Below are 42,127 nucleotides of genomic sequence, written 5' to 3'. Positions count from 1 at the left end.
GGGCGGCCGGAGACGGATCAGTAGGTGCTCACCGAGGCGCTGAAGATGCCCGTGGCCAGAGCGATGATCCAGAACAGGATGTTCAGCACCCAGATGATCGCGAAGGCGATCCAGGCCCACTTGGTGAACTTCCGGGCGGTCTCGGGCTCCGTATCGGCTTTGAGGTAGCCGAGCAGGCCCAGCACGCCGGGGATCACGCCGCCGCAAAGGAAGCCGACGATGGTGGCGATGAGGGCGTTCTTCTTGAGGGATGCGACGTCGAAGCCGCCGGTGGGAGCAGTCATGGGGTTCCCCTTCCAAGCAATCTGTCACCGGCTGCGGTGCGCGAACCGGACACTGGGGACCGGGGGTGAGCACCTCCCGGCCAAGGGGGATCGTACCGCAGGTCACACCCCGCGGCGCGATGGGGACCACTCCCCATTGCCGTGCCGTGGTGCCACGGGCAGCAAGGGGTGCTCCGACTGCGACTCAGCCCAGGGTCACCCGGTGCACCAGCACCGTGAACTCCTCGTCCCGGCCTGCTTCGCGGGCGCGCAGACGCCCGCCCTCCAGGGAGATCGGCTGTGCCTGCTTCACCACCACACCGCCCCTGCCGTCCACGATGCCCAGCGCCAGTGAGGTTCCCTGGGCGATGGCCTCCAGCAGACGGTCGGTGACGCTCAGATCGGCGCCCCCCGCCTCGGCCTCCCGGATGCGGGCCACGGCCTCGGCCGGGGGAAGGCGCAGCTCCGGCCCGTCCACGGTGACCAGGTCCGCCGCCAGGGGACCGCCCGCCAGGGAGTGCGACAGCTGCGCATCGGCCGGGCGTCCGTCGGCCCCCACCGCCTGGGGTGACAGCCCCGCGCGGCGTGCGCACTGCAGGGCGAAACCGGGATCGGACATGGTCACCGCCACCGTGGGGGCCAGGCGGCGCAGGTTCAGCGCTGTCGCCTCCGCGGCGGCCTGCAGCAGGTCCAGCACCTCGGCCTCGGCCTGCAGCACCGTGGCGGCCCGGGAGACCTGCACCCGGCCGTGGCGGCGCTGCTCATCGCGCACCAGGTACTCCACGGCCTGGGGGAGCGGGGCGCGGGAGTGCTCGCGCAGCAGGTCCAGCAGCAGCTCCGGGTCCCCACCCACGCCGAGCGCCCGACGGATCGAGGAGGCGCTGAGGCGCAGCGTCACCGCGCCGCCGCGGGAGACCACCTCCGTCCAATCCAGCAGCGGCATCAGCTGCTCCGAGGGTCGGCCGGGGATCACTACGGTGAGATCGGCGTCCACCAGCACCTCGGAGACCGGCGGTGGCGCCGACACCTCTAGTGCCTCGGTGAGCCGCCGATCGGCCTGCATCACGTCCTCATCCAGGGCCAGCACCAGCTGCCCGCCCAGCACGGTCAACGCACCCGCGTCGACCAGCCCCAGCGCCTCCCCCTCACGCAGCATCGCCGCTGTCTCCTCGGCGATGACGGAGGCGGGGACCAGCGGGAACGCCCACGCCAGGGAGGCCTGCAGGGACTCCGGGGTGGCACTGATGCCGGGGGAGGTGCGCAGGGCGCGCAGCAGGCTGCCGCGGCGGGTGCGCACACCGTCACGCCTCGTCAGATCGGACAGCAGGGGGCGCGCGGTGCCGGAGGAATCCGGGGTTCCCACCACGGCCGCCAGGTGGTGGCCGCGGGCCCATCCCAGGGCCAGCTCGGCCCAGCGGGACTCGGCCGAGCGCTCCCGGTGCGCGTCCCAGTCACGGGTGGGGTGCCACTCCTGCCCGTCGTGGCCGATCAGCCCGACCTGCCAGGCCGTCTGCAGCACGGTCGCGTAGGTGAGCAGATCCGAACCGGCACGCTCGGCCAGCCGGTTCAGATCGCGCTGCGGGATGCCACCGCGCCGCAGCACCCCGGGAGGGTCCTCGTCGAAGCCGCGCACCGTGCCCACCAGGCGCAGTGCCTCGAAGGCCCGCTCCACGGCCTGTGCGGTGCGGCTGCCGGGGATGCGCTCGTGCAGGGGAGGGCCCTGCGGGCCCGGTCTCAGAGCGGTGTGGATGCGCCGCACGCGACCCTTGCGCAGGGCCAGGTGGATGCTGCGGGGCAGGCGCAGGGTGCCGTCCTCCTCACGTCGGACGATCCTCGCCTCGAGCAGCTGGCGCGCCAGGTGGCCGTTGCCCTGCACCGTCGAGGGACCCCAGGCCAGGGTGTCGAGGACGCCGTCGTGCTGCCCCCGGGCAGCCTCGACGATCCGCTCGGCCTCCTGGGGCGTCGGGTCCCCGGCCTCGGGTGCGGCCAGTCCCGCCGGGGTGCGCAGCCCCTCGCGCAGTGGACGGATCAGGTGCAGCTCGTCCTCCCCCCACACCACCGCCAGGGTCTCCAGGCGCTCCACCGCGGTGGAGATGGTGGCCGGGTCGGAGGACACCGCCGCCGCGAGCTCCCGTGGAGAGGCGCCGTCGGGCAGCACGGCCAGCGCCTCCACCAGGTGCAGCTCGGGCAGGGTCAGGGCCGAGAGGGCGCGCCGCGCGGAACCCGCCCCAGCCGCGCGCGCCGCGAGCGGGCCGATGCCCTTGGGCAGGGGCGAGGCGAGATCCGGCCGGGCGACGAGAAGGGCCTCGAGGCGGTCATCGCCGAACCGTCGCAGGGAGTCCGCGAGGGACCGGATCACAGCGGTCATGGTGCGATCCAGCATAGGCTGGTCCGGCTCCGGGCAGGTCCAGCTCGCCCGTGCCGATGCCGACCGCGCCGCTCTCGCTGCGCCGACGGCACCGGCGCTGACGGCCCCGACGCCACCGGAGCCCGCCCCCATAGCCCAACCGGCAGAGGCAGCCGCCTTAAAAGCGGCTCAGTACGGGTTCGAATCCCGTTGGGGGCACGAGGCAGGTCACGTCGGGGGCACGAGGCAGGTCGCGCGCATCAGATCAGGCCCTGCCGCTGCGCCAGGTGCACCGCACGGGAGCGCGAGTCCACGCCGAGCTTGGTGAACACATGCACCAGGTGGCTCTTGACGGTGGCCTCGGTAACGAACAGCTCCCGGGCGATCTCCCGGTTGGTGGCGCCGGTGGCCAGCAGTCGCAGCACCTCCACCTCGCGCTCGGTGAGCCGGGGGAGCGGGGTGCGCATTCCTTGCAGCACCCTGGCCGCGAGCTCCGGTGCGAGCACCGTCCGCCCCGCAGCGGCGTCCAGGATGCCGGCCACGATGTCCTCGGGCGGCACGTCCTTGAGCAGGTACCCGGTCGCGCCGGCACTGATCGCCCCCAGCAGCTCGGCATCCCGGTCGAAGGTGGTCAGGATCAGCACCGCGGGTGCGGGGTCGAGGTCGCGCAGGGCGCGGGTGGTGTCGATGCCGCTCATGCCCGCGCCCAGTCGCAGATCGCACAGCACCACGGCTGGCTCGAGCTCGCGCGCCAGGGCTACTGCCTCCTCCCCGGTCCCGGCCTCACCCACCACGTGCACCGAGGGATCGGCCGACAGCACGGCGCGCAGTCCGCTGCGCACCACAGGATGGTCATCCACCAGCAGCACGCTCGCGGTCATGGCGTCTTCTCCATCATCGGGCGGGACTGAGAACCCTGGCCCCAGGGTGCAGCAGGGGCGGCCCCGGTGCGGGTGCGCGGCACGTGCGGGAGGTGGGCAGAGATGGCCGTGCCCTCGCCCGGGGTGCTCTCGACCTCCAGGTCCCCGCCCAGTTCTCTCAGTCGTTGCCGCATGAAGCGCAGGCCGAAGCTCGCGGTGCCGTCGGCCTGTTCCGGCCCGGGGCCGACGGCCTCCCAGCGGCGCACGTCGAACCCGGTGCCGTCGTCTCGCACGTCCAGACGCACGGAGTCCCCGGCGCCGCTGAGGCTCACCGCTACCCGGGTTGCCCCGGAGTGCCGTCGCACGTTGCCCAGCGCTGACTGAGCGGTGCGCAGCAGCGCCACCTCCACCTCGCTGGGCAGCGGCGGCACCTCCCCGTCGACATGGAGCGCCACCTGCATTCCGGTCTCGTCCTCGAAGCGGTCCAGCAGCTGATGCAGTGCCCCGGTCAGGGCATCGTCCTCCAATTGCGCCGGCAGCAGTGCGGCGACGATCCTTCGCACGTCCACCAGGCCGTCCTGAGCCAGGCGCTCCACGCGGTCCAGGGTGCGCGCAGCCTCGGGGTCGGCGGTGCGCTGTGACTCGGCATGGGACAGCAGACGGATTGACGAGAGGCCCTGGGCGACGGTGTCGTGGATGTCGCGGGAGAGCCGGTGCCGCTCCTCGATCGCACCGGAGCGGCGCTGGGCGAGGGCGAGCTCGTCCTGCAGCTGGGCCAGCTCGTGATGCGCTCGTGTCAGCGAGGCCAGCAGGCGCTCCCGCTCCGCCGCCTCCCGCAGCAGCTCCAGGTACCCACGGGAGATCCCGAAGGCGAACACCCCACCGATCAGCGGTCCGAGCACGCTGGCCCAGCTGGTGCTGCCGTGGTGCAGCACCGGGGCGACTCCCACCACCATCAGCACGGCCGCTGCGAATGCCAGTCCCCACCACAGCGGCAGCAGGTGACCGGCCAGCAGCCACAGCAGGAACGCCAGCCACACGAACTCCGGCGAGACCGCCACTGCCGCGACCCACACCATCGCCAGGCCCAGCAGCCACCACACCGGCCGGGCTGCACGGGGACCGATCCGGCCCGGCGCGGAACCGCCCGGGGCAGGGCGCGTGGCGATCACGGAACCGGCCGCGTGCCAGCCCAGGATCGCCAGGCCCGCCACGATCGCGGCGGCCGGGGCCACTCCGTCGGCGAGGGCACGCAGCACACCGATCACGGTGAGGGCCACCGCGATGAGGTGCCGGCCCACCTCCATCGCTCTCGCGGTGAGGCCGGCCGGCACCCGACCCGTGCGCTCAGGCCTGCGCAGGGGCGTCTGGACGAGGCTCATGGTTCGATTCTGCGCTGTCGAGCAGGGCATGACCACTTGGGGAGGTCGCGGGCGCGGGGCGCCCCGGCCACCAGATCCGGTCCCCCACCAGGGAGAAGATCGCCGGAACCATCACGGTGCGCACCACCAGGGTGTCCACCACCACGCCCACGCCCACCACCAGGCCCAGCTGCGCCAGGGTGACCAATGGCAGCACGCCGAGTGCCGCGAACACCGCGGCCAGCACGATGCCGGCACTGGTGATCACCCCACCGGTGTGGGTGACTGCCTCCACCATCCCGCGCCGCGTGCCCCAGGCCCCGGCCTCGGAGCGCGCCCTGTGCACCAGGAAGATCGTGTAGTCGATGCCCAGGGCCACCAGGAACAGGAACGCCAGGATCGGCACCTGGGGGTCCAGGGCCTGCTGCTCCAGCAGCATCCGGCTCAGCCACGCGCCGGCCCCGATCGCGGCGACGGTGCTGGCCAGGTTCACCATCAGCAGCAGCACCGGGGCGACTGCCGAACGCAGCAGCACCAGGAGCACCACGAAGGTGACCGCCAGGATCAGCGGCGCCACCAGCAGCAGGTCCGCGCGGTTCCCTTCACGGGCATCCAGATCGCTCGCCACGCTGCCGCCCACCAGGGCGTCGGCTCCATCGATCGCATGCACCTGCTTGCGCAGCTCGCGCACCTGGTCCAGGCTCTGCTCGGTCCCGGGCGCGTACTCACTCGTGACCATCACCGATGCCAGCGAGCCGTCCTCCTTCACTGCCAGGGGATGAGCCCGCACCACCCCGTCCATGCCCTGAGCCGCCTCAACCACCTGCTCGACGCTGCCGGGTGCGGTGACCACGAGGATCGGCGCTGCTTCCCCGGGCGGGAAGTGTTCCGAGAGCACCTCCAGGCCCGCCGCGGATTCCGACTCCACACGGAACCGATCTGCCTGGTCCAGACCCACCGTTGTGCCCAGCAGGCCAGTGGCCATCACGCCGAGCAGGGCGAGGGAGGCGGTCAGCGCGATGACGGGTCGGCGCACCACGGCGCCGGCCACCGTGCGCCAGGCGCCGGCTCGGGAGCGGTGACCGCCGCCATCCACTGTCGGCACGAACGGCCAGAACACCCGGCGCCCGCAGACCGCCAGCAGCGGCGGCAGCACCAGCAGAACCGAGGCCATTGCGATCAGCAGCCCGATCGCGGCCGGGATGGCGAGGCCGCGGGTCAGGGGGATCGCTGCCAGCAACAGGGTCAGCAGCGCCAGCACGACCGTTGCGTTCGATGCCATCACCGCGGGCGCCACGCCTCGCCAGGCACGGGCCAGCGCTGCACGGTGATCGGGTTCGGCCTGCAGCTCCTCGCGGTACCGGGAGATCAGCAGCAGCGCGTAGTTGGTGCCAGCGCCGAACACCAGGACGCTGATGATGCCGGCGTCGAACTGGAGACCCCAGTGGGCACCCACTGCGGCGGTGACTCGGCCGGCGAGGCCGTCGGCCAGCACGATCACCACCAGCGGCACCAGCCACAGCACGGGTGAGCGGTAGGTGAGGATCAGGAGGGCCGCCACGATGAAGATCGTCACTGCCAGCAAGGTGAAGTCCGCGCCGTCGAAAGCGGAGGCGATATCGGCCCCGAAGGCGGGACCGCCGGTGACCTGCAGGGAGACTCCTTCGATCGCGTGATCCGCAAGGGTGGTGCGCAGGTCGCTGATGGTCTGGGCCGTCTCGGAGTTGTCCGCCCCCAGGGTGATCGGGGCGATCAGCAGGGCTGCCTGCCCGTCCTCGCTCACCACCGGCCCCGAGGGGTCAGCTGCCGTGTGCTCGGCGAGAGGGGGCAGCAGGCCGTCCAGTGCCTGCAGATCGTCGGCTCCGAGGGAGCCGCCATCGGCTCGGGTGGCCACCACCAGCACCGACTGGTGGTCTGCATCCGGGAACTGCTCCAACAGGGCACTTACCCGCGCCGATTCGGAATCCACCGGGGCATGGGTGCTGCGAGCGGGGGCCTCGGCGCCGCTCAGCAGACCGAACAGCGCCACCGTCAGCACCAGGGCGATGGTCAGCACGGCCCAGGCGCCGCGGCGCGAGGTGAGCAGGGAGGACAGGGAATGGTTCATGCCTGCAGTCAACCGCGGCGGGTCCCGGCCGGACATCGCGCGGTAGAGGGAAGCGCAGATCCATCGAACGATGGATGCGGGGGACCTGACCGCGGCCTCCGCGGCCCCTGCGGTGGCACGACAGCACCCATCCGGCGTCGGGTCCGGTCCACAATGGGAACCATGACTGCCCCATTCCCTGTCGGCCCCCAACTCGTCTCACGCATCGACGAGGTGCTCTCGCGCATCGATTCCGCTGCGACCCAGGCAGGTCGTGACGGTGCGGGCATCACCGTGCTGCTGGCGACCAAGACCCGAACCCCCCAGCAGATCGCCGCGGTGATCGAAGTGCTGCGGGAGCGCGGGCGCACGATCGCGGTGGGAGAGAACCGGGCGCAGGAGATGGCCAAGCACGAGGACCCGCTGCTGGCAGGCAACGGGGTGCCGCGGCACTTCATCGGCCGCCTGCAGACCAACAAGGCACGGGACGTGGTGGCGTTCGCCGAGCTGATCCACAGCGTGGATCGCGATGACATCGCCGAGGCCCTGGAGCGCCGCGCCGAGATGGCCGGGCTGCATCGGGAGGTGCTGGTGCAGGTCAACACCTCGGGAGAGGAGTCCAAGGGCGGCTACGACCCCACGCCGGAAGCGGTCATCCCCGTGGTGCAGCGACTGAGGGGGAGTCAGGTGCTGCGGCCCGTGGGCCTGATGACCATCGGAGCCAACACCAGTGACGACGCGGCGGTGCGGGCATCGCTGCGGTCCCTGCGGGAACTGCGCGACGAGGTGCGGGAACGGCTGGGCCTGGACGACTTCGAGCAGCTGAGCATGGGCATGAGCGGCGACCTCGAGATCGCGGTCGAGGAGGGCGCCACCATTGTGCGCGTCGGATCGGCGATCTTCGGGCCTCGCCCCGCCTGAGCGCCGGCGTCGGCCCGCGGGGAGCGTTTGGTGGTTCACACATCGTCATGGAGAACTTGGGTCTGTCATAAATCGTGCTTAGGGTGTGAGCGTTCGATCGACCCCACACCTGAGAAATCGACCCCACACCTGAGAAGCGGAGGCACTCGTGCACATCCAGACCGTCGCCGTACAGACGCTGAGGGACCACGAGCACGGAGCTGTCGTCCCCCCGGTGCACCTTGCATCCACCTTCGAGCTCGATGCCGCCACCGATGACGGCGGCTACGCCTACCAGCGCGGCTCCAACCCCACCCGCGCCCAGCTCGAGCAGGTGCTGGCCGCGCTGGACGGCGCCGAGCACGGCTTCGCCTTCGCCACCGGCATGGCCGCCACCGCCGCCGTGTTCTCCACCCTCGAGGTGGGGGACGAGGTGCTGCTGCCGACCAGTGTGTACGGAGGAACCTTCCGCTTCGTGGACAAGGTGTTCCCCGCCCGCGGCCTCACCGGACGCTACGTCGACGACCTCGGCGCCCTCACCGATGAGGACTTCACTCCCGCCACCCGCATGGTGTTCGTCGAGACGCCCGCCAACCCCACCCTGCGAGTCACCGATCTGCGCCGCCTGGTCGAGCTCGCCCACCGCCACGGCGCCCTGGTGGCCGTGGACAACACCTTCATGACACCGGTGCTGCAGCGCCCGCTCGAGCTCGGTGCCGACGTGGTGGTGCAGTCGGCCACCAAGTACCTCGCCGGGCACTCCGACCTGCTGGCCGGCGTGGTCACCACCAGTGATCCCGCGCTCGCAGAGGCGTACGCGCTGGCGCAGAAGGCCCAGGGCGGCGTGCTGTCGCCATCGGACTCCTTCCGCCTGATCCAGGCGATCAAGACCCTGCCCCTGCGGCTCGAGCGCCAGCAGGACAACGCCCGGGCCATCGCCGAGTTCCTGCGGGACCGCGACGACGTGACGAGGGTGTTCTTCCCCGGTTCCCACAGCGAGCAGGAGGCCCGCATCCACGCCTCCCAGGCCGACGGCCCCGGTGCCGTGCTCTCCTTCGAGCTCGCTGCGGAGCTGGACCGCGTGCGGTTCGTGGAGGCCCTGCGCTACCCCGTGTACGCGGTGAGCCTGGGCGGGGTCGAGTCGCTGATCTGCCGCCCCGCCACCATGACCCACGAGGCCATGACCCCCGAGGCCCGTGCCACCGCCGGCATCTCCGATGAGCTGCTGCGGCTCTCGGTCGGCATCGAGAACATCGACGACCTGCTCGAGGACCTCGCGCAGGCCCTCGCCTCCGCTCGCTGACCCCCGGGGCCCAGGTCCCTGCCGCCGGCCGAGCCCCAGGTCTGGTCGGCCCCACCACTGCCCGCTGACCCCGAAACGCCCCGCCCGAGCACCGGACCCACCACCGAAGGACTCTCCATGAACAGCAGCTCTGCTCCCCGCCCGCGCCCCACCCGCCGCATCGCCCTGACCGCCGGCGGCGCCTCGATCGCCGCCCTGCTGGCCGCCTGCGGCTCCGAGGACCCGACCCGCGGAGCGGGCGGCCCCGGAGGCTCCGGCGGCTCGGACGGCGGGGGCGGCGGAGGCTCCGTCGACGAGGACATCCTCGCCCGCATCCAGGAGAACGGCTCGATCCGCATCGGCCTGGAGGGCACCTACCGGCCCTACGCCTTCCACGACGACTCCGGCGAGCTCGTCGGCTTCGAGAAGGACATCGCCGACAAGATCGCCGAGGGTCTCGGCGTGACCCCGGAGTACATCGAGACCGAATGGGACTCCCTGATCGCAGGCCTCGACGTGGACCGCTACGACCTGGTGATCAAAAACGTGGGCATCACCGAGGAGCGTCAGCAGAAGTACGCCTTCACCGAGCCGTACGCGCAGTCCATCGGCCGCATCGCCGTGCCGGAGGACTCCGAGGTGCAGACCGCGGAGGAGCTCGAGGGCAAGCGCTCGGCCCAGACCGCCACCAGCAACTGGGCCCAGCAGATGGAGAAGCTGGGCGCTGAGATCGTCCCCGTCCAGGGATTCGCCGAGGCCATCGAGCTGGTGGTGCAGGGCCGCGTGGACGCCACCGCCAACGACTTCATCTCCTTCCAGACCTACCAGGAGGAGCACCCCGATGCGGCCTTCCGCCTGCTGGACGCCGAACTGCCCACCGACGTCACCGTCGGCGTGATCATGCAGCAGGAGCAGCAGCCCCTCCTGGACGCGGTCGACGAGATCCTCGCCGACATGAAGGAGGACGGCTCGCTGGCCGCCATCTACGAGCAGTGGGTGGGCCAGGACATCACCCCGGAGGCCTGAGGGGATGCCCGGCTTCCTGGAGCTGTGGCTGCAGTCGCTGCCGCGCCTGCTGCGGGCAGCCGTCGAGGTCACGATCCCGCTGTCGCTGATCTCCTTCGCGATCGCCCTGGTGGTCGCGGTGGTGGTGGCACTGGTACGGCTGTACGGGCCCGCGCCGCTGAAGGCACTGGCATGGGCGTACGTGCAGGTGTTCCGCGGCACGCCGCTGGTGGTCCAGCTGTTCATCGTGTACTTCGGCCTGCCCAGCCTGGGCATCAGCCTCGATGCGTTCCCAGCGGCCGTGGTCACTCTCGCGCTGAACACCGGTGCCTACGCCTCAGAGGCGGTGCGCGCCTCCATCCTGTCGATCCCGCGCGGGCAGTTCGAGGCCGCCCAGACCTTGAACCTCTCGCGCGCCACCACGTTCCGCCGGGTGGTGGCGCCGCAGGCGATGCGGATCGTGCTGCCCCCGCTGGCCAACGACTTCATCGACCTGGTCAAGGGCACCTCCCTGGTGTTCGCCATCACCTTGGTGGACCTGTTCCAGGTGGGCCGGCAGGTCGCCGGCAGCACTTTCGAACCCATGGCCATGTACACGCTGGTGGCCCTGATCTACCTGGTGATGGTCTCCCTGCTGAGCCTGGGCCAAAACGTCCTGGAGAAGAAGGTGTCCGCCCATGTCCGCAGCTGATGCCCGCGCTGCCGATGCCCGCAACCCGCTGCGGTTGATCGGCATCCGCAAGACCTTCGGCGACCTCGTGGCCCTGGATGACGTGGACCTCGAGATCGCCCGCGGTCGCACCACGGTGCTGCTGGGCCCCTCCGGATCCGGGAAGTCAACCCTGCTGCGCTGCATCAACCTGCTGGAGAAGCCCGATACCGGCCAGATCGACCTGGGCTCCGGGCCGATCGACGTGGGCGGACGCATCAGTCCGCGCACGGTGCGGGAGATCCGCTCCCGATCCACGATGGTGTTCCAGCAGTTCAACCTGTTCCCGCACCTGACGGCGCTGGGCAACGTCACGCTGGCGCCCGTCGAGAGCCTCGGCCGCTCCCGCGACGAGGCAGAGGCCCTGGGCCGGGAGCTGCTGGCGAAGGTGGGACTGGCGGACAAGGCCGACTCCTACCCGGATCGGCTCTCCGGCGGCCAGCAGCAGCGTGTCGCGATCGCCCGGGCGCTGGCCATGGATCCTGACTTCCTGCTGTTCGACGAGCCGACGTCGGCCCTGGATCCCGAGCTGGCGGCCGAGGTGGTTGCGGTGCTGGCCGCCCTGGCGCAGGAGAACCGCACCCTGGTGGTGGTCACCCACTCCCTGGCCTTCGCCCGTCGCGTGGCGGACCGCGTGGTGTTCCTGGAGGGCGGGAAGGTGCGGCAGGACGGATCACCGGAGGAGTTCTTCCGCAGCGAGGACGAGCGCCTGCGCCGGTTCCGCGAGGTCATCGGCTCGGTGTGAGAGGACCGAGACCGGCACCGCCCACCGGGTCACCCAGGGAGGTGCACCGGGATGCCCTGAGCGAACGTCCAGGTCGCCTCCAGGACGAGAGGACGCGAACCCTATACAATTGATCCCGACCGGAGGTCAGGACCATCGCCCTGTCCGGGGAACCCCAGGCGATGGCGCGTGACCCCGTCCAAATCCATCTTCCCGAGGAGCATCATGGCCCGCCACAACGTCATCTTCGGCCGTGACCAGGCCGTTCAGCGGGGGCAGTCCTTCAGCAGCCCGCAGTTCGGTCAGTCCGGCCCTCCCCAGGGGACCCAGTGGTCCTCCGGCTTCGGAGCGCAGCAGACACAGCAGACCGACCAGCTCGAGGCGATGTACGCCCGCCCGGCGGCCACCGGTCACGACACCGGCCGCATGACCATGCGCGATGCGCTCAACGCCATCACCGCCACCCTCGGCGTGATCATGGTGGTCGGCTTCGTCATCGCTGTGACCCCGCGCCTGCTCGGCGCCGTCATGGGCGAGTCGGGCCTGCAGCTGGGGCTGCTGATCGGCGGAGCCGCCACCATCGTCGGCCTGATCGGCGGTTTCATCCTCGGTCTGGTCAACTCCTTCAAGAAGCAGCCCTCCGCCATCCTGGTGCTCGCGTACGCGGTCTTCGAGGGCATGCTGCTGGGCGGGATCAGCGGTTCGATCGACCTGTACTACCCGGGCATCGCCGTCCAGGCCGTGATCGGCACCCTCGCGGTGGCCGGCACCGTGCTGGTGCTCTTCCGCATGGGCATCCTGCGCACCTCCCCGGTGCTCACCAAGATCTTCATGGTCGCGATGATCGCCTACATGCTGTTCCTCCTGGTCAACATCGGCTTCGTGCTCCTGGCCGGGCAGAGCCTCCGCGATGGCGTCATCGGCCTGATCATCGGCGGCCTGGCCGTGGTGATGGCCTCCTACTCCCTGGTGATGGACTTCGAGGACGTCCAGCGCGCCGCCTCCGGCCACACCCCGCGTGCCTACGCGTGGCGCTGCGCCTTCGGCCTGGCGGTCACCATGGTGTGGATGTACATCGAGATCCTGCGCATCCTTTCGATCCTGCGAGGCAGCGACTGACCTCCGGCGCTCCCGCGTGAAGGTGAGCGCACCCGGGCGCTGAGCCACGGTTCGGTGCTCGCGAAGCCGACGACACTGTGGCCCCCTCCGTGATGCGGAGGGGGCCACAGCTGTGCGTGGGGTGGCGGCAATGAGCCGGGGATTCGCCCCCGCATGCTGAACTCGGGTCAGGAGGTGGGGTCTGAGCGGGGAGGTGGGGTCTCGGCCCGTGAAGGGGAGGCGGGTCGCAGCCCCGTGAAGGAGGCGGGGTCTCAGCCCGTGAGGCCGGTGATGGACTCGTAGGCCTGGGCGGCGGCGTCCTCGTGCTCGGTCACGCCGATCGAGATCTCCGAGGAGTACACGCTGGGACCCTCCGGCGTATCAAGCACGACCACGTCGATCCGGGTGGAGTCCGTCTTGGTGAAGTTGTGCTTGCCGAACTTCAGCACGGCGGTGCTCCGATACCCGGGCATCCCCTGGATGGTGACGGCCTCGGTGACCTGATCGTGCAGGGTGCGCTGGGAGGTGTCCCCCCAGATGCTTGCGTTGCCGTACAGGCAGCTCACGAGACGCTCGGCGGCGGCCTTCTCCCCGGGGTACTCCACTCCCGGCTGCCACTGGAGCTTCCCCACCCCGATGGAGGAGACCCAGCTGCCCTCCACCGGGGCCATCGCGGTCTGCGCGTCCGTGGTGAAGTGCAGGTAGGTGGTGTTCGTACGGGTGTCGAAGATCGCGGGCGGCGTGATCTCCAGACCACCGCCGCGCAACCGGCCCGAGGGGTTCTCCGAGGTGCGCTCGTTGACGGGGGACCAGCAGTGCCGCTCCTCCTCGATGGGCGTGGTCTCCGGCGGCGTGGTGGTGGCCGAGGCGGTCTCCTCGGTGGTCGTCGCACTGGCACTGTCGCTGACCGTCGTGCTCCCGGTGCCGTTGCCCGCCCCGTTGCCGCCGGAGCTGCGGAACACCAGGAACGCGACGGTGCCGCCGACGATCAGCAGGAACACCAGCGCGAAGGCGATACCGCCGATCAGCACTGCGTTGCTCCGGCCACCGCGGCCGTCCGGACCCTGGGCGTACTGCGGGCCGGTGTACGGGGAACCGGTGCTCACCTGACTGCTCCTTCGACTCTCATCCGGCCGCCCCCCGGCGGCCGGTCACTCGACGACCTCGAGGCTGGCGATGATCTCCTCGAGCCCCTGGACATGATCGGGATGGTCCGCGGCGACGTCCGAGGCCAGGGCACTGGGGCCGTTGGGCCCCTCCACCACGATGGAGGTGACGATGGACGCGCTGGAGGTCTCCAGCATGTCCGGGTCCTCGAAATTGTAGGTGGCCTGCACGATCCATGCCGGGTAGCCGTCCACTTCGATGGCCTCGGTGCGGTAGTCGGTGACCTCAGGATGCTCACCGAAGTGCGAGATCACCCCGGCCGTGGTGGCGTAGCACTGGAAGATCGCCACCGCCGCACGCTCCGAGCCGGGGTAGCCACCCTCGGAATCCGGGAAGACCACGCGCCCCAGGTTCACCACCGAGTACCAGTTGCCCTCGACGTTGCGGCCCTGGCCCTGCACCTCGTTCATGTACGGCATGCTCCCGGAGCCCCAGGGGAAGTCCCAGCCGTTGGGGATCGTGTACTGGAGGTCCCCGCCGCGGATCGTGCCGTTCGAGGACGGGGCGGGCTCAGCATGATCGGGGACGTGGCAGTCCACCGTCGGCGCCTGCGTGAAGATGGGCGGCGGGGGAGCGAGATCAGGGTCCTCCGGATCCGGGACGTACTCGCTCTGCCCCTCGGCGGTGCGGGGGCCGGTGGGGTAGGCGGTGGGATCCTCCTCCAGCACGCTGCGGAACACCGTCTGGGACAGCACCAGTGCCACCACCGCCAGCAGGAGCACCGTGGCCCCCACCACGGACAGCACCACGGTCAGGGCACGGTTGCGGCTGCGCTGGCTGGGCTCGCCCAGCGTCGCCGGCGTCGCCCGGTCGGCGTAGTCGGGAAGCCCGGTGGGATCGCTACCGGGCGCGGCGCCCCGCGCGGTGAAGTCGGGCAGGCCGCTGCCGCCGAACCCCCCGCCGTCGGATGTCCCGCCCGCGGCGGAGCCCGATCTGCGCGGATCCTCAGTCATCGCCACCTCCCCGGCGTCTCGGGGTCGCACCCCTGGTCTCAGGGCCATGCCCCCGGGTGATTCTCGCACGATCGTTCCCGAGCCGAGCGGTCCAGCGCTCGTTGGTACCCTCCCCCTGTCGGCGCACCCGTCGCCTTCCCGCAGGCCGCCGCCCGGGCCCGGAACCCTCGACCACGGAGATCATCATGCGTCCGCCCCTCGTCCTGACCGTCTCCGCCTCCGATTCCGACGGAGCCGCCGGCATCCAGGCGGACATCAAGACCTTCTCCGCCCTGGGCGTGTACGGGGCCAGTGCGATCAGCATGATCTGCGCGGTCAACACGCAGGGACTGCGCGGCACCCACTACCTGCCAGGGGACGTGGTGCGCTCCCAGATCGACGCGGTGGCCGAGGACCTGATGCTGGATGCCACCAAGATCGGCGCCCTGGGAAGCGCCGCCGTCGTCGAAGCCGTCGCGGAGGCCGTGCGCACCCATCGCGAGCGCCTGGGGTGGATCCTGCTGGACTCGGTGATGATCGGCACCGACGGCACCCCCCTGATCTCCGCCGAAGGAGCGCGGGCACTGCGCACCGCCCTGCTCCCTCACGTCGACATGCTCACCTCCAACATGGTCGAGGCGGCTCAGCTGCTGGGCACCGCCCCGGCCACCACCATCGACGGGATGCGGGACCAGGCGCTGGCACTGCAGGCGATGGGGCCGGGGACGGTGCTCATCACCGGCGGCCGTCTGGTCGGGGACGACGCCGTGGACGTGCTGGTCCACCCCGGCGGCACCGATCTGCTGCGGGCCGAGCGGGTGCCGGGTCGGCACGTGCGCGGCTCGGGTGCCACGCTCTCCGCGGCGATCACCGCCCAGATGGCCCGCATCCAGGAGTTCGACCGCGCCGGGGAGCTCGGCGAGATCGGGGAGGAGGGCGAGCACGACGACGTCGTCACCATCGTGGCCTCCGCCCGCGAGTTCCTGGCCAGCGCCATTGAGAACGCGGAGGACTGGGAGGTCTCGCGCGGCAACGGTCGCGCCTTCGGGCCCGTCAACCACCTGATCACCCTGGACCGCGCCTGACGGAGGGCGTGCTCGCAGCGCCGCTCACCCGCTGCTCACCCGCCTGACCCCAGCAGTCCGCGGCGCTCCTTTAGCGTCAGCATCCGTGCGGCCGACTCCCGTACCCGCTGCTCCTGCTCGGGGCCCCGGGATGCCCACTCCTGGATCGCGTCCACCAGTTGTCCGGTGATGGTCGGATCGGCGGTCAGCAGCACGTCCCCGCCGGCGTCCAGGAACCGGGTGGCGCGCTCGGGAACCGGCACCGCGGCCACGGCCTTCGCCGCCCCGATGTCGTCGGTGACGGCGACACCTTCGAATCCCAGCCGATCGCGCAGCAGATCGGTGACCACCGCGCGCGAGAACATCGCGGGAGCCTCGGAATCGATCTGCGCATAGGTGGCGGAGGCGAGCATCACCAGCTCCGCCCCTGCATCGATGCCCGCTCGGAACGAGTCCAGGAACGGGTCCTCGATGGTGGTGGTGTCGTCGATGATCCCCTCCGCGGAGTGATCGGTGTTCTGCTCCACGCGGCCCAGGCCCGGGAAGTGCTTGAGGGTGGCGCCGGTGCCGGCGTCGTGCAGGGACTGGACGGCGGCCCTGACGCAGTCACCCACGTGCGCGGGGTCGGTGCCGAACCCGCGGCCCAATCCTCCCACGGGCTCGTTCGCCGGCCCCAGCGCGGGGTCCACCACGTCGGCCACGGGCGAGAAGGCGACCTGGATGCCGCGGGCGGCGAGATCCTCCCCGATGGAGGTGTAGGCATCGCCCACGGCGTCTGGGCCGGCTTCGCCGAGCTCCTCGGCCGAGGGGGTGCGCCGGGCCGCGTCACCGCGCAGCATCCGCACCTGCCCGCCCTCCTGGTCCACGGCCACCAGCGGCGGCAACTCCGGTCGGGAGCCCTCGCGGGCGGCAGCCACCATCGCGTCCACCTGGTCGGGATCCCGCCACACGTCCAGCAGGAAGATCCCGCCGGCGTGGTGCTCCCGGAGGATCTCGGAGGGGAGGGTGGAGCCCGCCGTGATCCCCACCATCACCAGCTGCCCTGCCACCTCTCGTGGATTCAGCTGCTCGAGCAGCCCGGTCACCTGCTCGGACGGGTCCCAGGGGCCGGGCGCAGGCTCGGTCTGCTCCGTTTCGTCCCCGGAGCCCGTCCCCTCGCCGCGGGTGGGATTCGAGCCCTTCTCCTCACCTCCCGAGGTGGCCTCCGGGTCTGCCGGGAGGACGGGATCGGCTCCGTCGCCCTGCTCCGGCGAGGTGCAGGCGGCCAGGGCGAGAGCGGGGGAGAGGGCCAGGAGCTGACGTCGACGCATGCCCGCAGTCTTCCAGTCCCGCTTCCGGTCCAGCACCGTCCCCGGCCGTGACCGGGCCCACCGCCCGGAGTCTAGGGTGGTGCCCATGACTGCCACGCCTGCGCCGCAGGACCACCCCCGCGCGGCTTCCATTGAGAGGGCCACCGGGACCGGGTTCGCCACCTGGGTGGCGCGTCTGGACGAGGCCGGCGGCCGCGAGCTCGACCACGCTGCCACCGCCGGGATGCTGGTGGACCGCTGGGGCGTGGAGGAGTGGTGGGCGCAGTCCCTCGCGCCGGCGGCGTCACCGATGATGCGCCCCGCAGCACGCTCGCGGTCGAGCACAAGGGCATCGAGAGCGCCCAGGCCCGTGACGCCTGGAAGGGCGCCTGGAAGACCGTACTGACCGACTTCACCACCTGGACCGAGGAGAACCGCGACCGATGAGCACCGCCCGCCCCGAGAGCTCCGCCCCCAGCCGCCCCGAGGCCGCCGGCAGCCCCCAACTGCCCGCCGCCGACGGCAGCAGCGACCCCCACCAGTGGCTCGAGGACGTCGAGGGGGCCGAGGCCCTGGCCTGGGTGAGGGAGCGCAACGCCGCGGCCGAGCAGGAGCTGGACGCCGTGCGCGACCCCGCGGACCCGGAGGGCGCACCCCTGGCCGCGACCCTGCAGCGGGAGATCCGCGAGATCCTCGATGCCAAGGACCGCATCCCCGGCGTCACCAAGCGCGGTGAGTTCCTCTACAACTTCTGGACCGACGCCGAGCACGAGCGCGGGCTGTGGCGCCGCACGACCCTGGAGTCCTACCGCACCGATGACCCCCAGTGGGACGTGCTGCTGGACGTGGACGCCCTCAACGCGGAGGAGGGCGAGGACTGGGTGTGGCACGGCGCCAGCCTGCTGCGACCCGAGGGCGCCGCCGACGGCGAGCCGTACCGCCGGGCCCTGGTGAGCCTGTCCCACGGGGGCTCCGACGCCGACGTGACCCGCGAGTTCGACCTGGAGACCCGGTCCTTCATCCCCGAGGCCGACGGCGGCTTCGTGCGCCCGGCCGCGAAGGGCTCCCTGAGCTGGATCGACGAGGACACCACCTGGGTGTCCACCGACTTCGGGGAGGGCACCACCACCCTGTCCGGCTACCCGCGCCAGGCACGACTGTGGAAGCGCGGCACGGCGCTGGCCGAGGCGGAGCTGGTGTTCGAGGCCGACGAGACCGACATGAGCGTGTTCGTCGCCCACGACTCCACCCCCGGCTGGGAGCGCGACTGGATCGTCCAGATGCACGCCTTCTACGACACCACCCTGCACTTGGTGGACCGCGAGCAGTCCCCGCCGGCACTGGAGAGGATCGACGTCCCCCGCGACCTGGAGGCGAGCGCCCACCGCGACCTGGCGGTGTTCTCGCCGCGCAGCGACTGGGAGGTCGCGGGATCGGTCTACCCGGCCGGCTCCCTGGTGGTGGGCGACTTCGCGGCGTTCCGTGCCGGGGAGCCGGAGCTGACGATGCTGTTCGAGCCCACCGAGACCACCTCCCTGGCGGACATGACCATCACCCGCAGCGCCGTGGTGCTGTCGATCCTCGAGGACGTGGTGCACCGACTCGAGGTCCACACCCGCGACGGCGACGGCTCCTGGGTGCGGCGCGACCTGTACCCCGAGCTGAGCGGCTCCCTGGCGGTGGCCGCGGTGGACCCCGACGAGAACGACCAGGTGTGGGTGACGGTCACCGGCTTCATCGAGCCCACCCGCCTGCTGCTGGGCGACCTCGCGCCCCTCCTCGAGGGCGGGGAGCCCACCGAGCCGGAGCTGATCAAGTCCACCCCCGCCCGCTTCGAGGCGGAGGGACTGGAGGTCACGCAGCACTTCGCCACCAGCGACGACGGCACCCGCATCCCGTACTTCGAGATCGGCCGCGCCGGCCGCGCCGGGGACGAGAAGGAGGCCGCAGGTCCCTCGCCGACCCTGCTGTACGGCTACGGCGGCTTCGAGATCTCCCTGACCCCCGCCTACCTGGGCGCCATCGGCAAGGCATGGCTGGAGCGCGGAGGCACCTACGTGCTGGCCAACATCCGCGGCGGCGGCGAGTACGGGCCCCGCTGGCACCAGGCGGCACTGAAGGAGAACCGCCACCGCGCCTACGAGGACTTCTCCTCCGTGGCCAAGGACCTGATCGAGCGCGGCGTCACCGACACCGCGCACCTCGCGGTACGAGGCGGCTCCAACGGCGGCCTGCTCACCGGCAACATGCTCACCCAGTACCCGGAGCTGTTCGGGGCGGTCATCATCCAGGTGCCGCTGCTGGACATGAAGCGCTACAGCCACCTGCTGGCCGGCAACTCGTGGATGGCCGAGTACGGGGACCCGGATACCGAGGACTGGGAGTTCGTGCGCACCTTCAGCCCATACCACCTGCTGGCCGAGGGCACCGAGTACCCGCCCACCTTCCTGCTCACCTCCACCCGTGACGACCGCGTCCATCCCGGTCACGCCCGCAAGTTCACCGCCGCCCTGGAGTCGCTGGGGGCCGACGTGCGCTCCTGGGAGAACATCGAGGGCGGTCATGGCGGCGCGGCCACCAATGAGCAGGCCGCCCGGATGAACGCGCTGATGTACGCCTTCCTGTGGAGCACCATCGGCAGGAACGACGCATGAGCAACCCCGTGCACCCGGCTGCAGGCACCCCCGGTGACCAAGCCCCGGCCGAACAGCCCGAGTCCTTCGACGACCTGATGGATCGTCTGGCCGCCGAGCAGCAGGACGAGGACGACCCGGCCTCCGGCACAGACGCCGAGGAGGGCCTCGATGCGGACGGCCGCCCCGAGCCGCCGCTGCGCGGTGACGAGGCCGCCACCCTCGACGGCTTCCTCGCCTTCCTGCGAGCCACAGTGCTCGCCAAGACCGCAGGCCTGAGCGATGAGCAGGGCGCCCGCCCGGTGCTGGGGACCCTCACCACCGTGACCGGGCTGCTGCGGCACCTGGCCGATGTGGAGCGGTACTGGTTCCGCGCGGTGGTGGGAGGAGTTCCGGAGTCGGAGGTGGGATACCGATGGATGGACGTCTCCGAGAACCCCGCCCGCGATGCCGAGTTCCGGCTCGAGGACGGTGCTTCCGTGGAGGAGGCCCGCACCGACTACCGCGAGGCCTGTGAGGGGTCCCTGGCGCAGCGCGCACAGCGGGACCTCCACGAGGAGGTGCGCGGAACCGGCGAGCCCCGCACCCTGCGCTGGGTGCTGACCCACATGATCGAGGAGACCGCCCGGCACGTCGGCCACCTCGATGTGCTCACCGAACTGATCGACGGCCGGACAGGGGAGTGACCGTGCGACTGCTCAACAACCACTCGATCATCGAGCGCCCGGGCCAGGACGAACTGCTGACCATACGCAACGACCTGATGACGGTGTACCGGGAGATCAGCGACGGCGACGATGCCGATGACCGGCTGTTCCCACTGCGCTACGCCCGGGCCACCCCGCGGCGCCTGCCCCGTCGACGCGCCCCCGGCAGCGCCCGCACCGTGCCGGACCGCGCCCAGGTGCCGCTGCTGGTGATCCCGGACGGCCCCGGCATGGCCTCCGTTCTCCCCTACGACAACCTGCGCCGCTCCTTGGCCTCGCGCGGCGTCGACGTGCTGATGATGGAGCACCGCGGGGTGGGTCTGTCCCGCCTGGACTCCACCGGGGCGGATCTGCCGGTGGAGTCGATGCGGCTGCGGAACGTGCTCGGCGACCTGGTGGCCGTGCTGGACCACGCCCGGGTGCAGCAGGCCGCCGTGTACGGCACGGGCTACGGCGCGTACCTGGCGCAGGCTCTCGCCGCCCTGCATCCCGAGCGGGTGCACTCGCTGGTGCTGGACTCCCCGCTCACCGGGGCAGACGACGAACTGGCCGGGCAGCAGGCCCTGCGGGACATGTACTGGGAGGGCAACGACCCCACCACCGCCACCACCGCCCGGGTGCTGCGCCGCCTGGTGGAGGGCGGCGTGGTGGACGGTCACCGCGCCGGCACCATCGTGCTGGCCGTCCACGAGTACGGCGGCCCGGAGGCCGTGCGCGACCTGGTGGACCTGCTGGCCATGGACCGCGGCCAGCTCACCTGGAACAGCATCCGGCAGGTGCTCGCCCAGCGCTGGCTGGAATCCACCCCCTACGTGCGCGAGCTGGACCTCGTCGCCCCCATCGCCCACACCGAGCTGGGCAGCGGTCGCCATGCCGACGGTCGGCCGATGGACTCGCTGGTGCTGCCCGCGGAGCAGGCACGAGCCGTCGCGGACTTCGAGGGCGAGCCGTTGGACCTGCACGACCTCGCCGGCCGCATCACCGCACCCACCCTGGTGGTCTCGGGCGGTCGGAACCTGCTGCTGCCGCCCCGCACCGCCCGTGATCTCGCCCGGCGGATCCCCGGGGCGCGTCTGCTGGAGCTGCCGGGCACGGGCCACTCGGTGCTTGACTCGCACTCGCAGATCGCGCAGGTGGCCGCCCGCTGGAGCGTGGCGGGGGCCGCGCACCTGCTGCCGGACCGTGCCGCCGAGCTGGCCGAGCTGCCTCGCACCCCCGTCAACAAGGTGCTCCAGCGGGGCCTGCAGCTGGCCATGGCCGCGGAGAGGTTCTCCCCGTGGAGACTGCGACTGGAATCGGCCCGGGTGCGCCGCGAGCAGGCACAGGTGGATCCGCTGGCACGACGATCGCGACGCGTGCGTCTGGACTGACCCCGGCATGTGATCCGCGACCGGGTTGTTCCCGCAGGACAGAGCTCGCTATGCCCTTGCTCCCGGGGCCCCGGAGCCGGGGCCGGAGGGGAACGTCATGCGCCGTCGAGCCGCCGGGATCCGCAGCGCCGTGCCACTGGTGCGCAGCCGCCGGGGCGGGATCGCGCTGCTCACGGCCTCCGTGCTGCTGATGGGCGGGGTGGGCACCGCTGCCCTGGGCGCAGCGGGGGTGGGCCCCTTCTCCGGTCGTTCCGATGCCGTGGAGGACGCGGCCCACACCGCTCCGGCCCCCACCGTGCCGGCCGAGCCGATCCCCGCGCAGGAGCCGACTGCGGAGCCCGCCGAACCCGAGCCCACCAGTGCCGAGGGTGCGGGCTCCCACGCCGCACCGACGGACAGTCCCGAGCCGGCAGGGCCGAGGGGGACGGGCGAGCCGGTCATGGATGAGCCCACCGCCGAGCAGTCCGCGACCGCTGTCCCTGTCGACGGTCAGCGGCATGAGGGCGCGGACGACAGAGGTGCTCAGCGCTCCGCGGGTTCCACGGAGCCGCGTCGCAGCGACGGTGGTGCCCGGCATCGAACCGGGTCCTCCGGCACTTCGAGCAATCGCGGCCCCGGCACCCCCACCCGTCCCGCACCGAGCAACGGCACCGATGACGAAGGCAGCGGAGGCCCCGCGCCCACTGAGCCTGAGGAGACCTCGCCCGGTGTGCCCGAAGCGCCCGGTGACTCCGGGACGACACCCGCGGAGACGTCCCCCACCGCACCCGGCGGCGGGGGGAGCAGCGGTGAGCCGTCGGATCCCGCCTCCCCGTCGCAGCCGGAGCCCTCTCCGCAGGGACCGAGCCCCACGGATCCCGGGGGTAGCGACGACACGGGGGACTCCGTGGACGGTCCGGACCAGGAGTGATGTCCAGGGAGGCTGTGACCTGACGACGGTGCTCAGCCGCGACAGGCCACGACGAAACCGCCCTCGTCCAGGACGGTCGCGTACTCGGCGCCCCAGCGTTCCTGCGCCCAGTGTGCTGGGTCCGCCGGGACCGAGCCGCCCCAGGAGAACGCGTAGCGGTCCACCAGGACGCAGTCCGGCACCCGCTGGTTCGGGCCGTGCATCCACTGCACGTCAAGGTCAGGGACGGCCTGCGCGAGCAGCGTGATGTCTACGGCCAGCACCGAGCCGTCCGGCACGGCATCGAGGGCGGCCTGGGCGGGGGCGGCCCGCCAGGTGAGCGCCCACTTCTCGGGCCGCACGAGGTCCATCACCGGCATCGAGGAGCCCAGCACCAGGGTCACCGCGGCCGTGGCGGCCACCGCCGTCACCCGCACCGTGCGGCCGGGACGCGGCGCATCCGTGCGCAGCCAGGCCGAGGCGCGACCACTGCGTCGGTCCCCGAGCGCGTCCAGCAGCGCGGCCATCGCGATCGGGATCAGCACCGCGTTGTAGTGCCAGTACCAGTCCCAGTAGAACTCCACGGTGCCGGTGAAGCGCCACGCCAGGGTGGGCACCATCATCCAGATCAGCGGGGACCGCGCCCCGATCACCCCGGCCGCCAGCAGGAGCATCCCCACCGTCACCCACTTCACCGGCGGCCAGAGCACTTCGAGCGGGGAGCCGAGATTGCTGGTGTAGTCGTACTGCCCGGCCGTGTTGAGCATCGGCAGGATCACGAAGGTGGACAGCACGAACCAGCCGATCCCCCAGCTGAAAAGCCCCAGGCCCTCACGGCGGTACAGGGCGTGACGCAGGGCGATGACCGCCCCCAGCACCGCGACCGTGAGCCCCAGGTCCTCCTTGACCAGCACCAGCGGTGCAGCCCACAGTGCGCTGGCGGCGATGCTCCCCCGCAGCAGGGCGGTCAGGGAGAACGCCAGCAGGGGCACGGCGAAGGCGATCTCGTGGAACTGCACATCGGCCGCGGCCTGCAGCCCGAAGGAGAACGCGTAGGCAGCCCCCGCGAGGGACCCCAGCGCGGGGCCCAGGCGGTCGATCGCCACCCGGGTCAGGGGGATCGCCGATACTCCCAGCAGCAGGGCCTGGGTCCACAGCAGCGCCTCGCCGGAGGGCCACACCCACCACACCGGTGCCAGCGCCACCAGGATCGGGTGGAAGTGGTCGCCCAGCAGGTTAGCGTCATCGCCCTTGATCGGCACGATGGGCGCGCCCAGCTCGCCGTAGGCGCGAGCCAGCTGGGTGAAGATCCCCAGGTCCCAGGAAAGGGACACCAGGTTGCGCCACTGCTGGGTGCCCAGCAGCCCGTAGGCGAGCGCGGCCAGCACCGCCAGCAGGGATGGCACCAATCGGCGTGCCCACCGGGTGGGGGCGTCGGCCTCGAGCCGGGCAGAGGAGGGCCCGGCGGGGCGCACGGTCGCTTCAGGCACGCAGTGAGGGTATACGGGTGCGCGGGGGTCGCCCAGTTCACGAGCGCGCGGGCAGGGCTGCGTCGACGACGGGTAGACCTTCGTCTGGGTGGATACGACCTGAGGTCGACGACCGGCACGGTCTGGCGCGTCTACGGTGCGTCCATGACGTCCTTCACGGCCCTCGGCCCCGGTCCCGATCTGCCCGGCCCGCTCCGCTCCCGCCGTACCCGCATGCTGATCGCGGCCGGGGTCACCGGTGCCCTGACCCTGATCGAGCCACGGGAGCTGGGGCCGTGGCAGCGAGCTGCGGAGGCGGTGATCGACGCGCTGTCCTCACCGGGCTTCCGCTGGCCCCGAGCCGCGGAGGTCACCGTGCAGCGGGAGTCGGAGCAGGCGGTCTGAGAGCCGCGCGGTGCAACGGCCGGTGGTGTGCCGCATGAACGTCAGGGGTGCGGGCAAGAGCCTGCGAGCGGGAGGCCTCGGGCGGGGCGCGTCGGGGGACGTGCCCCGCCCGTTGTTCGCCTCGCGTCGAGTGTTCTTCGCCTGGCCCAGTGCGTTGTTCGCTGCGGCCCGTTGTTCGCTCTCAGGCCCCGATGCTGCAGGCCACGCCATTGAACCCGTGGTTGCAGTACCCGTAGGGGTTCTTCGCCAGGTACTGCTGGTGCTCGGGCTCGGCGGTGAAGTAGGCGCCGCAGCCCGCCTCCGACAGCGGGGACAGTTCCGTGGAGATCCGGCCGCGTCCCGCTTCGGTCAGCGCCTCCTGGTACTGCTCGGCGCTCGTGCGCACGATCTCGCCCTGGGCGGGGGTGGTCCAGTACACGGCGCTGCGGTACTCGGTGCCCACGTCGTTGCCCTGGCGGTTCGCGGTGGTGGGATCGTGCTGCTGCCAGAACTCGGTGAGCAGGGCCCGCAGGGTGTCGTCCCCACCGGTGTAGATCACCCGCACTGACTCGGCGTGCCCGGTGCGGGCCGAGAACACCTCCTCGTACGTGGGGTGCGGGGTGTACCCGCCCGCGTACCCCGCGGAGGTGGTGTGGACCCCGGGGATCTGCCAGGCGATCCGCTCGATGCCCCAGAAGCAGCCGCCGGCCAGGATGATCTCCTCGCTGCCGGTGGGCCACGGCCGCGGATCGACGGGGGAGTCGGGCCCCAGCATGTCGGTGCCCAGCACCAGGTGCTCGCGCTCGAGCGCGTAGGGGTACCGGTCGCGGCCCGGGAGCGCGTCCTCGGGTGCGACCATCTGCTTCTTGTGCCCGTACAGCAGGTCCATCATCTGCCACATGCGACCCACCGTACGCCGCTGCGCAGGGGCTGCGCCGTGGCCGGTGCCACGTCTACGCGGTCAGCCGAAAATTCGACATCGATCCCCGTGATGGACCGATCCCGTGATGGAACGATGGTCACCATCGGCCTCCGATGCGTCCTCCCCCCGTCCGAACATCGTCTTCATCCTTACCGACGACCACGCCGCTCACGCGATCAGCGTCTACTAGGGCCGGCTCAACTCCACCCCGCACCTGGACCGCATCGCGCAGGAGGGGGCGCGGCTGGACGCGCTGTACTGCACCAATTCGATCTGCACCCGCACCCGCAAGCTGATCCACTTCTACGGCGACGGCCTGGGCGCTCCGGGAGCCAGCGACGCGGTGCGCGAGGGCTGAGGGGGACCGGCCGGTCACCGGCCGTTCAGTCGGCCCGGGGTAGCACCACGGCCAGCAGGGCGATCAATGCGAGGACCCCCGGCACGACCATCCACGGCCCCAGGTCCACCCCCATCAGCGCCACCACGAGCAGCCCGGCCACCGCACTCCCGGCCAGGACCATCAGCGCTCCCTTCCCCACCAGGGCCCAAGCGGCGGCGGAGTGCAGGCCGTGCGCGGGGGCCGTCGCTGCGATGGCGAACGCCATGTGGGCCAGCAGCAGTGCGAGCCCGATCCCTGCCGCGCGGAGCACTCCCGGATCGCTCTGGCCCACCAGCAGCAGCATGATGGCCAGGGGCGGCAGCACGCCGAGGTCGGAGTCGGGCAGCAGCACCTGGACCAGCAGGCCGCAGGCCACGGCCAGGGCCGCGATGATCGCGGCCAGGTTTGAACCGAGCGGCCCGGGGGCGGCCAGCAGCAGCGCTGCCACCGTGGTCACGACTCCCACCGCGCGCAGCAGGAGCTGCGAGGGGCTCACGGTGCGCAGTTCCAGCAGCTGCCGGGCGATCGGATCCACCAGATGGCTCAGACGCATCAGGACCTCCTCATCCGCGGTGCGGATCGGGCCTGCGACAGTGACAGCAGCACCGGCGCGAGCGACGACGGCCCTTCCCAGGCGGTCACCGGCACCCCGGCCTCGCGCAGCTCCCGCACGGTGCGTTCGCGCACCATGCGGCGCAGAGCCCATGCCTCGGGCCAGAACCGCTCGGAGGAGGCGTCGTTGACCCTGACGGGCCTTCCGCGCAGCACGGAGACGTCACCGATGCTCGGCGGCAGGGTGTCCACCACGATCACGTCCGCGCCCTGCGCCACCAGCTCGCCGATCTGGGTGATGGTGGTGGGGGCCAGAAGCGGTGAGCACACCACGGTGAGGGTTCCGGTGCGCACCGAGCGCAGTCGCCGCGAGGGCTTGGTCAGGCCGTCCTCCCGCGTGGCGCGGGACAGGGCGTCGGTGAGCACCCGCAGCTGGCGCGGCCCGGTGCCGGCGGGCACGGGGCCGATCAGATGGCCCAGGTCGAACAGGGCCACGCGGTCCCCGGCCGTCAGGTAGTGGCGGGCCACCGCCGAGGTCGCACGGATGGTCATGTCCAGACTGGTGGGGGCGTCGTCGCCGGCCCACGGCGCCGGCCGCACATCGGCCGTGGTGTCGGTGACCACCAGCACGTCGGTGTCCTGCTCGGTGAAGGTGGCGTTGGTGTGGAGCGTCCCGGTGCGGTTGGTGACCCGCCAGTTGATGCGGTGGAGCCTGTCGCCCGTGCGGAACTGCCGCACCTCCGACAGGGCCGTGCCGTCGCCGCGGCGGCTGGACAGGTGCACGCCGCTGACGCCGATCGGGGTGGGAACGCCGACGGGGGCATCCAGCACCGTGGAGCCCGGCACCACCTGCAGCGACTGCGAGGGCAGCGTCAGCTGGGCCCGGAACGCCCCCAGGGAGTCAGCCAGGAGCACGTGCGTCGGCCCCACGTCCACGCGTCCCCAGCGGTGGGCCGTCAGCCGCAGCTTGGTCTCGCCGTCACCCACCACCGAGCCGTACCGGGGATGCATGTCGGCGTGGGGGCGCAGGGGAACGGTTGTGGTGGTCAGGACACCCGGCGAAGCGCTCACCGTGGCCGCCGTGGTGGCGCCCTCCTCGATCACCGCCCGGCCCAGCCTGATCGTGGGGCGCTCGATGCCGAGTGCCTCGTCGCGTGAGATGCGTCGGGCCGTGGCGATCAGGGCCCATACCAGCAGCGGCAGGCCCGCCAGCACCAGGTGCGGGCGTCCCAGGATCACGGCGAGGCCCAGGGCTCCGCATCCCACCACGGCAGCGCGGATCAGCGCCGCCGTGGGTCTGGTACGGATCGGCCGCCCTGTGGGTGGGGCTGTGGGGGAGCAGCTCACGTGCGGACCTGGTCGTCCTCAGCGGCGGGCACGGCGACCGAGTGCAGGGCGGCCTCGACCACGCCGGCGCCGGTGGCGTTCTGCAGCCACAGCTCGGGCTTGACCGTGACCCGGTGGTCCAGTGCCGGATGTGCGAGGGCCTTGACGTCCTCGGGGACCACGTAGTCGCGGCCGCGGATCACCGCCAGTGCCCGGGCGCATGTGATCAGTGCCAGGGTGCCTCGCGGGGATGCCCCCACCAGCGCGTGGGAGTGATCGCGGGTGGCGGTCACGAGTTCCACGGCGTAGTGGCCCACGGTGTCCTCCACGTGCACGGTCTCCACTGCCTGCTGCGCGCTGAGCAGGCCCTCGGCGTCGAGCACCTTCTGCACCGACTGCTCCTCCTGGCGGCGGCGGATGCGACGCGCGACCACGTCCCATTCCTGCTCCGGGCTCGGGTAGCCGAAGGACAGGCGCAGCAGGAAGCGGTCCAGCTGGGCCTCCGGCAGGGGATAGGTGCCCTCGTGCTCGACGGGATTGGCGGTGGCCAGCACGTGGAAGGGCTGCGGGAGTCTGCGCGTGGTGCCCTCGACGGAGACCTGCCGCTCCTGCATCGCCTCCAGCAGGGCCGACTGGGTCTTCGGAGGGGTGCGGTTGATCTCGTCGGCCAGCAGCAGACCGGTGAACACCGGCCCGGGCCGGAACACGAACTCGCCGGTTCGCTGGTCGAAGACCTCGGCACCGGTGAGGTCGGCCGGCAGCAGGTCAGGGGTGAACTGGGCGCGGGTGAAGGGCAGTCCCAGCGCCTGCGCGAAGGAGCGCGCGGCGAGGGTCTTGCCCAGTCCCGGGAGATCCTCGAGCAGCACGTGGCCGCCGGCGAGGATGCCTGCCAGCACCAGTTCCAGGGCGTCTCGCTTGCCGACCACGGCGGTCTCGACCGCATCGAGCACCTCGGTGGCGACACGGGAGGCCTCGGAGACGGACATGACGGTCCCGTGTGAGTCGGACGGGTTCTGGTGCTGGGTCATCGGTCCCTCTCCTCGCGCGCGGCGAGCTCATGGAGATAGCGGTGCAGGGTACGGCGGTCGATGGGGCTGACGGCCGGCATGGAGCGCTCGGGGGCGGCAGGGGTGCGGGAGCGTTCGATCAGCTGCGACAGGTTCGAGCTCAGAGCGGGGGCGTCGGGGTCGAGGGCGCGCTCGTCGGCGACCTCGCCGAGCACCTGGCCAAGGGCGCGGGCGGTCATGCGACGGCTGGGCTGCGCGCCGTAGATCGCGTCCTCCAGCCTGCGCACGCGCATGTCCTGGGCGTGGGGGAGGGCGTAGTCGGCATCCAGGTCCAGCTGCGGCGGGTGCAGCTGTTCGGCGCGGTCCACTCCTCGGTCCACGATCCACAGCACCGTGCCCAGAGCCAGCCCCAGAGCCAGGGGGATCGGCCAGGAGACCCGCAGGCCGAAGGTGGCGCTGACGGCGATCACCGCGGCCGCGAGCAGCAGGCAGGCGGCCAGCCGCACCAGCAGTGGCAGCGCGTCCTTCAGCATCCGGCGCGGGGGAGGGGCGCTCCTGCCTGGCTGACCGGCGGCAGCGGTCCGCCTGCTCATCGTCGCTCCTGCCCCACGGCGCGGTCCAGATCCGCTCTCAGCGCGCGCAGCAGCTCGAGTGCCTGGTCACGGTCGGGCTCGGTGAGAGGGGAGGGGTCGAACAGGGCCCGGCGGTAGAGGTGGGCGAAGGAGTCCAGCGAGGACCTGTCGAGCTCGAGTCCGCTGAGGACGTCGACCACGTACTCCCGGGTGGTCTGCGAGGGGCGCCGGCGGATGCCCACGGCGGCGATGGTCCGCTCCAGGGACAGCCAGGCCGCGATCACCGCGCCCTGCGCATCCACCACGGTGGACAGGTGCTCCTGCGCCTCCTGGAGGGCGGCGCGGGCCTGGTCCACGGTGAGCTCCTCGGCGTCCTCCCCTGCCACCTCGAGCGGTGGCTGTGCGAGGGCCCGCATGCGCATGAGCACCCAGATCGCGAGCACCGAGAGCACCAGCACCACCGCGGCGACGCCGAGGATCAGGCCCAGGGGATTGTCGCCACGCTGCTCGGGCGGGATGGGTGCTTCGTCGGTCTCCCAGTCGGCCTCCTCGTAGGGCTCGCGCGCGGCGGGGACGGTCTCGGGATCCCGCTCGCGCTCGCCCACGAAGACGCCGATCTCGCCCCTGTCGGCGGCGGCACCCAGGGAGATCAGGCCGATCCCGCCCAGGGACAGCAGGAGCAGCAGCAGGGCCAGCATGCGGTGCGGGGAGCTCTGGGCCGTCACTGTGCCCCTCCCGACGGCGATCCCGTCCCGCCTGCCGGCGAATGCCCGTGCGGGGAGGTGACCACCACCATCTGCTCCCCGGCGATGCGGGTGAGGACCAGGGTCGCGGACTCCTCGCCGAAGCGGCGCGGCCGCAGCCTGCGCCGCAGCTCCTCGGGCTCCACGGCGGTGCCGCGCTTCTTGATCTCCAGCACCCCCAGGCGGTGCTCCTTGAGGTACGAGGTGAGGCGCTTGAGGCCGAACGGCATCACGTCCCGCACCGCGTACCCGCGCGCGAAGGGGGTGGTGGTGCGCACGTCGCCGGTCAGGTACGCGATCGTGGGATCCAGGGTGTGCGCATCGAGGTCTCGGGCCAGGCGGCCGATGAGGCCGGCCCGGATCACCGCTCCGTCGGGCTCGTAGAGGTGGTCGCCCAGCGGGCCGGGCTGCGGATCCCCGGGCACCTGGCCGCTGTCGGCGCGATCGCCCGCACCCGCAACCGCAGGTGGGCTGACGCTCTCGTCGCTCTCGTCGCCGTTGGCTCCGGCGCCATGACTGCGCGCCGGGCCTGCACCATGAGTGCGCGCCGTGAGCAGGTGCGCACCGTCGCGGTCCACCACCAGAGCGCTGGTGGGGGTGCCGGGCGTGGCCAAGGGCCCGAACCAGCAGGTGGCCTCCAGCACCTGGCCGTGCCAGGACAGCCATTGGGTCTCGGTGCCGACCGGCAGCAGCTCCCGGTCGATCGCGGGTCCGAGCTTCGCGCCCAGAGCGCCGAAGCGCACGCGCGACCCCCCGTCGCCGCTCGGTGCGCAGGGCCCCTCGAGCGTCGTGCCGCCGTGCAGACTCCCCAGCCGGGCGGCCAGCTCGATCACGGCCGACAGCGGCGGCTCGTACTCCTCCGGGTCGTGCAGGCGCCGGGTGCCGCGACCGGAGACGGCTCGCCGAGCGGGATCCAGCCAGATGCCCTCGGTCTGCGTGGGGTCGTGGCCCTCGGCGCGGCCCAGCCGCACCCGTGCGTTGGGGAAGGGGCGCAGGTTCACGGTGGCCACGGCCACCGTGGCCGGATCGCGGTCCACGGCCAGCACGTCCATGCCCAGGCCGGCCAGGGCCATCGAGTCCCCGCCGATCCCGCAGCCCAGATCGGCCACGGAGCCCACCCCGGCCTTCGCGAAGCGCTCGGCGTGCAGGGCTGCCACCGGCAGCCGGGTCGCCTGCTCCAGACCGTTCGGGGTGAAGAGCATCGAGGCGGCGAACTCCCCGAACTTCTCGGTGGCGCGGGCGCGCAGCCGGGACTGGGTGAGCGCGGCGGAGACCAGGGCGGGGTCGTGCCCGGCCTCGCGCAGCGTGGCGCCCAGGCGCAGGGCGTCCTTCTCCCGGTACGGGGGCAGGGTGTTCAGCAGCGTCCACCCCTCGGGGCGCAGCAGCGGCTCCAGTGCCCGCACGGCGTCATCGGCCTGCGCGTCGGCATCGTTGGCGGAGGGCGCAGGCATGTCAGCGACCCTACCGGCTCGCGGCCGGGCGAGGGGGCATCAGGCGTTCAGGTCCAGCACGATCTTGCCGCGGGTATGGCCGCCCTCCAGCAGTTCGTGGGCGCGGGCGATCTGCTCCAGCGGAAGCACCTGGGACACCTCCAGTCGGTAGTGGCCCTCCCGCAGTCCGATGACCAGTCGGTCGAGGCGCTGCCGGGTCACCGTGATCTCGGGGATCACTGCGGTGATGCCCCGCTCCCGTGCCGGGGTGAGATCCGCGAGGGTGGGCAGCGGCACCACCCGGCCCCCGGGTGCCACGTGGTCCAGGCTGGGAAGGAAGGTGGAGTGGTAGTGGGTGTCCAGCACCACGTCCACCCCGCGGCCGCCGGTGGCGCGGTCGATCTCCTGCTGCCAGTCCGCCTCGTCGTACGCGATGGGCTCACCACCCAGCTCCCGGATGCGCTCGGCGTTGGCCGCGCGGCCGGTGGCCCACACCGTGGCTGCGCCCGCCTCGAGCGCCATCGGGATCAGCATCTGGCCCACGCCGCCGGTGCCGCCGTGGATCAGCACCGTCTGCCCAGCGGACACCTCTGCCGCGTCGTCCACTGCGGCGATGGCGGTCAGCCCCACCAGCGCCAGACCCGCCCACCGCGGCAGGTCCTCCGCCTCCACCTCGGTGGGGACGGGAGAGAGGGCATCTGCCGCGATCGCGATGATCTCGCAGGCCGTGCCTCTCAGGTCCCCGGGCGGGCGCATCCCGAAAACGCGGGTGCCGGGTGCGAGCCCGCGCGACCCCAGCTCGTAGTCGTCCAGATCCGGCCCGCCGCCGATCACGGTGCCGGCCATCTCGCGGCCGGTGCCGGCCGGCAGCTCCACCAGGGAGGCGAGGCGCGAGGAGCCATCGCGGATCTTGTGGTCCAGGGGATTGAGGCCCACGTGGGTGACCTGCACGAGCACCTCGCCCTCGGCCGGCTCGGGCTGCGGGGCGTCGGTGACCAGGGTGAGGACGTCGGGGCTGCCGAACCGGTCGTAGGTGATCGCGCGCATACCACCATCATGCACCCACCGCCCCGGTGCATGATGGAGCGATGAGCGGACACTTGATCGACGTCTGGACCTGGCGTGCCACGCTGCGCGCACAGGTCTCCCTCGCCCCCGGTGTCCAGGACGTGCCGCTCACCGAGGCGCGGGGCCGGGTGCTGGCCGGCCCGGTCACCAGCCCGGAGGACGTCCCGACGGTGCCGCTGTCGGCGATGGACGGCTTCGCGGTGCGCCGGGCGGATCTGGACGCGCCCGGCAGCACCCGTCTGCCGGTGGCCGCCGACCTGCCTGCCCGCCCGGGTGCCACCCCCGAGCTGCCGGCAGGCGTGGCCATGCGGATCATGACCGGAGCCCCCGTTCCCGCCGGAGCCGATGCAGTGGTGGAGGTCGAGGCCACGGACGCGGACCCCTTCGGGGCTGCGCCGGGCAGCGTCACCATCACCCTGGAGCAGCTGCCACCCCCGCAGCGGCACATCCGCGCCCGTGGTGAGGAGGCCGTGCGCGGGGACCTGCTGGCCGGAGCGGGACGCCCGGTGGGGGCGGGGCTGATCGGGGTGGCGCGGTCCCTCGGCCTCGCGACCCTCCCGGTGCTGGCGCCGGTGCGGGTGGGCGTCGTGGTCACCGGCGACGAGCTGGCCGCCACCGGCGGCCCCGCCCCGGGCATGGTGCGCGAGTCGAACGGCCTGATGCTCGTCAGCGCCCTGGAGGCCGACGGTGCCCGCGCCCGCGCCTGGCACACCGGGGACGACCCCGCATCCCTGAGGGAGCTGCTGCGCGAGATCGAGCCCGACTGTGATCTGGTGATCACCACCGGTGGGATCGGCCAGGGTGCCTTCGACGTGGTGCGCGCAGCACTGGGGCAGCAGGGAGCGGGGACCTCCGAGCTGGTGCACCTGGCGCTGCGCCCCGGTGGCCCCCAGGGCCGCGGTCGACTGCCCGGCGGCACGCCCGTGATCCATCTGCCCGGCACTCCCGTGGGGGCACTGGTGGGGTACCACCTGTTCGTGCGACAGCTGCTGCCCGGCGTGGAGGCCGAGCCGATCCGCGTGGAGCTGGGTGAGGATCCCGGCATGTTCCGGGGCCGACGGGGCCGCCGTGCGCTGCTGGTCCAGCCCGGCACCTGGCGGCGCGCCGAGGACGGACGGCTGCTCGTGGACGTGCTGCCCGGCAGGAGGCTCACGCCCTATGCCCGGGCAGAGGCACTGGTGCTGCGCGAACCCGCGGGCGATGCCGATGGCGCCGCGGGCGATGCTGGTGGAGCCGCGGGCGATGCTGGTGGAGCTGCGAGCCGTTCGGGTGCCGCCGCTGGGGATCTCGGCGCTGCCGTGCTCGCACTGCCCCTTTGAGCGTCAGCGGCGCAGACCCACCGCGGTCCAGTCCATGCGCTCCACGGTCGACGGCCCCAGGTTCAGCACGCCCTCGCGCACCGCCCACACCTCCGGCATCACGAACAGCGGGATCACCGTGAAGGTCTCCGCCAGGATCGCGGAGAACTCGTTGGCCAGGCGCGTCCGCTCGGACAGCTCCTGGGCGGCCGCCATCTCCTCGAGCACCGGTCCGATGCGCTCATCGGCCATCCCGGTGAAGTTCTGACCGGAATCCAGCGGATAGGCGATCGCGGCCGTCGAAGTGCCCGGGAATCGGGTGGCGGCCCACGCGAACGTCGTCGCGTCGAACGCCCCCTGGGCCAGATGCTCGGCGAAGAACGTCTCGGCGGGCACCTCGCGCACCTCGACCTCGAACCCCAGCCCGGACAGATCCGCCTGCACCAGGGACGCCCGCTCAGCGAGCGACGGTGACTGCGCGGGCACCACCAGCACGATCGCCAGCGCCTCGCCGTCCCGCACCCGGCGCTGCCCCTCCATGCGCCACCCGGCCTCCTCCAGCAGCGATGCAGCGGCCTCGGGATCGTGCGCGAGGGAGCCGAAGGAGTCCGCGTAGCCGTCATGCCCGGGCAGATGCACCAGGTTGTCCATCAGCACCACGGGCGCCCCCAGCGGCTGCAGGGCGGCGCGAGCGATCGCCTCGCGGTCGATGCCGCGAGCGATGGCCTCCCGCACCACCGGATCGGCCAGTCGCGCCTCGGGCCCCTCCACGTTCAGCGTCAGGTGCGTCCAGGACGTGCCGCCCGCGCGGCGGATCGTCGCGTCCCGGCGCCCACGCACCAGCTCCAGCTGCTGGGCGGTGGAGACCTCGAGGACGTCGAGATGCCCGGAGACGAAGGCCTGGGGCGCCTGGGAGGGGTCCAGCGCTGAGACGACGATCCGCTCGAGCCGCGGCGCCCTGCCCCACCAGTTCTCGTTGCGCACCATCGCCACCATCCCGGTGCCCTCATCGATCGAGTCGACGCGGAACGGACCCCGCGACGGCGTGGGCGTGGAGGCGTGGGCCTGGTTGAAGGCCTGGGGGGTCGAGGTCACGGAGGCGGGCACATCCGGGTGCAGCACGGTGACCCAGTCCGCGAAGGGCGAGGTGAACACCATCTGCCCGGTGAACTCGTCATCGGTCTGCTCGATGGAGTGGATCTGATCCCAGCCCACGGTGCTGGCCACCTCGAACTGCGGATCGCTGCCGTTGTTCGCTCTCCAGCGGGAGATGAGATCGGCGACGGTGATGGGACTGCCGTCCTCCCAGACCGCCGCGGGATTGTAGCGGAAGCTGACCGTCTGCGGCTGCTCCGCGGTGACCTGGGCGCTCTCGATGTAGTCAGGATGGGGGTCCGTGCCCTGCGCGGTGATCTCCGCCCCCAGCCCCAGGGGTGCGCGCAGCAGGTCCAGCTCGGAGACGGCGCCGGCCCGATGATGCGAGTTCCAGTTCTCCGGCAGTCGCCGCACCGCAAGGCGCAGTGTTCCCCCGTCAGGGACGTTCGCGTGGTCGGCGCGGTCCCAGGCCACGTCCGGCAGGGGAGTCGCTGTGGGACCCTGCACGGTGGGGGAGCTGGGGGAGGGGGAGTCGCCGGTGCATGCGGCCAGAGCAGTGGCCGCTCCCAGCATTCCCGCCCCGGCGAGGAAGGACCGGCGCGGCCGCAGCGCGCTCACGAGATCGCGTGGCCGCGGCGTGTTCACAGGATCGTCCGGTGGCTGTGCGTGCCCGGCTTCAGCTTCTCCAGCTGCCGTGCTCGCTCCTCCTGGCGCGTGCGCCGGGACTCGGACCGCTCGCGTCTGCCCCGCGCCACCGACCGCACCAGGTCCAGTCCGGCGGTCGCCGCGAAGCCTGCGGCCAGGCCCAGGGTGAGGGCGGCGAGCCAGGCACTGTAGGTCCAGCCCGTCACCAGGATCAGCACCAGGATCACGACACCGATCGGCCAGGTGCCGACGTTCGCGTGGCGCAGCAGATCGGCGGCCACCACCGCCACCACGATGCCGACCAGGACCGCGAGCAGATGCAGAAAGGTCACGATTCGAGCATAACTTCGCGCATGGGCGGGCCCGACAGGCACGGGAGTGCCCTGTCGTCCAGTTCCTAAGTGATCGCGGCCTCTGTCAAGGCATTATCGTGTCAGGGGCTATCGTTGCCGGATGCGTCAGTCCGGCACGCCGGAGCGCACCGCGAGTACGCAGTCGACGGAAACAGCTGTGGGATCGTGGCAAACGTCCTCCAGGGCGCGCCCGCCACGGGGAAATGGTCGGCGTCCGTCGGGGGTTCCAGCGCGTCATACCCACGGGGCCGATGCGGGGATCCGCATCGCCGCGTCGACAGCATGGAGAGGAACGAAACGGATGGTGGACAGCATGGTGAGGAGACGACGTGGCTAGATTCGTCGCGATCCGAGTGCTCACGTACGTGATCCTGGCGTTCCTGGCGACGAGCTTCGCCTACCTGCTGGCGGCCGCCCTGATGAACCCGCAGGAAGTGCTGTACCCGCCGATCGCCACCGAGCCCGTGCCGTATGAGACGGCGCAGCACTACCTCAACGTCCGCAACGTCAACCCGGACACCCCTCTGATGGAGCGGTACGCCCGTTGGCTCGGCGGCCTGGTGCGAGGTGACCTCGGTGTCACCACCGGCACCAACAAGTCGATGGTCCCGGTGGTGGACGAACTGGCGAACCGCATCCCCATCAGCCTGCGCCTGGTGATCCTGGGCACCATCATCGGCACCGTCGCCGGTGTGCTGCTGGGCATGGTCGCCGCCGTGGCCCGTGACTCCATCGGCGACCGCCTCACCACCCTGCTGGCCTTCTTCATCCTGTCCCTGCCCACCCCGGTCATCATCCTGATCGTGCAGCAGACCAACCAGGGCATCATGGACGCCACCGGCTGGGGCCTGCCGGCCATCAACCCCATCAACCCCCTGCTTCCTGAGGGTTCCTGGGCTTCCTGGAAGTACCAGATCGAAGCCCTGGTGATGCCCACCATCGTGCTGTCCCTGACCGCTGCGGCCTCCTACTCCCGCTACATGAAGGTGACCACGCTGGACGTGCTCGGCAGTGACTACCTGCGCACCGCCCGCGCCAAGGGGCTCACCCGCGGCCAGGCGATGAACCGCCACGGCCTGCGCATGGCGCTGATCCCGATGGGCCAGTACTTCGCCTTCGCGGTGGGTGCAGCCTTCACCGGCTCGCTGTTCGTGGAACTGATGTTCAACTGGCAGGGCGTGGGCCGCTTCGCCGTCTCCTCCATCGGCATGGCCGATGTCAACGGCACAGCGGGCGTGGTGCTGTACACCGCGATCCTGACCCTGCTCTCCGCCACGCTCGCAGACATCCTGCAGGGTGCGCTCGACCCGAGGATCCGGTGAGACGATGACGAACCCCGGCGACATCCGCTCGACCGAAGACGCCTCCGAGCTGCGCAGGCGCTCCGATCCCGATGCGAACCCCGTGCTCGGATCGGCGCTCGATGATCCGAACCTCCAGGAGGACGCGGTACCGGCCCAGGACGGGCCCGCGATCGAGTCCATGAGCCGCGGGGAGCTGTTGCGCAGGCGCTTCCTGCGCAACCGCAGCGCATGGATCGGCATGATCATCTTCGCGGTGCTCGTCCTGATGGCGATCTTCGCTCCGATGTTCTACCAGTACGGCCCCTTCGAGAGGGACCTGCGCAACTCCCTCACCGGCCCCACCCAGTACCACTGGTTCGGGGTTAACGAGAACGGGCTGGACATCTTCGCCCGCACCATGCAGGGCCTGCGGATCTCCATGGTGATCGGCCTGGGAACCGCCGTGCTCACCACCTTCCTCGCCCTGATCGTGGGCATCACCGCCGGTTACATCGGCGGCAAGGGGAAGTGGGGCGCCATCGGCGACGGGGCCCTGGTGAACCTGATCAACCTGTTCCTGGTGATCCCCTCGCTGCTGCTGCTGATGCTGTTCAGTCCGGTGCTGCAGCGTGCCTCGTGGCTGTGGATGATCCCGCTGCTGGCCCTGTTCGCGTGGATGCTCACCGCCCGTGTGCTGCGCGCGATGACCCAGCAGCTGGTGCGCACCGAGTACGTGGAAGCTGCGAAGTTCATGGGGGTGAACCCCATCGTCACGATGGTGCGGCACATCATTCCCAACATCGCCAGCTGGATCATCATCGACACCACGCTGGGCGTGAGTGCCGCGATCCTCGGTGAGACGGGCCTGTCGTTCATCGGCTTCGGCATCCAGTACCCGCAGGTGTCCCTGGGCACGGTGCTCCAGGACTACAACATCTCGGCCCCGTACACCTGGATCCCGCCTGCGGCCGTGCTCGCCGCCCTGGTGATCTCCATCAACCTCATGGGTGAAGCGCTGCGCGACGCCCTCGACCCGACCAGCGGCTCGAGCCGTCTCTGAGGGGGAGCCGAATGTCTGATCCGATCCTGTCCGTGAGGGACCTCAGCGTCACCTTCCCCTCCGAGTACGGCACCGTGCAGGCGGTGCAGGACCTCAGCTACGAGGTGCATCAGGGCGAGGCGCTCGCGATCGTCGGTGAGTCCGGCTCCGGTAAGTCGGTCAGCTCCCTGGCCGTGATGGGGCTGCTCCCCAAGAGCGCCTCCATCAGCGGTGAGATCGATCTGATGGGCAAGAAGCTGTTCACGATGGACGACAAGCAGCTGTCCACGCTGCGCGGCAACACCATCTCGATGATCTTCCAGGACCCGCTGTCGGCCCTGACCCCCGTGTACCAGATCGGACGGCAAATCGCGGAGGTGGTGCGCATCCACCACCCGAGCGTGAGCGCCGACAAGGCCCATCGCCGGGCCGTCGAACTGCTGGATGCCGTGGGTATCCCCGAGCCGCAGCGCCGCGCGAAGCAGTACCCTCACGAGTTCTCCGGCGGCATGCGCCAGCGCGCCATGATCGCCATGGCCATCGCCAACGAGCCCGAGCTGATCATCGCCGACGAGCCCACGACCGCTCTGGACGTCACCATCCAGGCGCAGGTGATGGAGCTGCTCAAGAGCGCCCAGGAGATGCTGGGTGCCGCCACCGTGCTGATCACCCACGACATGGGCGTGGTGGCCGGCTTCGCCGACCGCGTGCTGGTGATGAAGGAAGCGCGGATGGTGGAGACCGGCGGGGTCGACGAGATCTTCTACCGCCCCCGCGCGGAGTACACCCGCAGCCTGCTCTCTGCGGTGCCGCGCGTGGACCTGTCCGGTGCGGACGAGACCGACGCCGTGGCCGGCTCGGCGATGCTGGACCTGGCCAAGATCGTGGAGAGCGCCGGGCCGAAGGCTCCGCGCGAGGAGCGCCCGAAGGTCCTCGAGGTCACCGACCTGCACCGCATCTACCCCATCACCAAGGGCGCACTGGTGCGCCGGAAGGTGGGGGAGCAGCGTGCGGTGGACGGCATCTCCTTCGACATCCGCGAGGGCGAGTGCCTTGCCCTGGTGGGTGAATCAGGCTGCGGCAAGACCACCACCCTGATGGAGATCATGCAGCTGCGCGCACCGCAGCAGGGATCGATCAAGATCGCCGGCAAGGAGACCGGGAACCTCTCCCGTCAGGAGAGGGCCGCCATGCGGGCGGATGTCTCGATCGTGTTCCAGGACCCGATGGCCTCCCTGGACCCCCGCATGCCGATCGCGGACATCATCAAAGAGCCCATGCGGGTTCAGCGCTACAGCGAGAAGCGCATGAACGAGCGCGTGGACTGGCTGCTCAGCATGGTGGGCCTGCTGCCCGAGCACGCGGCCCGGTTCCCCACCGAGTTCTCCGGTGGCCAGCGCCAGCGCGTGGGCGTGGCCCGTGCCCTGGCCTGCGACCCGAAGCTGATCGTGCTGGACGAGCCCACCTCCGCGCTGGACGTGACGGTGCAGGCCGGAGTGCTGGCCATGCTGGCCGACCTCAAGGCCCGCCTGGGCGTGAGCTTCCTGTTCGTCTCCCACGACCTGTCGGTGGTGCGCCACATCTCCGATCGCATCGCCGTGATGCGCCGGGGGAAGATCGTGGAGCTGGGGGACACCGACGAGGTGTTCGCCCATCCGCAGCACGAGTACAGCAGGGAGCTGCTGGCCGCGGTGCCGATCCCGGACCCCGAGAAGGCCCGACAGCGCCGTCGCCAGGTGATCGACCGCCAGGCGTTCGAGGGTGCGGAGGATCTCGACGCGGACGACGACGCGCCTGCCGTGGATCCCCAGAACAGGGACGCCGGCGGTTCGCACGCGACGAACTGACAGCATCGACGCAGGGGCGGCGCACGAGAGGGCCGCCCCTTCGTCATCCCCGGCGGGGGTCGGAAGCCGAAAGCACCGAGACCTGCAGTGTTGCAAAGCGGTAACAGGGGGAGCCCGAAGGCGTGTCGAGCGTCACCACGTCCTTAGACTGACTCCACCGCGCGCGAGGGCGTGGCCATGGTGGTCACGGCCGGTCCCCGCGGCACGGCTCGATACATCGAGCGGGCCCGAAGATCTCGGTACCCGTGAGCGAAGGAGATCCACATGCGATTGACGCGACGTTCCATGCTGGGGGCGACCGCCCTGTCGGCAGTGACCGTGACGGCGCTGGCGGCCTGCAGCCAGGACACCGGCGAGGGCGGCGGTTCCGGCGGCAATGGCGGCTCTGACGGCGGCGGTGGTGGCGACGACCAGATCGCGTCGGATCAGAACGACATCAACGCCAAGGAGCGCGACGAGCTGGGCGAGGGCGGCGTGCTGCGCCTGGCCAACAATGCGTTCCCCGCGAACTGGAACACGTTCCACTCCGATGGCAACGAGCGCAACACCACCGACATGATGGGTGCGATCTACCCGAGCCTCTACCAGTACAGCGCCGCGGGCGAGGTGACGCCCAATCCGCACTACGCCAAGCGCATCGAGCTCACCTCCGAGGACCCTCAGGTCATGGAGATCGAGCTCACCGAGGGCATGACCTGGTCCGACGGCACCCCGATCGACTACAAGTCGATCGAGAACGTCTTCAACATCATGAACGGCTCCCAGGAGGAGTACGCCATCGCGTCGTCCTCGGGCTACGACAAGGTCGAGAAGATCGAGCAGGGCGACAATGACCTCACCGCCGTGATCACCTTCAAGGAGAAGTACGCGGACTGGATCGGACTCGCCGCCGTCATGCCGGACTCGCTCGCCGAGTCCGCCGAGGCGTTCAACAACAGCTGGCAGGCGGAGCCCCTGGTCACCGCCGGCCCCTACAAGATCGGCAAGATCGACGCCGCCAACAAGACCGTGCTGCTCGAGCAGGACGAGAACTGGTGGGGCGACAAGGGCCTGCTGTCCCAGGTGCTGTTCACCACCATCGAGGACCCGGCGGCCACCGCCACCAGCTTCCAGAACGGCCAGCTGGACGTCATCCAGACCACCGTCCCCGCCACCTATTCCGTGGTGGAGCCGCTGATCGACAACGGTGCCGTGCTGCGCAGGGCCGCCGGCCCGAACTGGACCCACATCACGCTGAACGCCACCGAGGGCCGCCCGCTGGCGGACCAGGCCGTGCGCCAGGCCATCTTCCGGGCCATCGATCGCGAGGAGGTGTTCCTCTCGGTCAACTCCACCATGCCGTACCCGGAGAACACCGAGCCGCTGAACAACCACCTGCTGATGACCAACCAGGAGGGCTACCAGGACAACGCCGGCGATCTGGGCAAGCACGATCCCGAGGCCGCCAAGAAGCTCCTGGAGGACGCCGGCTACACGATGGAGGGCGACGTCTACTCCAAGGACGGCAAGCCGATCGAGATCACCTACGTGTACAACGACGGCTCCAAGACCAACGAGGCCGTGGTGCCCGTGGTCCAGGAGGCCCTCGCAGCCGTGGGCATCACCATGAAGGTCCAGAAGGTTCCGCCGACGGATCTGTTCTCCAAGTACGTCATCCCCGGCGAGTTCGACCTGACCCTGTTCGGCTGGGTCGGCAACCCGTTCCTGTCCTCCGGTGACTCCATCTGGAAGACCGACGGCGAGCAGAACTTCGGCAAGGTCCCCGCCCCCGAGGCCGATCCCCTGCTGGACCAGGCCGCGGTGGAGACCGATCCCGCCAAGCGCCTGGAGCTGATGAACGAGGCCGACGCTCACCTGTGGGAGGCCGCCGGTGTGATCCCGCTGTGGCAGTCCTACGACTTCTACGTCCAGCACCCGGATCTCGCCAACTACGGCGCCTGGGGCTTCGAGAGCCCGGACTGGACCAAGATCGGCTACGTCGCCGGCTCGGACAAGCTCAACGGCTGATCCGACCTGCACCCGAGGGGCC

General features: G+C 71.3%; 37 protein-coding genes and 1 tRNA gene. 19 read left to right on the top strand and 19 right to left on the bottom strand.

What is annotated here, in order from left to right:
* Positions 1-17: 17 nt before the first annotated feature.
* Together M3B01_RS07515 and M3B01_RS07510 are read right to left on the bottom strand one after the other, a co-directional pair.
* Entirely contained in the window at positions 18-284 is a 267-nt protein-coding gene (locus M3B01_RS07515) for a hypothetical protein (RefSeq protein WP_193866511.1), read from the bottom strand.
* Positions 285-468: 184 nt separating this feature from the next.
* The gene (locus M3B01_RS07510) at positions 469-2,631 is read right to left on the bottom strand and encodes a helicase-associated domain-containing protein (RefSeq protein WP_193866510.1); all 2,163 of its coding nucleotides are present in this window, start codon (positions 2,629-2,631) and stop codon (positions 469-471) included.
* A gap of 124 nt (positions 2,632-2,755) precedes the next feature.
* Between M3B01_RS07510 and M3B01_RS07505 the strand changes: the two genes are divergently transcribed.
* Positions 2,756-2,829, top strand: a tRNA-Leu gene (locus M3B01_RS07505).
* A gap of 41 nt (positions 2,830-2,870) precedes the next feature.
* Here the strand turns inward: M3B01_RS07505 and M3B01_RS07500 are convergent.
* Genes M3B01_RS07500 through M3B01_RS07490 form a run of 3 tightly spaced genes read right to left on the bottom strand, consistent with a single transcriptional unit; the run spans position 2,871 to position 6,938 of the window.
* Positions 2,871-3,491 (bottom strand): response regulator transcription factor, encoded by a 621-nt coding sequence (locus tag M3B01_RS07500; RefSeq protein ID WP_193866509.1) that lies wholly within the window; start codon positions 3,489-3,491, stop codon positions 2,871-2,873.
* Positions 3,488-4,852: a sensor histidine kinase gene (locus M3B01_RS07495; RefSeq protein WP_193866508.1), complete on the bottom strand. Its 1,365-nt coding sequence runs from the start codon at positions 4,850-4,852 to the stop codon at positions 3,488-3,490. The genes M3B01_RS07500 and M3B01_RS07495 overlap by 4 nt, the downstream gene beginning before the upstream one ends.
* A complete protein-coding gene (locus M3B01_RS07490; protein WP_193866507.1) occupies positions 4,818-6,938 on the bottom strand; it encodes an MMPL family transporter in 2,121 nt (706 codons plus the stop codon). The genes M3B01_RS07495 and M3B01_RS07490 overlap by 35 nt, the downstream gene beginning before the upstream one ends.
* 162 nt (positions 6,939-7,100) lie before the next feature.
* Here M3B01_RS07490 and M3B01_RS07485 point away from each other — a divergent pair, with 162 nt between their 5' ends.
* The 6 genes from M3B01_RS07485 to M3B01_RS07460 all read left to right on the top strand — a co-directional run bounded on the left by M3B01_RS07485 (position 7,101) and on the right by M3B01_RS07460 (position 12,656).
* The gene (locus tag M3B01_RS07485; RefSeq protein ID WP_193866506.1) at positions 7,101-7,838 is read left to right on the top strand and encodes a YggS family pyridoxal phosphate-dependent enzyme; all 738 of its coding nucleotides are present in this window, start codon (positions 7,101-7,103) and stop codon (positions 7,836-7,838) included.
* A 148-nt stretch (positions 7,839-7,986) separates the two neighbouring features.
* A complete protein-coding gene (locus M3B01_RS07480) occupies positions 7,987-9,120 on the top strand; it encodes a PLP-dependent aspartate aminotransferase family protein (RefSeq protein ID WP_259790748.1) in 1,134 nt (377 codons plus the stop codon).
* Positions 9,121-9,237: 117 nt separating this feature from the next.
* Entirely contained in the window at positions 9,238-10,125 is an 888-nt protein-coding gene (locus M3B01_RS07475) for a transporter substrate-binding domain-containing protein (protein WP_259790745.1), read from the top strand.
* 4 nt (positions 10,126-10,129) lie between these two features.
* A complete protein-coding gene (locus tag M3B01_RS07470; RefSeq protein ID WP_259790743.1) occupies positions 10,130-10,795 on the top strand; it encodes an amino acid ABC transporter permease in 666 nt (221 codons plus the stop codon).
* The gene (locus M3B01_RS07465) at positions 10,782-11,558 is read left to right on the top strand and encodes an amino acid ABC transporter ATP-binding protein (protein WP_259790741.1); all 777 of its coding nucleotides are present in this window, start codon (positions 10,782-10,784) and stop codon (positions 11,556-11,558) included. Before M3B01_RS07470 ends, M3B01_RS07465 begins: the two co-directional genes overlap by 14 nt.
* A 204-nt stretch (positions 11,559-11,762) precedes the next feature.
* On the top strand, positions 11,763-12,656 hold the full coding sequence (locus M3B01_RS07460; protein WP_259790740.1) for a Bax inhibitor-1/YccA family protein: 894 nt from the start codon (positions 11,763-11,765) through the stop codon (positions 12,654-12,656).
* A 251-nt stretch (positions 12,657-12,907) separates the two neighbouring features.
* On the opposite strand, the gene M3B01_RS07455 is transcribed toward M3B01_RS07460, so the two are convergent.
* Positions 12,908-13,741: a hypothetical protein gene (locus tag M3B01_RS07455; protein WP_259790738.1), complete on the bottom strand. Its 834-nt coding sequence runs from the start codon at positions 13,739-13,741 to the stop codon at positions 12,908-12,910.
* Between the two features lie 45 nt (positions 13,742-13,786).
* Complete coding sequence (locus tag M3B01_RS07450) at positions 13,787-14,755, bottom strand: hypothetical protein (protein WP_259790736.1); 969 nt, start codon at positions 14,753-14,755, stop codon at positions 13,787-13,789.
* A 185-nt stretch (positions 14,756-14,940) separates the two neighbouring features.
* On the opposite strand from M3B01_RS07450, the gene thiD reads away from it, so the two are divergent.
* Positions 14,941-15,819: a bifunctional hydroxymethylpyrimidine kinase/phosphomethylpyrimidine kinase gene (thiD, locus tag M3B01_RS07445; protein ID WP_193866500.1), complete on the top strand. Its 879-nt coding sequence runs from the start codon at positions 14,941-14,943 to the stop codon at positions 15,817-15,819.
* 35 nt (positions 15,820-15,854) lie between these two features.
* On the opposite strand, the gene M3B01_RS07440 is transcribed toward thiD, so the two are convergent.
* On the bottom strand, positions 15,855-17,108 hold the full coding sequence (locus M3B01_RS07440) for a glycoside hydrolase family 3 N-terminal domain-containing protein (RefSeq protein WP_259790734.1): 1,254 nt from the start codon (positions 17,106-17,108) through the stop codon (positions 15,855-15,857).
* Positions 17,109-17,363: 255 nt separating this feature from the next.
* Between M3B01_RS07440 and M3B01_RS07435 the strand changes: the two genes are divergently transcribed.
* The 5 genes from M3B01_RS07435 to M3B01_RS07415 all read left to right on the top strand — a co-directional run bounded on the left by M3B01_RS07435 (position 17,364) and on the right by M3B01_RS07415 (position 22,707).
* A complete protein-coding gene (locus M3B01_RS07435) occupies positions 17,364-17,534 on the top strand; it encodes a hypothetical protein (RefSeq protein WP_259790732.1) in 171 nt (56 codons plus the stop codon).
* A complete protein-coding gene (locus M3B01_RS07430) occupies positions 17,531-19,741 on the top strand; it encodes a prolyl oligopeptidase family protein (RefSeq protein WP_259790730.1) in 2,211 nt (736 codons plus the stop codon). Before M3B01_RS07435 ends, M3B01_RS07430 begins: the two co-directional genes overlap by 4 nt.
* Positions 19,738-20,406 (top strand): DinB family protein, encoded by a 669-nt coding sequence (locus tag M3B01_RS07425; RefSeq protein WP_259790726.1) that lies wholly within the window; start codon positions 19,738-19,740, stop codon positions 20,404-20,406. The genes M3B01_RS07430 and M3B01_RS07425 overlap by 4 nt, the downstream gene beginning before the upstream one ends.
* On the top strand, positions 20,403-21,797 hold the full coding sequence (locus M3B01_RS07420; protein ID WP_259790723.1) for an alpha/beta hydrolase: 1,395 nt from the start codon (positions 20,403-20,405) through the stop codon (positions 21,795-21,797). Before M3B01_RS07425 ends, M3B01_RS07420 begins: the two co-directional genes overlap by 4 nt.
* A 97-nt stretch (positions 21,798-21,894) precedes the next feature.
* The gene (locus tag M3B01_RS07415) at positions 21,895-22,707 is read left to right on the top strand and encodes a hypothetical protein (RefSeq protein WP_259790721.1); all 813 of its coding nucleotides are present in this window, start codon (positions 21,895-21,897) and stop codon (positions 22,705-22,707) included.
* A gap of 32 nt (positions 22,708-22,739) precedes the next feature.
* On the opposite strand, the gene M3B01_RS07410 is transcribed toward M3B01_RS07415, so the two are convergent.
* Positions 22,740-24,176, bottom strand: a complete 1,437-nt coding sequence (locus M3B01_RS07410) for a DUF2079 domain-containing protein (RefSeq protein ID WP_259790718.1) — start codon at positions 24,174-24,176, stop codon at positions 22,740-22,742.
* Positions 24,177-24,320: 144 nt separating this feature from the next.
* Between M3B01_RS07410 and M3B01_RS07405 the strand changes: the two genes are divergently transcribed.
* Positions 24,321-24,560, top strand: a complete 240-nt coding sequence (locus M3B01_RS07405; RefSeq protein ID WP_259790716.1) for a hypothetical protein — start codon at positions 24,321-24,323, stop codon at positions 24,558-24,560.
* A 181-nt stretch (positions 24,561-24,741) separates the two neighbouring features.
* On the opposite strand, the gene msrA is transcribed toward M3B01_RS07405, so the two are convergent.
* The 8 genes from msrA to M3B01_RS07365 all read right to left on the bottom strand — a co-directional run bounded on the left by msrA (position 24,742) and on the right by M3B01_RS07365 (position 32,517).
* On the bottom strand, positions 24,742-25,440 hold the full coding sequence (gene msrA, locus M3B01_RS07400; protein WP_259790714.1) for a peptide-methionine (S)-S-oxide reductase MsrA: 699 nt from the start codon (positions 25,438-25,440) through the stop codon (positions 24,742-24,744).
* A gap of 404 nt (positions 25,441-25,844) precedes the next feature.
* Positions 25,845-26,393, bottom strand: coding sequence for a hypothetical protein (locus M3B01_RS07395; RefSeq protein WP_259790712.1), 549 nt, complete (start codon positions 26,391-26,393; stop codon positions 25,845-25,847).
* Entirely contained in the window at positions 26,393-27,658 is a 1,266-nt protein-coding gene (locus tag M3B01_RS07390; RefSeq protein ID WP_259790710.1) for a DUF58 domain-containing protein, read from the bottom strand. The genes M3B01_RS07395 and M3B01_RS07390 overlap by 1 nt, the downstream gene beginning before the upstream one ends.
* A gap of 77 nt (positions 27,659-27,735) precedes the next feature.
* On the bottom strand, positions 27,736-28,746 hold the full coding sequence (locus M3B01_RS07385; RefSeq protein WP_259790708.1) for a MoxR family ATPase: 1,011 nt from the start codon (positions 28,744-28,746) through the stop codon (positions 27,736-27,738).
* Positions 28,743-29,318, bottom strand: a complete 576-nt coding sequence (locus tag M3B01_RS07380; protein WP_259790707.1) for a hypothetical protein — start codon at positions 29,316-29,318, stop codon at positions 28,743-28,745. Before M3B01_RS07380 ends, M3B01_RS07385 begins: the two co-directional genes overlap by 4 nt.
* Positions 29,315-30,022, bottom strand: a complete 708-nt coding sequence (locus M3B01_RS07375; RefSeq protein ID WP_259790706.1) for a DUF4129 domain-containing protein — start codon at positions 30,020-30,022, stop codon at positions 29,315-29,317. Before M3B01_RS07375 ends, M3B01_RS07380 begins: the two co-directional genes overlap by 4 nt.
* Positions 30,019-31,491, bottom strand: a complete 1,473-nt coding sequence (locus tag M3B01_RS07370) for a class I SAM-dependent methyltransferase (protein ID WP_259790705.1) — start codon at positions 31,489-31,491, stop codon at positions 30,019-30,021. The genes M3B01_RS07375 and M3B01_RS07370 overlap by 4 nt, the downstream gene beginning before the upstream one ends.
* A gap of 39 nt (positions 31,492-31,530) precedes the next feature.
* A complete protein-coding gene (locus M3B01_RS07365) occupies positions 31,531-32,517 on the bottom strand; it encodes an NADP-dependent oxidoreductase (protein WP_259790704.1) in 987 nt (328 codons plus the stop codon).
* Between the two features lie 41 nt (positions 32,518-32,558).
* Between M3B01_RS07365 and M3B01_RS07360 the strand changes: the two genes are divergently transcribed.
* Positions 32,559-33,857, top strand: a complete 1,299-nt coding sequence (locus M3B01_RS07360) for a molybdopterin molybdotransferase MoeA (protein WP_259790702.1) — start codon at positions 32,559-32,561, stop codon at positions 33,855-33,857.
* Between the two features lie 3 nt (positions 33,858-33,860).
* On the opposite strand, the gene M3B01_RS07355 is transcribed toward M3B01_RS07360, so the two are convergent.
* A complete protein-coding gene (locus M3B01_RS07355) occupies positions 33,861-35,549 on the bottom strand; it encodes an ABC transporter family substrate-binding protein (RefSeq protein ID WP_259790699.1) in 1,689 nt (562 codons plus the stop codon).
* 23 nt (positions 35,550-35,572) lie between these two features.
* Positions 35,573-35,908 carry a hypothetical protein gene (locus M3B01_RS07350; RefSeq protein ID WP_259790697.1) on the bottom strand — a complete coding sequence of 112 codons (336 nt, stop codon included), beginning with the start codon at positions 35,906-35,908 and terminating at the stop codon, positions 35,573-35,575.
* Between the two features lie 350 nt (positions 35,909-36,258).
* Here M3B01_RS07350 and M3B01_RS07345 point away from each other — a divergent pair, with 350 nt between their 5' ends.
* The 4 genes from M3B01_RS07345 to M3B01_RS07330 all read left to right on the top strand — a co-directional run bounded on the left by M3B01_RS07345 (position 36,259) and on the right by M3B01_RS07330 (position 42,105).
* A complete protein-coding gene (locus M3B01_RS07345; RefSeq protein WP_259790695.1) occupies positions 36,259-37,251 on the top strand; it encodes an ABC transporter permease in 993 nt (330 codons plus the stop codon).
* Positions 37,252-37,255: 4 nt separating this feature from the next.
* Complete coding sequence (locus M3B01_RS07340) at positions 37,256-38,272, top strand: ABC transporter permease (RefSeq protein ID WP_259790693.1); 1,017 nt, start codon at positions 37,256-37,258, stop codon at positions 38,270-38,272.
* Between the two features lie 11 nt (positions 38,273-38,283).
* Positions 38,284-40,098 (top strand): ABC transporter ATP-binding protein, encoded by a 1,815-nt coding sequence (locus M3B01_RS07335; protein ID WP_259790691.1) that lies wholly within the window; start codon positions 38,284-38,286, stop codon positions 40,096-40,098.
* A gap of 264 nt (positions 40,099-40,362) precedes the next feature.
* A complete protein-coding gene (locus M3B01_RS07330; protein WP_259790688.1) occupies positions 40,363-42,105 on the top strand; it encodes an ABC transporter family substrate-binding protein in 1,743 nt (580 codons plus the stop codon).
* The last annotated feature ends 22 nt before the right edge of the window (positions 42,106-42,127 follow it).

The sequence above is a fragment of the Brachybacterium sp. p3-SID957 genome (assembly GCF_025144775.1).
Taxonomy (GTDB): Bacteria; Actinomycetota; Actinomycetes; order Actinomycetales; family Dermabacteraceae; genus Brachybacterium; species Brachybacterium epidermidis.
Note: the sequence above shows the minus strand (reverse complement) of the source record. Positions and strands in the feature narration are given on the sequence as shown.

What these genes read in the sequence shown, in the direction of transcription:
- M3B01_RS07515 (WP_193866511.1), bottom strand. Translation starts at nt 284, where the DNA reads ATGACTGCTCCCACCGGCGGCTTCGACGTCGCATCCCTCAAGAAGAAC.
- M3B01_RS07510 (WP_193866510.1), bottom strand. Translation starts at nt 2,631, where the DNA reads ATGACCGCTGTGATCCGGTCCCTCGCGGACTCCCTGCGACGGTTCGGC.
- M3B01_RS07500 (WP_193866509.1), bottom strand. Translation starts at nt 3,491, where the DNA reads ATGACCGCGAGCGTGCTGCTGGTGGATGACCATCCTGTGGTGCGCAGC.
- M3B01_RS07495 (WP_193866508.1), bottom strand. Translation starts at nt 4,852, where the DNA reads ATGAGCCTCGTCCAGACGCCCCTGCGCAGGCCTGAGCGCACGGGTCGG.
- M3B01_RS07490 (WP_193866507.1), bottom strand. Translation starts at nt 6,938, where the DNA reads ATGAACCATTCCCTGTCCTCCCTGCTCACCTCGCGCCGCGGCGCCTGG.
- M3B01_RS07485 (WP_193866506.1), top strand. Translation starts at nt 7,101, where the DNA reads ATGACTGCCCCATTCCCTGTCGGCCCCCAACTCGTCTCACGCATCGAC.
- M3B01_RS07475 (WP_259790745.1), top strand. Translation starts at nt 9,238, where the DNA reads ATGAACAGCAGCTCTGCTCCCCGCCCGCGCCCCACCCGCCGCATCGCC.
- M3B01_RS07470 (WP_259790743.1), top strand. Translation starts at nt 10,130, where the DNA reads ATGCCCGGCTTCCTGGAGCTGTGGCTGCAGTCGCTGCCGCGCCTGCTG.
- M3B01_RS07465 (WP_259790741.1), top strand. Translation starts at nt 10,782, where the DNA reads ATGTCCGCAGCTGATGCCCGCGCTGCCGATGCCCGCAACCCGCTGCGG.
- M3B01_RS07460 (WP_259790740.1), top strand. Translation starts at nt 11,763, where the DNA reads ATGGCCCGCCACAACGTCATCTTCGGCCGTGACCAGGCCGTTCAGCGG.
- M3B01_RS07450 (WP_259790736.1), bottom strand. Translation starts at nt 14,755, where the DNA reads ATGACTGAGGATCCGCGCAGATCGGGCTCCGCCGCGGGCGGGACATCC.
- thiD (WP_193866500.1), top strand. Translation starts at nt 14,941, where the DNA reads ATGCGTCCGCCCCTCGTCCTGACCGTCTCCGCCTCCGATTCCGACGGA.
- M3B01_RS07440 (WP_259790734.1), bottom strand. Translation starts at nt 17,108, where the DNA reads ATGCGTCGACGTCAGCTCCTGGCCCTCTCCCCCGCTCTCGCCCTGGCC.
- M3B01_RS07430 (WP_259790730.1), top strand. Translation starts at nt 17,531, where the DNA reads ATGAGCACCGCCCGCCCCGAGAGCTCCGCCCCCAGCCGCCCCGAGGCC.
- M3B01_RS07425 (WP_259790726.1), top strand. Translation starts at nt 19,738, where the DNA reads ATGAGCAACCCCGTGCACCCGGCTGCAGGCACCCCCGGTGACCAAGCC.
- M3B01_RS07415 (WP_259790721.1), top strand. Translation starts at nt 21,895, where the DNA reads ATGCGCCGTCGAGCCGCCGGGATCCGCAGCGCCGTGCCACTGGTGCGC.
- M3B01_RS07405 (WP_259790716.1), top strand. Translation starts at nt 24,321, where the DNA reads ATGACGTCCTTCACGGCCCTCGGCCCCGGTCCCGATCTGCCCGGCCCG.
- msrA (WP_259790714.1), bottom strand. Translation starts at nt 25,440, where the DNA reads ATGTGGCAGATGATGGACCTGCTGTACGGGCACAAGAAGCAGATGGTC.
- M3B01_RS07395 (WP_259790712.1), bottom strand. Translation starts at nt 26,393, where the DNA reads ATGCGTCTGAGCCATCTGGTGGATCCGATCGCCCGGCAGCTGCTGGAA.
- M3B01_RS07385 (WP_259790708.1), bottom strand. Translation starts at nt 28,746, where the DNA reads ATGACCCAGCACCAGAACCCGTCCGACTCACACGGGACCGTCATGTCC.
- M3B01_RS07380 (WP_259790707.1), bottom strand. Translation starts at nt 29,318, where the DNA reads ATGAGCAGGCGGACCGCTGCCGCCGGTCAGCCAGGCAGGAGCGCCCCT.
- M3B01_RS07370 (WP_259790705.1), bottom strand. Translation starts at nt 31,491, where the DNA reads ATGCCTGCGCCCTCCGCCAACGATGCCGACGCGCAGGCCGATGACGCC.
- M3B01_RS07365 (WP_259790704.1), bottom strand. Translation starts at nt 32,517, where the DNA reads ATGCGCGCGATCACCTACGACCGGTTCGGCAGCCCCGACGTCCTCACC.
- M3B01_RS07360 (WP_259790702.1), top strand. Translation starts at nt 32,559, where the DNA reads ATGAGCGGACACTTGATCGACGTCTGGACCTGGCGTGCCACGCTGCGC.
- M3B01_RS07340 (WP_259790693.1), top strand. Translation starts at nt 37,256, where the DNA reads ATGACGAACCCCGGCGACATCCGCTCGACCGAAGACGCCTCCGAGCTG.
- M3B01_RS07335 (WP_259790691.1), top strand. Translation starts at nt 38,284, where the DNA reads ATGTCTGATCCGATCCTGTCCGTGAGGGACCTCAGCGTCACCTTCCCC.
- M3B01_RS07330 (WP_259790688.1), top strand. Translation starts at nt 40,363, where the DNA reads ATGCGATTGACGCGACGTTCCATGCTGGGGGCGACCGCCCTGTCGGCA.